The 57,162-nt window shown below is 65.0% G+C and carries 55 protein-coding genes and 1 tRNA gene (2 of these 56 running past the window's edge); 27 read left to right on the top strand and 29 right to left on the bottom strand.

The genetic code is table 11. The features are described 5' to 3' along the window. On the top strand, positions 1–1,667 hold the 3' portion of the coding sequence (locus M9921_02130; protein ID MCO5295635.1) for an SEC-C metal-binding domain-containing protein. It extends 1,390 nt beyond the left edge of the window; only the last 1,667 of its 3,057 coding nucleotides appear in the window; its start codon lies off the left edge, out of view; the stop codon is at positions 1,665–1,667. Here M9921_02130 and M9921_02125 read toward each other — a convergent pair. Genes M9921_02125 through ftsE form a run of 3 tightly spaced genes read right to left on the bottom strand, consistent with a single transcriptional unit; the run spans position 1,664 to position 4,456 of the window. After that, complete coding sequence (locus M9921_02125; protein ID MCO5295634.1) at positions 1,664–2,788, bottom strand: peptidoglycan DD-metalloendopeptidase family protein; 1,125 nt, start codon at positions 2,786–2,788, stop codon at positions 1,664–1,666. The two genes, M9921_02130 and M9921_02125, sit on opposite strands and share 4 nt — an antisense overlap. After that, positions 2,785–3,660, bottom strand: coding sequence for an ABC transporter permease (locus M9921_02120; protein MCO5295633.1), 876 nt, complete (start codon positions 3,658–3,660; stop codon positions 2,785–2,787). Before M9921_02120 ends, M9921_02125 begins: the two co-directional genes overlap by 4 nt. After that, positions 3,653–4,456 (bottom strand): cell division ATP-binding protein FtsE, encoded by an 804-nt coding sequence (gene ftsE, locus M9921_02115; GenBank protein MCO5295632.1) that lies wholly within the window; start codon positions 4,454–4,456, stop codon positions 3,653–3,655. Before ftsE ends, M9921_02120 begins: the two co-directional genes overlap by 8 nt. 61 nt (positions 4,457–4,517) lie before the next feature. Here ftsE and M9921_02110 point away from each other — a divergent pair, with 61 nt between their 5' ends. Further along, a complete protein-coding gene (locus M9921_02110; protein MCO5295631.1) occupies positions 4,518–5,237 on the top strand; it encodes a 1-acyl-sn-glycerol-3-phosphate acyltransferase in 720 nt (239 codons plus the stop codon). Here M9921_02110 and M9921_02105 read toward each other — a convergent pair. After that, positions 5,152–5,754, bottom strand: a complete 603-nt coding sequence (locus tag M9921_02105) for a hypothetical protein (GenBank protein MCO5295630.1) — start codon at positions 5,752–5,754, stop codon at positions 5,152–5,154. The two genes, M9921_02110 and M9921_02105, sit on opposite strands and share 86 nt — an antisense overlap. Positions 5,755–5,837: 83 nt before the next feature. Between M9921_02105 and phoU the strand changes: the two genes are divergently transcribed. Next, positions 5,838–6,554, top strand: a complete 717-nt coding sequence (gene phoU, locus M9921_02100; GenBank protein MCO5295629.1) for a phosphate signaling complex protein PhoU — start codon at positions 5,838–5,840, stop codon at positions 6,552–6,554. On the opposite strand, the gene M9921_02095 is transcribed toward phoU, so the two are convergent. Continuing rightward, positions 6,493–7,797, bottom strand: a complete 1,305-nt coding sequence (locus tag M9921_02095; GenBank protein MCO5295628.1) for a hemolysin family protein — start codon at positions 7,795–7,797, stop codon at positions 6,493–6,495. The two genes, phoU and M9921_02095, sit on opposite strands and share 62 nt — an antisense overlap. A gap of 50 nt (positions 7,798–7,847) precedes the next feature. On the opposite strand from M9921_02095, the gene M9921_02090 reads away from it, so the two are divergent. From M9921_02090 to M9921_02075, 4 genes are read left to right on the top strand one after another with little or no spacing between them, the layout of a single operon-like run. Beyond that, a complete protein-coding gene (locus M9921_02090; protein ID MCO5295627.1) occupies positions 7,848–8,735 on the top strand; it encodes a dihydrodipicolinate synthase family protein in 888 nt (295 codons plus the stop codon). A gap of 42 nt (positions 8,736–8,777) precedes the next feature. Further along, the gene (locus M9921_02085; protein MCO5295626.1) at positions 8,778–9,542 is read left to right on the top strand and encodes an enoyl-ACP reductase; all 765 of its coding nucleotides are present in this window, start codon (positions 8,778–8,780) and stop codon (positions 9,540–9,542) included. Continuing rightward, on the top strand, positions 9,542–10,681 hold the full coding sequence (locus M9921_02080) for an ATP-grasp domain-containing protein (protein ID MCO5295625.1): 1,140 nt from the start codon (positions 9,542–9,544) through the stop codon (positions 10,679–10,681). The genes M9921_02085 and M9921_02080 overlap by 1 nt, the downstream gene beginning before the upstream one ends. Further along, the gene (locus tag M9921_02075) at positions 10,678–11,811 is read left to right on the top strand and encodes a phosphopentomutase (GenBank protein MCO5295624.1); all 1,134 of its coding nucleotides are present in this window, start codon (positions 10,678–10,680) and stop codon (positions 11,809–11,811) included. The genes M9921_02080 and M9921_02075 overlap by 4 nt, the downstream gene beginning before the upstream one ends. On the opposite strand, the gene M9921_02070 is transcribed toward M9921_02075, so the two are convergent. Both M9921_02070 and M9921_02065 read right to left on the bottom strand, forming a co-directional pair. Beyond that, positions 11,808–13,229, bottom strand: a complete 1,422-nt coding sequence (locus M9921_02070) for a glycosyltransferase family 39 protein (GenBank protein MCO5295623.1) — start codon at positions 13,227–13,229, stop codon at positions 11,808–11,810. The genes M9921_02075 and M9921_02070 overlap by 4 nt on opposite strands. Beyond that, positions 13,226–13,804, bottom strand: coding sequence for an SIS domain-containing protein (locus tag M9921_02065; protein ID MCO5295622.1), 579 nt, complete (start codon positions 13,802–13,804; stop codon positions 13,226–13,228). The genes M9921_02070 and M9921_02065 overlap by 4 nt, the downstream gene beginning before the upstream one ends. Before the next feature lie 50 nt (positions 13,805–13,854). Here M9921_02065 and M9921_02060 point away from each other — a divergent pair, with 50 nt between their 5' ends. Continuing rightward, positions 13,855–14,523 carry a ThuA domain-containing protein gene (locus M9921_02060; protein ID MCO5295621.1) on the top strand — a complete coding sequence of 223 codons (669 nt, stop codon included), beginning with the start codon at positions 13,855–13,857 and terminating at the stop codon, positions 14,521–14,523. A gap of 1 nt (position 14,524) precedes the next feature. Here the strand turns inward: M9921_02060 and M9921_02055 are convergent, their stop codons facing one another. Then, complete coding sequence (locus M9921_02055) at positions 14,525–15,283, bottom strand: VOC family protein (GenBank protein ID MCO5295620.1); 759 nt, start codon at positions 15,281–15,283, stop codon at positions 14,525–14,527. 80 nt (positions 15,284–15,363) lie between these two features. On the opposite strand from M9921_02055, the gene M9921_02050 reads away from it, so the two are divergent. Further along, positions 15,364–16,422 (top strand): DUF2156 domain-containing protein, encoded by a 1,059-nt coding sequence (locus M9921_02050; protein ID MCO5295619.1) that lies wholly within the window; start codon positions 15,364–15,366, stop codon positions 16,420–16,422. 4 nt (positions 16,423–16,426) lie between these two features. On the opposite strand, the gene M9921_02045 is transcribed toward M9921_02050, so the two are convergent. Then, positions 16,427–17,257, bottom strand: coding sequence for a hypothetical protein (locus M9921_02045; protein MCO5295618.1), 831 nt, complete (start codon positions 17,255–17,257; stop codon positions 16,427–16,429). A 78-nt stretch (positions 17,258–17,335) separates the two neighbouring features. Between M9921_02045 and M9921_02040 the strand changes: the two genes are divergently transcribed. The 4 genes from M9921_02040 to M9921_02025 all read left to right on the top strand — a co-directional run bounded on the left by M9921_02040 (position 17,336) and on the right by M9921_02025 (position 21,658). Further along, positions 17,336–18,982 (top strand): ribonuclease J, encoded by a 1,647-nt coding sequence (locus M9921_02040; GenBank protein ID MCO5295617.1) that lies wholly within the window; start codon positions 17,336–17,338, stop codon positions 18,980–18,982. A 78-nt stretch (positions 18,983–19,060) separates the two neighbouring features. Further along, the gene (locus M9921_02035; protein MCO5295616.1) at positions 19,061–20,326 is read left to right on the top strand and encodes an MFS transporter; all 1,266 of its coding nucleotides are present in this window, start codon (positions 19,061–19,063) and stop codon (positions 20,324–20,326) included. A gap of 56 nt (positions 20,327–20,382) precedes the next feature. Continuing rightward, a complete protein-coding gene (locus M9921_02030; GenBank protein ID MCO5295615.1) occupies positions 20,383–20,712 on the top strand; it encodes a cyclic-di-AMP receptor in 330 nt (109 codons plus the stop codon). 4 nt (positions 20,713–20,716) lie between these two features. After that, positions 20,717–21,658 (top strand): ATP-binding protein, encoded by a 942-nt coding sequence (locus M9921_02025; protein MCO5295614.1) that lies wholly within the window; start codon positions 20,717–20,719, stop codon positions 21,656–21,658. Positions 21,659–21,719: 61 nt separating this feature from the next. On the opposite strand, the gene M9921_02020 is transcribed toward M9921_02025, so the two are convergent. Continuing rightward, on the bottom strand, positions 21,720–23,186 hold the full coding sequence (locus tag M9921_02020; GenBank protein ID MCO5295613.1) for a DUF1800 domain-containing protein: 1,467 nt from the start codon (positions 23,184–23,186) through the stop codon (positions 21,720–21,722). A gap of 77 nt (positions 23,187–23,263) precedes the next feature. Here M9921_02020 and M9921_02015 point away from each other — a divergent pair, with 77 nt between their 5' ends. After that, a complete protein-coding gene (locus tag M9921_02015; protein MCO5295612.1) occupies positions 23,264–24,358 on the top strand; it encodes a class I fructose-bisphosphate aldolase in 1,095 nt (364 codons plus the stop codon). Between the two features lie 124 nt (positions 24,359–24,482). Here M9921_02015 and M9921_02010 read toward each other — a convergent pair whose 3' ends face one another. Beyond that, on the bottom strand, positions 24,483–24,653 hold the full coding sequence (locus M9921_02010; protein ID MCO5295611.1) for a hypothetical protein: 171 nt from the start codon (positions 24,651–24,653) through the stop codon (positions 24,483–24,485). Next, complete coding sequence (locus M9921_02005) at positions 24,653–25,228, bottom strand: response regulator (protein ID MCO5295610.1); 576 nt, start codon at positions 25,226–25,228, stop codon at positions 24,653–24,655. Before M9921_02005 ends, M9921_02010 begins: the two co-directional genes overlap by 1 nt. A gap of 53 nt (positions 25,229–25,281) precedes the next feature. Here M9921_02005 and M9921_02000 point away from each other — a divergent pair, with 53 nt between their 5' ends. Genes M9921_02000 through M9921_01990 form a run of 3 tightly spaced genes read left to right on the top strand, consistent with a single transcriptional unit; the run spans position 25,282 to position 28,384 of the window. Continuing rightward, positions 25,282–26,193 (top strand): hypothetical protein, encoded by a 912-nt coding sequence (locus tag M9921_02000; GenBank protein ID MCO5295609.1) that lies wholly within the window; start codon positions 25,282–25,284, stop codon positions 26,191–26,193. Beyond that, positions 26,190–27,446 (top strand): fumarylacetoacetase, encoded by a 1,257-nt coding sequence (gene fahA, locus M9921_01995; GenBank protein ID MCO5295608.1) that lies wholly within the window; start codon positions 26,190–26,192, stop codon positions 27,444–27,446. The genes M9921_02000 and fahA overlap by 4 nt, the downstream gene beginning before the upstream one ends. Before the next feature lie 2 nt (positions 27,447–27,448). Next, on the top strand, positions 27,449–28,384 hold the full coding sequence (locus M9921_01990; protein MCO5295607.1) for a universal stress protein: 936 nt from the start codon (positions 27,449–27,451) through the stop codon (positions 28,382–28,384). On the opposite strand, the gene M9921_01985 is transcribed toward M9921_01990, so the two are convergent. Next, positions 28,378–29,553 carry a DUF1343 domain-containing protein gene (locus M9921_01985; GenBank protein MCO5295606.1) on the bottom strand — a complete coding sequence of 392 codons (1,176 nt, stop codon included), beginning with the start codon at positions 29,551–29,553 and terminating at the stop codon, positions 28,378–28,380. The genes M9921_01990 and M9921_01985 overlap by 7 nt on opposite strands. A 91-nt stretch (positions 29,554–29,644) precedes the next feature. Between M9921_01985 and M9921_01980 the strand changes: the two genes are divergently transcribed. Genes M9921_01980 through M9921_01965 form a run of 4 tightly spaced genes read left to right on the top strand, consistent with a single transcriptional unit; the run spans position 29,645 to position 32,892 of the window. Beyond that, on the top strand, positions 29,645–30,973 hold the full coding sequence (locus M9921_01980) for a cytochrome ubiquinol oxidase subunit I (GenBank protein MCO5295605.1): 1,329 nt from the start codon (positions 29,645–29,647) through the stop codon (positions 30,971–30,973). A gap of 2 nt (positions 30,974–30,975) precedes the next feature. Next, positions 30,976–32,022: a cytochrome d ubiquinol oxidase subunit II gene (cydB, locus tag M9921_01975; protein ID MCO5295604.1), complete on the top strand. Its 1,047-nt coding sequence runs from the start codon at positions 30,976–30,978 to the stop codon at positions 32,020–32,022. Between the two features lie 36 nt (positions 32,023–32,058). Then, entirely contained in the window at positions 32,059–32,391 is a 333-nt protein-coding gene (locus tag M9921_01970) for a hypothetical protein (protein ID MCO5295603.1), read from the top strand. 6 nt (positions 32,392–32,397) lie between these two features. After that, positions 32,398–32,892: a YajQ family cyclic di-GMP-binding protein gene (locus M9921_01965; protein MCO5295602.1), complete on the top strand. Its 495-nt coding sequence runs from the start codon at positions 32,398–32,400 to the stop codon at positions 32,890–32,892. Here the strand turns inward: M9921_01965 and M9921_01960 are convergent. From M9921_01960 to recN, 3 genes are all read right to left on the bottom strand, one after another. Beyond that, entirely contained in the window at positions 32,852–34,054 is a 1,203-nt protein-coding gene (locus tag M9921_01960) for a hypothetical protein (protein ID MCO5295601.1), read from the bottom strand. The genes M9921_01965 and M9921_01960 overlap by 41 nt on opposite strands. 32 nt (positions 34,055–34,086) lie before the next feature. After that, the gene (locus M9921_01955; protein MCO5295600.1) at positions 34,087–35,070 is read right to left on the bottom strand and encodes a hypothetical protein; all 984 of its coding nucleotides are present in this window, start codon (positions 35,068–35,070) and stop codon (positions 34,087–34,089) included. Positions 35,071–35,198: 128 nt separating this feature from the next. After that, positions 35,199–36,887, bottom strand: a complete 1,689-nt coding sequence (gene recN / locus M9921_01950) for a DNA repair protein RecN (protein ID MCO5295599.1) — start codon at positions 36,885–36,887, stop codon at positions 35,199–35,201. A gap of 81 nt (positions 36,888–36,968) precedes the next feature. Here recN and M9921_01945 point away from each other — a divergent pair, with 81 nt between their 5' ends. Continuing rightward, positions 36,969–37,562, top strand: a complete 594-nt coding sequence (locus M9921_01945) for a hypothetical protein (protein MCO5295598.1) — start codon at positions 36,969–36,971, stop codon at positions 37,560–37,562. Positions 37,563–37,625: 63 nt separating this feature from the next. Here M9921_01945 and rpmF read toward each other — a convergent pair whose 3' ends face one another. Next, positions 37,626–37,820, bottom strand: coding sequence for a 50S ribosomal protein L32 (rpmF, locus tag M9921_01940; protein MCO5295597.1), 195 nt, complete (start codon positions 37,818–37,820; stop codon positions 37,626–37,628). 10 nt (positions 37,821–37,830) lie between these two features. Further along, positions 37,831–37,998, bottom strand: coding sequence for a 50S ribosomal protein L33 (rpmG, locus tag M9921_01935; GenBank protein MCO5295596.1), 168 nt, complete (start codon positions 37,996–37,998; stop codon positions 37,831–37,833). A 148-nt stretch (positions 37,999–38,146) separates the two neighbouring features. On the opposite strand from rpmG, the gene M9921_01930 reads away from it, so the two are divergent. Next, positions 38,147–38,229 (top strand) — tRNA-Leu (locus M9921_01930). 107 nt (positions 38,230–38,336) lie between these two features. Here the strand turns inward: M9921_01930 and M9921_01925 are convergent. Then, entirely contained in the window at positions 38,337–38,930 is a 594-nt protein-coding gene (locus tag M9921_01925) for a hypothetical protein (protein ID MCO5295595.1), read from the bottom strand. Positions 38,931–39,490: 560 nt separating this feature from the next. On the opposite strand from M9921_01925, the gene M9921_01920 reads away from it, so the two are divergent. Both M9921_01920 and M9921_01915 read left to right on the top strand, forming a co-directional pair. Further along, entirely contained in the window at positions 39,491–40,102 is a 612-nt protein-coding gene (locus M9921_01920; GenBank protein MCO5295594.1) for a hypothetical protein, read from the top strand. Between the two features lie 189 nt (positions 40,103–40,291). Continuing rightward, positions 40,292–41,182 carry a hypothetical protein gene (locus M9921_01915; GenBank protein ID MCO5295593.1) on the top strand — a complete coding sequence of 297 codons (891 nt, stop codon included), beginning with the start codon at positions 40,292–40,294 and terminating at the stop codon, positions 41,180–41,182. On the opposite strand, the gene M9921_01910 is transcribed toward M9921_01915, so the two are convergent. Then, positions 41,179–43,284 (bottom strand): hypothetical protein, encoded by a 2,106-nt coding sequence (locus tag M9921_01910; protein ID MCO5295592.1) that lies wholly within the window; start codon positions 43,282–43,284, stop codon positions 41,179–41,181. The two genes, M9921_01915 and M9921_01910, sit on opposite strands and share 4 nt — an antisense overlap. A gap of 148 nt (positions 43,285–43,432) precedes the next feature. On the opposite strand from M9921_01910, the gene M9921_01905 reads away from it, so the two are divergent. Then, positions 43,433–46,201 carry a choice-of-anchor D domain-containing protein gene (locus tag M9921_01905; protein ID MCO5295591.1) on the top strand — a complete coding sequence of 923 codons (2,769 nt, stop codon included), beginning with the start codon at positions 43,433–43,435 and terminating at the stop codon, positions 46,199–46,201. Between the two features lie 4 nt (positions 46,202–46,205). Here the strand turns inward: M9921_01905 and M9921_01900 are convergent, their stop codons facing one another. Then, positions 46,206–48,272, bottom strand: coding sequence for a DUF2961 domain-containing protein (locus M9921_01900; GenBank protein MCO5295590.1), 2,067 nt, complete (start codon positions 48,270–48,272; stop codon positions 46,206–46,208). A gap of 64 nt (positions 48,273–48,336) precedes the next feature. On the opposite strand from M9921_01900, the gene M9921_01895 reads away from it, so the two are divergent. Then, complete coding sequence (locus tag M9921_01895) at positions 48,337–48,870, top strand: hypothetical protein (protein MCO5295589.1); 534 nt, start codon at positions 48,337–48,339, stop codon at positions 48,868–48,870. Here M9921_01895 and M9921_01890 read toward each other — a convergent pair. The 8 genes from M9921_01890 to M9921_01855 all read right to left on the bottom strand — a co-directional run. Next, positions 48,856–49,596, bottom strand: coding sequence for a hypothetical protein (locus M9921_01890; protein ID MCO5295588.1), 741 nt, complete (start codon positions 49,594–49,596; stop codon positions 48,856–48,858). The genes M9921_01895 and M9921_01890 overlap by 15 nt on opposite strands. Before the next feature lie 113 nt (positions 49,597–49,709). Continuing rightward, the gene (locus M9921_01885; protein ID MCO5295587.1) at positions 49,710–50,552 is read right to left on the bottom strand and encodes a sugar phosphate isomerase/epimerase; all 843 of its coding nucleotides are present in this window, start codon (positions 50,550–50,552) and stop codon (positions 49,710–49,712) included. Beyond that, positions 50,549–52,057, bottom strand: coding sequence for an NADH-quinone oxidoreductase subunit N (locus tag M9921_01880; GenBank protein ID MCO5295586.1), 1,509 nt, complete (start codon positions 52,055–52,057; stop codon positions 50,549–50,551). The genes M9921_01885 and M9921_01880 overlap by 4 nt, the downstream gene beginning before the upstream one ends. After that, complete coding sequence (locus M9921_01875) at positions 52,050–52,721, bottom strand: hypothetical protein (protein MCO5295585.1); 672 nt, start codon at positions 52,719–52,721, stop codon at positions 52,050–52,052. The genes M9921_01880 and M9921_01875 overlap by 8 nt, the downstream gene beginning before the upstream one ends. Further along, complete coding sequence (locus tag M9921_01870) at positions 52,718–54,469, bottom strand: NADH-quinone oxidoreductase subunit M (protein ID MCO5295584.1); 1,752 nt, start codon at positions 54,467–54,469, stop codon at positions 52,718–52,720. Before M9921_01870 ends, M9921_01875 begins: the two co-directional genes overlap by 4 nt. A 1-nt stretch (position 54,470) precedes the next feature. Next, positions 54,471–56,636 carry an NADH-quinone oxidoreductase subunit L gene (gene nuoL, locus M9921_01865; GenBank protein ID MCO5295583.1) on the bottom strand — a complete coding sequence of 722 codons (2,166 nt, stop codon included), beginning with the start codon at positions 56,634–56,636 and terminating at the stop codon, positions 54,471–54,473. 3 nt (positions 56,637–56,639) lie between these two features. Then, the gene (gene nuoK / locus M9921_01860; GenBank protein ID MCO5295582.1) at positions 56,640–56,975 is read right to left on the bottom strand and encodes an NADH-quinone oxidoreductase subunit NuoK; all 336 of its coding nucleotides are present in this window, start codon (positions 56,973–56,975) and stop codon (positions 56,640–56,642) included. Between the two features lies 1 nt (position 56,976). After that, positions 56,977–57,162: the end of an NADH-quinone oxidoreductase subunit J gene (locus tag M9921_01855; GenBank protein MCO5295581.1), read on the bottom strand. 324 nt of this gene lie beyond the right edge of the window; only the last 186 of its 510 coding nucleotides appear in the window; its start codon lies beyond the right edge, outside the window — the gene reads right to left on this strand; the stop codon is at positions 56,977–56,979.

Genomic DNA, 57,162 nt, shown 5'->3' with positions numbered 1-57,162 from the left:
TGACCGAGGTGACGTCGAAGCGCCTGGAAGCGGAGATGCTGCAGAAGCTCGTGCTCGTGCAGCGGCTGCGTCATGCGCTCGAGGTGGACAAAGACGTGCCGAAGGAGCACCGCTCCGACGCGACGGACGTGATGAACACCGACCTGCAGGAGCTCAAGCGGCCCCAACTCGCCGAGATGATGGCCAAGTGCGGGCTGCCCTCGGACGCGCACTCCGACGCGATCATGGAGTGGGTTCTCGCCCAGTTCTCGCTCGCGCAAGAAAACCGCGAGTACCTTGAGGAGGCGCTCAAGCACGGCGTGCCGCACAACGTGTTGAACGCGAAGTTCCACGAGAGGGAAGCCTTGATCATCGCAGAGGCCGGACGCAAAGGCGCCATGACCATCGCGACGAACATGGCGGGCCGCGGCGTGGACATCCTTTTGGGTGGACGCGTGTCCGACGAGCTGGTCGAGCGCTCGCGTTCGGCCGCGGGCGACCGCGAGTTCGAAGACGCGGAGACCGGCACGGCTTACCGGCGCGGCGGCCAGCAACGGGCCACGCCCCCGCTTCCCCTGGACGACCAGGAGCGCAGCCGGTTGGCCGAGGAGGTGCGCGCCTTGGGCGGCCTCTACATCCTGGGCACGGAACGCCACGAGAGCCGGCGCATCGACAACCAGTTGCGCGGCCGCGCGGGACGTCAGGGAGACCCGGGCGAGAGTCGGTTCTACGTGGCGCTCGAGGACCAGCTGTGGCGCATCTTCAACGCGAACATGCTCCAGAACCCGCTGCTCAAGGCGTGGCCCCCCATGGAAGAGGTGAACGCGAAGTTCCTCAGCGGCATGATCGCCAAGACGCAGGAGCGGATCGAGAACCACTTCTTCGAGGCCCGCAAACACGTGCTCGAGTACGACGACGTGCTCAACGCCCAGCGCGAACACATCTATGCGATGCGGCGCGAGATCCTGTTGGGCAAGGACGTGGGCGACGACCTGCGCCAGCAAATCGGGCTCACCATCGCGGAGATCGTGGACAAAGCCTGGGTGTACGACGAGGACATGCAGAGCCAGTTCGATTACGACAAGCTTTTCTCCGACCTCAACGAAGTGTTCCCCATGCTCGACTACGCCACTCCCGCGGAACTGCAGGAGAACGAGCCCGGCCCAGACCTGGTGCGGTTCTGCACGGAGAAGGCGCTCGAAGCGTTCGAGAAGAAGGTCGAGGAGTTCGGCGAGCTCAGCAAGGCGATCGAACAGAACGTGATGCTGCGCGCTGTGAACGACAACTGGATGGAGCACCTCCAGACCGTCGAGTACATCCGCGAGGGCATCGGCCTTCGGGGTTACGGCCAGATCGATCCCCTCATCGCGTACAAGCGGGAGACCTACGACCTCTTCCAGAGCACCCTGAAGTCGATTCGCGATCAGGCAGTGCGGATGATCTACCAGGCGACGATCCAACGCGAGCAGCGGCCGGAACCGCAGATGCGGCGCATCGAGGACGAGGCCGCGGCGAACACCGGCCCGGACAATTCAGCGGTCTCGCCCGTGGTCCAACCGAACGGATCGGGCTATCTGGGCGACGTGGATTGGCGGAAGATCGGCCGGAACGACCCGTGCCCGTGCGGGAGCGGCAAGAAGTTCAAGCAGTGCCACTACCCCTCGTTGCGCGCGGAAGGCGTGATCTAGAGGTACGAGAGCGGATTCACGGGCTTGCCGCCGACGCGCACCTCGAAGTGGAGGTGCGGCGCGGTGGAAAGGCCGGTGGATCCAACTGCCGCGATGACTTGGCCTTGCTGGACCTTCTGGCCCGCCAGCACCCCGATCGAGGAGCAGTGGCCGTAAAGGGTTGAGATCCCGCCTCCGTGGTCGATGACGACCATGTTGCCGTAACTCCGGTTGTACTGGGCGGCGATCACCACGCCCGGTGCCGCCGCCCGGATGGGGGTCCCGCTCTTGGTTCCAAAGTCGATGCCTGCGTGAAGGCGGTTCACCTTGAGGATCGGGTGGAAGCGCATCCCGAACTTCGAGGTGATGGGGGCGTTGACCGGCTTGATCATCCGCCCGGCGTACTTGGGCAGGTTCGCGGATCCCGAACTGGATTGGTACGCCGCGATTTGGGCGGCGATCGAGCGCTCCTCGGCGTCGAGCTGGGCGATGAGCTTCTCGAGATCCGATTGCTTGCCGCGCAGGTCGCGCAGATTGGCGTTTTTCTCGTCCCGGACCTGCTGGACGAACGCCTGTTGGGCTTGCTGTTCGCGAGCGAGCTTGTCGATGCGGACCACCAACTCGTCCGCGCGGGCTTTGCGCTTGGAGATCCCCTGGCGAAGTTCGACGATCCCGTTGAAGAGGGAGCGGTCCTTCGACGCGATCCGCTCGAGAAGGTATTTGCGCGAGGCAAGCTCCCCCACCGAATCGACCCCCGCGAGCGCGCTGATGAAGGACGCGTCGCCGCGCATGTAGATGGTGCGCAGTCGGTGGCGGAGCTGCTCGCGCTGGACTTCCAGTTGGGCGGACGCCTCTTCGAGTTCGCGTGCGAGGCGGGTCTGTTCGGAGCGGCTGTCGCTCAGACGCGCCGTGGTGTCGTTGAGCTTGTTTTCGAGAGTGCCAAGCTGCTGGTCGATCTCGCGAAGGTCCACGCGCACGGAGCGAACCTGCGCGCGCGTGGAGTCGAGTTGGCGTTTGATCGACTCGCGCTTCCCCCGCACCGATTTGAGATCGCTCTTCAGGTTGTTGACTTTGGCTTGCTGCCCGAATCCAGGTCCGAGGACCAAGACCAGGGCCGCCGCCACCACGACACGGATTCTCATGAGAACTTGATCGGCTCCCTCAAAGCCAGAGACGAGCAGAACAGCCCGTACGCGGCGCCGGCCGTGCCGAGCAGCACCAGGGCGAACGTCGTTGGGAAGGGGGGCAGCTTGCCCAGGGCGGACATCGTTTGCAGCGATCGGTTGAGCCCGGCATGGCACCCGAGCAGCATGAAGCTGGCGAGGCATCCTCCGAGCATGCCTTGGACGGCGCCTTCCAGGATCAGCGGAATCTGGATGGTCGAGTGCGTGGCTCCCACAAGACGCATGATACGGATTTCAAGCCGGCGTGACATGATCGTGAGCCGGATCGTGTTGTAGATCAGCACGCCCGCCGTGATGAACAGCAGCCCTCCGAGTCCGATTCCCGCCCATCGCACGAGCTGGAGGAACTGGCCCACCATGCGCTGCTCGTCGTCGAGGTAGACCACGCCGTCCTTCTCCGCCACGGTGTCCAGCGCGCGGATCGCGTCGGCGACCTCGGCGCCCCGGTTGAGGTCCTTGACGGTGACTTTGAACGCGTCCGGAAGGGGGTTGTCCAGACCCTCCGTGTACTCCGGCATCTTCTGCTTCATCAGCTCCCACGCCTTGTCGCGCGGGATCCAGTTCACTGATTTGACGTTGGGAATCGCGCGCATCGTCGCCGCGGTTTCGGTGATCTGTTTGAAGTCGGTGCCGTCCTTCAGGTAGACGCGCATCTCGAAACGGTTTCCCATGGCCTCGGCGAACTCGCTGACCTTGAGGTACGTGTACCCGAGCCCGCCGAGGAGGAAGAGCGCCACCGCGCACGTGCTGATCGCGGCGAAGGTCATCCGGCCGTTGCGTTTCAAGGCCACGAACGCCTCGCCGACCAGAAACTCGATGCGGTCAAGCAAGGTCGGACTCCTCGGGAGCGGGAATCGGGACTCGGGAATCGGGAGTCGGGTCCTCCGGAGCGGGAGACGGGAGTCGGGAATCGGGAGTCGGGTCCTCGGGAGCGGGTTCGAATGCGGTGTCGTGTTGGATGCGGCCCCCTTCCAGGGTCACGATCCGCTTGCCCATCCGCTCGACCACCATCATGTCGTGGCTGGCGACCAGCACCGTCGTTCCGCGGATGTTCAGCTGCTTGAGCAGCTCCATGATCTCCCAACTGTGCGCCGGATCCAGGTTGCCGGTGGGCTCGTCGGCGATCAGGAGCGAGGGGTTGTTGATCAGCGCGCGGCCGATGGCCACGCGTTGCTGTTCGCCGCCGCTCAGCTCGTTGGGGAACGCGTCGGCGCGGTGTCCGATGTTCACCCGTTCCAGAATCTCCGGGACGCGGCGCCGCACCTCGCGGCGCGTGGCGCCCACGGCGCGCATGGCGTAGGCCACGTTCTCCCACACGCGCTTTCGGGGCAGCAGCGCGAAATCCTGGGGGACGATGCCCATCTCGCGGCGGAGTTGCGGGACGTCCCGTTCGCGCAGGCGCGTGATGTCTCGCCCGTGGAACAGCACGCGGCCCCGAGAGGCCCGCACTTCGTGGGTCAGGAGCTTGAGCAACGTGCTCTTGCCGGCGCCCGTCGGTCCGACGAAGAAGACGAACTCCCCGCGCTCGACGTGAAGCGTCACACCGCGCAGGCCGTGCACAAACTCGCTGTACTCGACCTCCACCGCCTCGAAGGCAATATAAGGGCTTCGCAATCCGTCGCTCACCTGAAGGGCCAAGGTTACCTGCCGCCCCGCGCCGGGTTCCGGGCGGAGTATCCTCCGTTCGATGGCGAGTCCCGACCCGTGGTACTGGTTTGTGCGCAACTTCGTCCGCGTGTTCGGGTTCCAATGGACGGGGGGCTTGCGGGTCGAGGGCCTGGAGCACATTCCCCGAACCGGCCCCGTCATCGTCGCGCCCAACCACCTCAGCCACCTCGATCCGCCGATCGTCGCCTGCTCGGTTCCGAGGAAGGTGGCGTTCATGGCCAAGGAGGAGCTGTTCCGGAACCCGCTGTTCGGGCGGCTCATCAGCAGCCTGAACGCGTTTCCGGTGCGGCGCGGCGAAGGCGACACCGAGGCGATCCGCAAGACGCTGGAGCGGCTCGAGGCAGGCGAACTCGTGCTCGTGTTCCCAGAAGGCACCCGGGGCGACGGCCGCACGCTGGGGCCGTTCAACCGCGGAGTGGGCATGCTCGCCAAGCGAAGCGGAGCGGTCGTCGTTCCCGCGGGCATTGCGGGCACCGAGAGGAAACTTCCACGGGGTGGAGGGCGTCCCCGCTTCGCCCGAACCACGATCGTGTTCGGTCCCCCGCTGGAGTACCGCACGTTCGAGGAGGCGGATCGCAAGCGCGCGCGCGACCTGTTCGCGGATGCGCTCCGCGCGTCGGTCGAGGCGGCTGCGAGGCGAGCGGGGCTCGCGCTTACATCCGACCCGACAGGGACACACCCAGCGACATCGAGTGGGGCGACGTCACCCAACGAACCGCCAGACTCGGCGCCGGCTTGAATTCGAGCCCAGCGGCGGGCCTCTCCGAATCGTGCTCGATCAGAAGCCGCAGCGACCGGGAGAAGGGGAGCGAGGCGCCCACGAAGAAGGCGTTGCGCGATCCAAAAAAGGCCCCCAGGGTCGTTTCGGCAGGCGTGCTCGAGTTGAACGCCCCGTCCAATCCCGAACGGTAGGTGATCGCGACAAACAGCCGGCGCCCCTCCTCGGAACGGTCGAGGGCATCGACCATGCCCAGGGTGAGGCCCGGGGCGTAGTTCACCACCGGGTCGAGGTAGGAGAACGAGAAGTCGAAGGTCGCTTCATGGCCCTCGTCGCCCGTGACGACGGCGGCGTCGAAGGACTTGCCGATGCCAAGTCCGTAGTACTGGCCCTGCGAGGTTCGCATCTCGGTGTCGAACAGGTGCTCGGTCCGAAACGTCCGGAAGGGGAGCTTGCTCCCCGTGGGGATCAGGATCAGACGATCCGCCGTACCGGTTGCAGCCCACGCGACTGCGAGGACTGCCAAAGTCGCGCGCATATCGCGCACCATACCTCCGCGGCCCGCTCGAAGGCGTCCGATTTGGAGAGCGACGTCCAAACCGCCATACTGTCACTGAACCGATGAGCTACCGCCAGCAGTACGACGACCAACTCCAACTCATCCGATCGAACGTCGTTCGGATGGGCAACCTCGCCACGGAGATGGTGCGCCTCGCCGTGGACTCGGCCCTCGCGGGAGACCTCGAGCTGGCGTCCAAGGTCATCGCGATGGACGACGAGGTGGACCGACTGGAGTCGGAGTCCTTGCACCGTTGCGTGCTTACCGTGGTTCGGGAGGCCCCGGTCGCGAGCGACCTGCGCCTGCTGGTCTCGACGATCGGGGTCCTTGGCGAAATCGAGAAGGTCGCAGACGACGCGGTCAAGCTCGCCCGGCGGGCGACCAAGCTCACGGGGCAGTTCCCAGGGGAGCTGAAGTCGGCGCTCGCCGAGTTGGGAACTCACGCGAACCAGTCGTTCGCCTCGTCTTTGAGGCTTTACGCCGAGTACGATGCCGGGTTGGCGCGCGAGGTGATCGACGCGGACAAGGCCATCGACTCCGAGTACAAGGGCGCCCGCAACCGGGTCTTCGAGATGATCAAGGCCAATCCCAACGCGACCGAGTCGCTCGTCCGGACGATCGAAGTGTTCCACGCGCTCGAACACGTCGCGGACCACGCGGTCGAGATCGCGTCAAGGCTGCAGATGCACCACAACATGTCGGCGATTAACGAGGTGGCTAACGAGTCTCCGGCGCGGCCTCCTGGAACTGCCGCAGAAGGTGAATCGACACCCGAGTGATGCGCCTGCGGGCCATGTTCTCCACGCGCAACGTGCCGAGCGGGGTCTCGATCGAATCGCCGAGTTTGGGCATGTGGCCGAGAGAGTCCACCATCAAGGTCGCCAACGTGTCGGTCGTGGGCTCTTCGTCGAACGAGAGCCCGAGGTAATCCACCAGTTCGTCGAATCGGACGCCGGCCCGCGCGGAGATGCGTCCTCCCGGGTGGCGTTCGATCGGGGGCCGCTCGCTCTCCAAGCGGTCCTCGAGTTCGCCGAACACCTCCTCGACGAGATCCTCCAACGTGACGAGGCCACTCGTCCCGCCGTACTCGTCGACTACGAGCAGCATCTGGATCTTCGCTTCCCGCATGGTCTGGATCATGCGGTCCATCGGGAGGTTTTCGGGAATGACGACGGCCTCTCGGACGAGGTCCTGAAGCGTCACATCCTCCCGAAAGGCGGCTCGAACCACGTCGTGAAGGTAGAGAATTCCAACCACCTCGTCGATATCGCCACGGCACACGGGAACGCGCGTGTGGCGAATGTGGCTCATGGCCTCCAGCAGTTCACTCGGGGGCGTCGCGACGTCGATCCACTCGATGTCGAGCCGGTGGATCATCAGATCGCCCGCGCACAGGGTATCGAGTTTCAGCGCGCGCGAAATGAGATCCGCGTGCACCTTCTCGAGAACGCCTTGGGCGCCTCCCGCCCGGATGAGCAGGAGCAGCTCGTCCTTGGGCAGGGCGTCGCTCCCCTCCTCCTTCGGATCGATGCGCATCAGTTTGAGAACCCCGGAGCCGGAGCTTTGGACAAGCCAGACCAGGGGCATCGCCAGCTTGGTGAACAGGTGCAGCGGACGGATCACGAACAGCGCGAGCCGCTCGGGAACGCGCAGCGCGAGGTACTTGGGAACGAGTTCGCCCAGGACCACGAGCACGTAGGTGACGGCGATGAACGAGAGCGTGAAACTGATCCGCCGATCCACAGCTCCGAGCCAGTTGGTCAACAGGTCGGTCACGAACGGCTCGGTCATCGACCCCACGGCGATTCCGAGCATCGTGATCGCGATCTGGATCGAGGCAATGTACGGAGCGAGGTCCGTCAGGGCGTCTGAGAGGACCTTGGCGGATCCGCTGCCCTTTCGGGCCAGCGAATCGACGCGGCTCTTGCGCGCGCCGAGGAGCGAGTATTCGGCCGCCACAAAGAAGGCCGCCCCGAGGACAAGCAGGCAACTGCCGAGCGCTTTGAGGCCCCATCCCTCCACGGGGGCATTGTGGCACAGGGCCCGTGCGATCGCCGAAGTAGACTCCGCCCATGTTGGCATCGGGCGTCTATCCCGCATCGGTCACTCCGTTCGACGTCCGCGGACGGGTGGATCTCGCCGCGTTGGCGCGCGTGCTCGCGTGGTTCGAAGCCTCCGGTTGCCGGGGCGCGGTGCTGGCGGGGACCAACGGCGAAGGCCCCTCGCTGAGCGCGGTCGAAAAGCGCGATCTGCTTATCGCCGCGATGGGGGTCCGGGGGAGCCTCGACTTGATCCTCGGCGTCGCGACCCCCTCGCTCGACGAGGCGATCTGGTCGTGCAAGCAGGCGCACCGAGTCGGTGCGGCCGCGGTGCTGCTGATGGCCCCGTTCTACTTTCGCGACGCGACCGAGGCGGGAATCGAGCGCTGGTTCACCGAAGTGCTCGACGCGTCCCCGCTTCCCATCCTCCTCTACAACTTCCCCCAAAAGACGGGGATCGTCCTGAGCCCCGACCTTCTGGCGAGGCTTGCCGGGCACGACCGGTTCTCGGGGGCCAAGGACAGCAGCGGGGATCCGGCCAACCTCTCCGCGTATCGCCAGGCGGTGCAGCCCCACCACGCGCTCTTCGTCGGCAACGAGACCCTGTTGCTCGACGCCCTCGGACTCGGATGGACGGGAACGATCAGCGGGGCCGCGAACGTGATTCCCCAGTGGCTGGCCGCCGTTTGCGAGGAGTGGTCCTCGCAGCGCGAATCCGCAGAAACGAAGTTTGCGCTCGCCCTCGCCGCGATCGAAGCGCTCCGAGCGGGACCGCAGCCCGCGCTGAACAAGGCCGTGCTGCGCGCCCTTGGGGTGTTGCCGGACGCGCGTGTGCGCGCCCCTATGATGGAGTGCCCGGAGGTCCGGCTCGACGAGACGCTGCGGGTCTTGCGAACGACCCTCGGCATTGGCCCGGCGTGACGCTTCGGGCCAATTCGGTCGGCGCCCCGCCATAATCGGTGCATGTTGCTCGAAGGCAAGAAGGGGTTGGTCCTGAACATCACCAACAAGAACAGCATCGGATGGGCGGTGGCGCAGTTGGCGGCGGACCACGGGGCCCGCGTCGGGGTCGGCGCCCAAAACGAGAGGATGATGGAGAGCGTCCTCCAGTTGGTGGACGGGGACGAGCGTTTCGTGCCCGTCATGGTGGATTTTGGCGACGAGGATCAACTCGATGCGCTGGCGGAAACGTCGGCCTCGACCTTCGGCACGTTGGACTTTGTCGTGCACTCCGCCGCGTTCGCACCGCGGGAGGAGTTGGCGGGGCGGTTCATCGACACGTCGCGCGAGGGCTTCGGCATCGCGCTCGACGTGTCCGCGTACTCCCTGGTGCGGCTTTGCAACAAGCTGGAGAAGGTGCTCGCAGACGACGCCAGCATCGTGACGATGAGCTATCTGGGTTCCACTCGGGCGGTGGGAAACTACAACGTGATGGGAATCGCGAAGGCCGCGCTCGAAGCCAGCGTCCGGTACCTCGCCGTCGATCTGGGTGGCCGCGGCATCCGCGTCAACACCGTTTCTCCCGGCCCGATCAACACGGTGGCGGCACGGGGGGTGAAGGGGCTGACGGAGATGATCGAGTACGTCCGGGGTCGGGCGCCGCTCAAGCGCGACGCGGCCCAGTCGGAGGTGGCAGGCACCACGATCGCCCTCCTCAGCGATCTCACGAGGGGTGTGACCGGGCAGATCGTGTTCGTGGACGCCGGCTACAACATCGTCGGTCTGTGATGCGCCCCGTGGCCCTCAACAAGACGGACTTGAAGGCGGATCTCGGTCTGCTGGGCGGCGGCCAGCTCGCCCGTATGTCGATCCAAGCGGCGCAGCGGATGGGATTGAAGTGCCTCTCCCTCGACCCCGCGGCGAACTCCCCGGCATCGCAGATCGCCCCCAACCGGGTGGGGGCCTTGGACGACCCCGATGCCATCGCGGAGATCTTCCGTGGCGCGGAGCGGGTCTCTTTGGAGAACGAGTTCATCCCGGCGGAGGCCGTTCGGGAGGGGTGCGCCCGCGCGGGGGTGGCCCTCGACCGCCTCGTCCCCCCTCTCGAAGCGCTGGCGACGATTCAGGACAAGCTGCGCCAGCGGCAGGCGCTGGCGCGGGCGGGCGTCCCCTGTCCCCACGCCGTCGCCCTCGACGACGGCGGCGCCCGGGCGATCGAGGAGATCGGATTCCCCATGGTGCTCAAGGCGCGGTTCGGCGGCTACGACGGCAAGGGCACGCGGTATGCGCGCTCGGAGTCGGAGTTCGACGCCCATCGGCCGCTTTGGGAGGCCGGCGGGTGGCTGGCCGAGGGTTTCGTCGACTTTCGACGCGAGCTGGCGGCGATGGTGTTCCTGGGTCCGCATGGGAAGGGGTGCTATCCCACGATGGAAACGGTCCAGACGAACCACGTGTGCGACCTGGTCTTTCCCAGCGGCACCGACGCCTCGACCATCGCGATGCGGGCGGTCGAGGCCGTCGCCGAACAAGGGCTGTTCGGCGTGGAGTTGTTCGAGGTGGGGGAAGGGGAGTTCCTGGTGAACGAACTCGCCCCGCGACCCCACAACACCGGGCATTACACGTTGGATTGGGGCGCGACGAGCCAGTTCGAACAGCATGTGCGCCTCGCCATGGGTTGGGCGCCGGGAACCGTCGACGGGGAGCCTGTCTGCATGGCCAATCTGCTCGGGCAGGAGCACGCCGCGGACTTGCACGGGGCCCTTTCAGCCGTCGCAAGTCTCCCAGGGGTCCACGTGCACTGGTACGGCAAGGCGGAGGCGCGGGTGGGCCGGAAGATGGGCCATCTCAACGTCCGAGGCGGGGACGACCTGGTAGGGCGCGCCCGCGAAGCGAGGGCGAGGTTCTACGAGGCATGGGAAGGGAAATGAGACGGGCGATCGTGATCGTGTTGGATGGATGCGGAGCCGGCGCCGCACCGGACGCCGAGGCGTTCGGCGATCTCGACGGGCCCTCGACCCTGAAGCACGTGTGGGAGGCGGCCGGCGGCATCGACGCCCCCAACCTGGCCGCCGCTGGGCTCTTCGACGCGGGAGGCGTCTCGACCGGTGTGAGGTGGACCGGCCGCTGGGGCCGGCTGCGGGAGCTTTCGCAAGGTGGAAAGGACTCGGTGACCGGGCACTGGGAGATGATGGGAATCGTCACCGAACACCCGTTCCCCACGTACCCGCAGGGCTTTCCCATCCCCCTGATCAAGGCCTTCGAACAGGCGATCGGGACGCAGACCCTCGGCAACTGCCCCGCGAGCGGCACCGAGATCATCCAGCGTCTGGGCGAACTGCATATGGATACGGGGTTCCCCATCGTGTACACCAGTGCGGACAGCGTGTTTCAGATCGCGTGCCACGAAGAGGTCGTTCCGGTCGAGACCCTGTACGAGATGTGTCGGCAGGCGCGGGAGCTTTGCACCGAGCCGGACAACGTCCAACGCGTCATCGCCCGCCCCTTTGTGGGCTCCAAAACCGAGGGCTTCCGCCGCACGGAGAGGCGCAAGGACTTCCCGCTCACGGCGCCTCCCAACCTGGTGGACGCGGTCGGGAACGTCCTCGGCATCGGCGTGGTGCCGGAGCTGTTCGCGGGCCGCGGGTTCCGCACGACCGAACGCACGCAATCGAACGCCGAGCACGAGAAGGCCCTTTGGAACGCCCTGGAGAGCGACGCGCGCCTGATCTTCGCCAACTTCGAGGATTTCGACATGCTGTACGGCCACCGCAACGATCCCGCGGGCTTCGCCAAGTGTCTCGAACGGTTCGACGCGACGTTGGCGGAACTGGAGGGGAAGCTCCGTCCCGACGATCTGCTGCTGCTGACCGCCGACCACGGCAACGACCCGACGACCGCCTCCACCGACCACTCCCGAGAGTACGTGCCGTGTTGCCTCGTCGGAGCAGGTGTCGCACCGGGCCCGTACGGGGACGTGGACGGAATGACGGCCGTGGGCGCGACCGTCGCCGCCCACCTGGGGGTGGATTGGGCCGTGGGCACCTCCCTCCTGGGTTAGGGCATGCGGGAGAGCTGGAACATCCGGTAGTTCTTGGGCGGTGCTTTCTCGAGCGGGGTGAGGGTCCACCCTTGCTCCCGCAGCGTCTCGAAGTCCCGATCACGCAGGCGTCCGACCCTCGTGATCACGATGCCGGGACCCTTCGCCTCCAGTTCGTCGAGCGTTTCGGCCTCCAGCACCACCCGGTTCACGTAGTACTCGAGGGAAGGCAGGGACGTCTCCTGAATCTTGGCCTGTCCGGTGCCCAGGCCCTTTTCGCGCCGACCCATCTGGTAGGAGATGACGGGGCGGCCCAGGGCGCGAGCCTCCACGGCGAGGCGATGGACCTCGGCCTGGCCCGACGCATAGTACAGCACGAATCCCACGTTGAGCAGCGCCGCGACGACCAGCGACGTCGCGACGGCGCCCCACGGGGTGCGCGCTGGCTCGCCTCGGCCCAATCGCCTCGCGATCAGCATGCCGAACGGGATCGCCGCGGGGAAGATGTAGTGGGGAAGCTTGCTCCCCCCGATCGTGAAGAAGAGGAGCACGACGCCAAACCAGGTCGCGAGGTACGCCTCGTAGGGGTGTTCCTTGGCCGGGCTTGGGAAGGCGCGGAAGGCGTAGAGCGACCACGGCAGCATCCCCACCAGGAGGACCGCGGGATAGAGGGGCAGCCCCACCCAGAGCGGCACGGCGTGGGCGGCGTCGCCTCCGGCAAAGCGCTGGATGTTCTGCTCGATCAGGAACTTCTGCACAAACGAGTCGGGGTTGGCGAGATACGCGGGGGCATACCAGGTGGCGACGACGGCCGCAAACACGACACCGCCGAGGACCCACCCCCGCCCAAAACCCGCACGCAGATCGGGTTCGCGCCAACACGCCAGCACGGCGACCGGGGCGAACAGAAGCAGCGCGACGGGTCCCTTGGCCAGCACCGCAAATCCAAGCGAGGCCGCGGCGGCCAGACGCCACCGCAACGACCCATCCCGCGACTCCCAGTGCGCGAGGAACGCGCCGGTCAAGAAGAACACCAGCAGCGCGTCGGTCATCATCATGCGTCCGAGGGCGGCGACCAGCAGCGACGTCCCAAGGACCATCCACGTCCAGGGCGCCGCGCTCTCACCGACGTTGCGGCGCATCGAAGCCGCGCAGATCGCGTAGGTTCCGATGTTGGCGAGCACGCTTGGGACGCGCAACGCCCAGGCGGCTCCGAAAACCTTCGCGAAGGGCGCGGCGGCCCAATAGAGGAGGATCGGTTTCTCAAACCAGGGATGCCCTCGGTAGTGGGGGGTGATCCAGTCGCCGGTGCGGAGCATCGCCGACACCACGGCCGCATAGAAACCCTCGTCGAGGTCGAAGAGGCCGTAGAGCCAGAACCCGAGCAGCGGCAGCACCGCCAGGGCGATCGGGAGCGCGCGACCGCGGGGGCCGTTCACGCCCCGTGCCCCAGGGCCTCTTCCACCACTTCGATCAGCACGTGCAGCGCCAACATGTGCAGCTCCTGGATCCGGTCCGACGTCTCCCCCGGAGCGACGATGCACCAGTCGCACAACCCGCGCACGCGGCCGCCACCCTTGCCGAGGAAGCCCACCACGCGCATGCCCCTCCTTCGCCCTGCCTCCGCTGCCTCGACGATGTTTGCCGAATGGCCCGAGGTGGAGAGGACGATGAGCAGGTCGCCCTCGTGGCCGAACGCCTCGACCTGACGGGAGAAGACGTGCTCGAAGCCGAAGTCGTTGGCCACGCACGTGAGGTGCGTGGGATCGGAGAGCGCGAGGACGGGGTAGGCGGGGCGGTCGCCTCGGAAGCGGCCGCTCCACTCTTCGGCAAAGTGCATCGCATCCGCAAGGCTCCCTCCGTTGCCGCACACGAGGACGCGCCCCCTTTTTCGGAGGACCTCCGTCAGCGCCTCGGCGATTTCGAGAAGGCTCGACTGAATCTCCGGATCCGCGCGAAACGACGCAAGGGCCTGGGCGGCATCGGAGAACGCACGGTCGAAAATGCGGTGCATCGAGCCCGATTATGGCGCAGTCCACAAAGCTCCAAAGGTACGATGGGCCGATGCACACACCCTCTGCACTCATCGTTTGGGGAGGCTGGGACGGCCACGAGCCCGATCTGGTCGCCGATCTCTTTCGCGACATGTTGAGCGAGGAGGGTTTTCGCGTCGAAGTCTCCAGCTCCCTCGACGCGTTCTGCGATGCGGAGAAGCTTGCCGCGTTGGACCTGATCGTGCCGGTCGTCACGATGGGCACGATCCGCCCCGACCAGCGCGATCCGGTGCTGAAGGCCGTCTCCGAACACGGCGTGGGTTTGGCCGGGTGCCACGGGGGCATGTGCGACGCCTTTCGAGAGGACTCCGAGTGGCAGTTCATGACCGGCGGCCAGTGGGTCGCGCATCCGGGAAACGACGGCGTGCGCTACACCGTGCGCATCAACCGCGCGAATCCGCACCCCATCACGCAGGACCTCGACGATTTTGAGGTGGTGAGCGAGCAGTACTACCTGCACACCGACCCAGGCAACTCGGTGCTCGCCACGACCGAATTCCCCAACCCGAGCGCACCGGGGCCGCACAGCGGGAACCCGTGCCAAATGCCCCAGGTGTGGACAAAGACGTACGGCGCAGGCCGCGTCTTCTACTGCGCGCTAGGCCACAACCGCCACGTCCTCGAGTCCGGCACGCCGCGCGAACTCATGCGGCGCGGTTTCCTCTGGGCCGCGAAATAGATCAGCTCATCTCTTGACCGAAGGCCACGATGTGTCCGTTGGGGTCGCGGAGGCTGAAATCGCGCATCTTGTAAGGGCGCAGCCCCAGGTCCTCGACGATGGGTACTGAGTGGGCCGTGCACCGCGCGTAGATCGCATCCACGTTCTCGACGGTCACGTAGATCGCGAACCCTGCGGCCGGCGTCACGGACTCGGCGCGGCTGAAGTGCACCTGGTGCTTGCCGGCCTTGACCCCGCCGTAGACGACGGGCTCCCCATATTTCCAGGGCTCGCCGAAGCCGAGCTTCTCGGTGTAGAAGGCAAGCGCGTCCTCGACGTCTCGCACCGCCAGGACGGGGCAGATGTCGTCGACTCCCGTGATGGGGGCGGCGGATGGGCCTTCGGCCGCGCCGGCATCGGGGACGGCGACGTGACCCGCCTCGCCGATGAGCGCGGAGAGGTCCTCGATGGTGACCGTCGACCTCGAGTCGGTCCACTTTTCGGGATCGACGTAGTGGATGTTGATCATCTCGTGGGCATCGTCGGTGCCCGAGGTGAACTCGATGGATGCGCCCGCTTCTCCCTGGGCGATCACCCGGTCCGCCTTGCCGTCGCAGATGGCGCGGAGTTCCTGGGGCGAAACCTGGAGATGGTGGAGGTGCCCCATCGGTTGGTCGAAAGGCGTCAGCACCGTCAAGACCATGTGGCCGTCCGGGTTGACGCCCATCTGCAGGCGAAGCTGCGATGGCGCGCCGAAAGGAATGGTGCCGTGATATACCATAACCCAGATTAGCACCCGGCGAGATCGCTTGCAATGACCGCTTCGAAGGAAGCGACTTCAGACTCAGCACTTCTCCCCCCATGGACGAAACGGCACGAAGGTTGGTGATGCGCTACGGCTGGAACGCCACGGCGTACCAAGTGCTGAACAAGGGGATCGAACACTGGTTTTCCGAAGCGGGCGACGGCCTTGTGGGATTTGTTCGCCACAAGCACGTGAGGGTCGTCGCCGGCGCCCCGATCGGGCCTCGGGAGCGGCTCCCCGGGATCGTCGCCGAGTGGGAGGAAGCGTCGAGCGAGGCTGGCGAACGGGTGTGCTACTTCGGGGCCGCCGATCGCCTCCGGGAGGCTGTGGGACTCCATCCGGGTTCGAGCATCGTGCTGCTTGGCGCCCAACCTTCTTGGGATCCGGCACGGTGGCACGAGACGGTTCACGCGTACCCCTCGCTTCGCGCTCAGTTCAAACGGGCTTCGAACAAGAACGTCGTGGTCCGCGAGTGGAGCTCCGAGAAGGCCACGGACCACCCCGAGCTGTTGCGATGCCTTGCCGAGTGGCTGGAAACGCGGGGGCTCCCTCCGCTCCACTTCCTCGTCGAGCCGGAGACCCTCCACGAGGTCGGCGACCGGCGCATCTTCGTCGCTGAGAAGGATGGAGAAGCCGTCGGCTTCGTGTCGATGGCGCCGGTTCCCGCACGCAACGGGTGGTTGACCGAGCAGTTCGTGCGAGGTTTCGACGCGCCGAACGGGACGATCGAACTGATGCTGGACACGGCGATCGAAGCGGTGGCGTTCTCCGGTGCCGACTATGTGACCATGGGGCTGGTGCCGCTTGCCGACCACGGGCTCCAAGCGCGTGTCACGCACCCTTGGTGGTTGCGGATCCTACTGCCGTGGGTTCGCGCGCATGGGCGCAGGTTCTACAACTTCGACGGTCTCGACGCTTTCAAGTCGAAGTTCCGGCCCCACGCGTGGGAACCGCTCTACGCGATCGCGAACGAGCCCGTGTTCAGCCCGCGCACGCTGTACGCGATCACCGAGGCGTTCACCGCTCGCCCGCCGTTGGTCGCCGTGGGCCTGGGGCTGCTTCGCGCAGCCCGGCAGGAGATCCGTTGGGCGTTCCACCCGCGGCGACCCCGGTGAAACCCTACCACTGGGTTCGAGGCGGTTCGGCGCCGATGCGGTGACCCTCGGCGGCCATCTGCTCGGGGAAGAACGCCCGGTAGTGGAGGGCGAGGGTCATCGTATAGACCGGGATGGCGAAGAGCACGCCCACGAGGCACGCGATCACGCCGAGCACGACAAGAAGACCGAGCACGATCAGGAGCCCGACCATGGGGAACGCGAAGGGGCGGAGCACCTCCCAACTCGCGTTGATCGCCTCGACGCCTCCCAACCGCTGCCGCACGATGAGGATCGGCACGAACGCCAGCGCACCCGCGACGTACAACCCGGGAACGATGCAGAAGACGGCTCCGATCATGATCAGGATCGACATCAGGCTGTTGCCGATCAGCATCGGTAGGAACTGCCCGAACCCGCTGAACAGGTCGCCGATCTCGACCGGACCGCCGTCGATCTTGCGCAGGGCCATCTGGATCATTCCCGCGGACAAGACCGCGCTCACCGCGCCGGATACGAGACTGAACGGGAAGCTGATCACGAGGGCAAACAGTCCGCGCTCCATCTGCTGAGCCGGCGTGGGGAACAGGGCACCGTACGCGACCACATTGGCGATGAAGCTCATGGGAATCGAGATCGCATAGCTGACGGCGAGAAGCAGAAGCGCCGCGACGACCCAGGTGCCGACGTCCTGCTTGACGATCTGGATGGCGTCCCCGATGGCGTCGAAGTAGACGCCGGGCGGACGGAGGGGGGAACCGGAACCTCCGGTCGTCCCCGACCGGGGGTAAGGGGAGAACTCCTCCGGGTTTGGGCCAGTCGGTTCTTGCGGCGAATCGGGCGGTACTTCGGACAAGGGCACACCTCCTCCCTGATACAGACGTGGCGGGGCGCAAAAGGGCGCGCCTCCTCCCGGCTGGTACGCTGTCCCGACGTGAGCGAACTTCAAGTCATCCCTTTGGGCGGCGTCGGCGAAATCGGCAAGAACTGCATGGCGATCCGTCAGGACGACGATATCGTCGTCATCGACTGCGGCCTCACCTTTCCGAACGAGGAGATGCTGGGCATCGACATCGTCGTCCCCGATTTCGAGTACCTGATCGAGCACAAGGACAAACTGCGCGGCGTCTTCTTGACCCACGCCCATGAGGACCATGTCGGCGGTTTGCCCTACCTGCTCGCCGATGTGAACTGTCCGATCTACGCCACCGAGTTCACCCATGCGCTGATTCGGCAAAAACTCGAAGAGAAGTGCGACTTCAAGTCGCTCGACCTTCGGACGTACAAGCCCGGCGATATCCTGCAGGCCGGCTCGCTCTCCGTCGAGCCTGTCCGGATCACCCACTCGATTCCCGACACGTGCGCGATGGCGATTCGCACGCGGCACGGCATCGTGCTGATGACCTCCGATTTCAAGTTCGATTTCACCCCGGTGGACGGCAAGCTCACCAACATCGCGCGCTTGGGCGAGTTGGGGCACGAGGGCGTGGTCCTCCTCCTCAGCGACTCCACCAACGTCGACCGGCCGGGTTGGGGGCCGAGCGAGAGCTCGGTGAAGGAGGGTCTGACCCAGGTGTTCCAGGAAGCACCAGGGCGCGTGATGCTGACGACGTTCGCGTCGAACATCCACCGGATGCAGCAGGTGTTCGACGTGGCCGCCGAGGTCGGACGGAAGGTCGTCGTCGTGGGCCGCCGCATGGAACAGAACGTGGACGTTTGCGCGCGGCTCGGGTACATGACCGTTCCGAGCGGGGTCCGCATCCGGCTCGAGGACGCGAAGAACTACGCCGACCACGAGCTGGCGATCCTCACGACGGGCAGCCAGGGCGAACCCATGTCGGCCCTCGTGCGCATGTCCAAGGAGGAGTACTCGCGCCTGCGCATCCGCGCGGGCGATACGCTCCTCTACTCGGCACGGCCGATCCCTGGCAACGAGGCCGCCATTTGGAGAACGATCAACCGGCTCTTCCGGCAGGGCGCGACGGTCATCTACGACAACCCGACTCCCATCCACGTCAGCGGGCACGCCTACCGGGAAGAGCTGAAGATGATGATCAACCTGACCCGGCCCTACTACGTGGCGCCGGTCCACGGCGAACCGCGCCACCAGTTCCTCTACCTCGACCTGGCCCGGCAGATGGGGATCCCGGATCATCGCCTGTTCACCCTTCGCGATGGATTGCCCCTGTGTTTGAACGACACGGAAGCCCACTTTGGGGATCCGGTGCCGTGCGGCCGCGTCCTGATAGACGGCAGCGGTACCCCCGGCGTCACCGACGAAGTGCTGCGCGATCGGCACAACGTGGCGAGCGAGGGCTTGGTCGTCATCACGCTGGCGATCGATCCGGAGGCGGGCGAGATCATCGGCGATCCGATCATCCAGGCCAAGGGTTTCCACGGTCCCGAGGGCACCTTGGACCATGCGAACGACGCGCTGATCGACGTGTTGCGGCAGTACAGCGCCGCAGACCTGCGCGATGCGAACAAGCTCCGGCACGAAATCCACGACGTCGTACGGCGCCACATCCAGAAGCGCTGCAACCTGCGGCCGCTCGTGATTCCCACGATCGTGGAGGTGTAGGGACGGGAATCGGGAATCGGGAGTCGGGAATCGGGAAACGGGAAACGGGAATCGGGAATCGGGGGAGGACTTGCATGCGTGCCTGACGTTCCTTGGTGGAAGTCCCTGACCCGATACCAGTGGCTGGTGCTCACGGTGGCGTGGCTCGGTTGGGTGTTCGACATCATGGACACCGCGCTGTTCAACTTCGCCAAGGTGCCGATGCTGGTGGAGATGCTCGGGGGAGAGGCGGCCTACAAGCTCCAAGGACCGCTGATCGAAGGGCGAATCCAGATGGGATTCCTGATCGGATGGTCGATCGGAGGGCTCGTCTTCGGCGTCCTCGCGGACCGGTGGGGCCGCACGCGAACGATGGTGCTCACCATCCTCCTCTACTGCGCCTTCACGGGTCTGACGGCGCTGTGCCACACGCCCGAGCAGGTGACGGTCGTGCGCTTCCTGACCGCACTGGGTATCGGCGGCGAGTGGGCGGCGGGCGCCGCGTTGGTGGCCGAGGTGCTTCCCGACCGGGCACGGGCGCCAGCCTCCTCCCTCATCCAGTCCGCCGCGGCGTTCGGGCCGATTTTCGCCGCGACGCTCAACCTCGGGTTGGCGGCATCGAACTGGCGATGGTTGTTCGTGGTGGGGATCGTGCCTGCGTTCATCACTGTTTTGATTCGCAGAAAGGTGCGTGAGCCGGAACGGTGGGTCGAGGCGGCACCTGCTCTTCGCGTGAATCCGCTCAAAGGCGTGTTCGGCCATGCGACTTGGAGGCGCCACGCGATCGTGGCGGCCGTCATCGGGGTCGTCGGGATCGCCGGGGCGGGCAACGTGAGCTTCTGGCTGCCCAACCTCGTCAAGGCCGTGAGCGAGGGGGTGAGCCCCGAGACGCTCCAGCAGCGGATCAGCTACGCGACCTACAGCCTTCACGTGGGGACGCTGGCGGGAGTGTTCTTCGTGCCTTGGTTGTGCGACCGGTGGGGAAGGCGTCCCACGTTGGCCCTCTGCTTCGTCGGCGCCCCTCTCTCCGTGGGGTTCGCCACGCTCGGCTCGAACACGTTCCAAGCCCTGCTTCTGCTTGCGCCGTTGATGTCGTTCTTTGCCATCGGATTGAGCGCGGCGTTCGTGCTCTACTTCCCCGAACTGTTCCCGACGAGCCTTCGCGCGACCGGCGCGGGGTTCGCCTACAACACGGGCCGCATCGCTTCGGCGCCGGTTCCATGGCTGACGGGCTTGTTGATTGGCGGCGCGAAGGGGTCGGTCGGGGAGGGCGTCGCGCGGGCGGCGTTGGTCTATGTGTTCGGCCTGTTGGCCCTGCCCTTCGCGCCCGAGACCAAGGGCAAGCCCTTGCCCGAGCATCGCTAGCGTCAAGGGTGGCGAGCACCGCCCCCTCGGTCTGCCCTTCCGCTATAATCCAACCGGTGAAGCTCGTCGTCTGCATCGTGCACAACCGGGACAAAGGCAAGATCACGGAGGAGTTGATTCGCGCCGGGTTCAAGTTCACGGTGATTGGGTCGACCGGCGGCTTCTTGCGCGAAGGGAACACGACCTTTCTCATTGGCGTGGAGCCGGACGAGAAGGAGGCGGTGCTCAAGCTGATCGCGCAGAACTGCAAGGCGAGGGAGCAGCTCGTGAACGTCATGCCCTTCGAAGCCGCGCCTCCCGGAGCCTTCATCCCCAGTCCCGTGAAAGTCCCCGTCGGGGGCGCCGTCGTGTTTGTGCTCGATGTCGAGCAGTTCGAGCGGTTCTAGCCCCATGTCCCTCTCCCACCTCGCGGGCCTCCATTCGGTGAAGCGCCTTCTGCCGGCCCTCTCCCGGGCCGAAGCGGGCGTCCACGCCGTGCTGCTCTACGGCGTCGCCGGGTCGGGCAAGTCGGCCGTGGCGGACGCCCTTGCCCAGGTGTGGCTGTGCACGGCGCCGACCTCGGAGGGTGCGTGCGGCGAGTGCCGGTCGTGCCAGGCGTTCGGGCGCGGGGCGAGTGCCGACTTCGAGCGGATCGAGCCGCAGCCGCCCAGCCGAATCATTCGCCTCGGGGCCATTGTCGAGCGAAAGGAGAGCTCCGAACTCCCGGGATTGCCCATCCAGACCTTCTTTCGCACGCCGCCTTTGATGGCGCGACACCGCGTCGTGGTGATCGAGGATTGCGATCGGCTGAACGTCGATGCGGCCAACGCCCTTCTGAAGACGCTCGAGGAGCCTCATCCCCACGCCAAGCTCGTGCTGACCACGTCTGCGGTGGGCGCCGTCCTCGCGACCATCCGCTCGAGGTGTCTGGCGGTCGCGTGCGAACTGCCTGCCGGCGAGGAGCTCCTCTCGGCGTTCGGGGAGTTGGCCGAGGAGGAGGCGCTGATCGCCCAGGGCGCGCCGGGCGCGTTGGCGCAAATCCGCGCCCACCCCGATGCCGCGCGCGAGATGGTCTCGCTGGTACGAGACCTCGACGCGGCGACGCCCGGCGCCGCGCTGGCGATGGCCGAGCGGTTTCGGGCCGTGGCCGATGCGCTCGCGGACAGACTGAAGCTGCCGGCACGCTTGGCCAACGCGCTGGCGCTGGAGCAGCTCGGAACGTGCGCGCACGGCCTGTATCCGCAACGGACCGACTGGGCAAATGCGATCGCGGAGGCCCATCGCCGCATCTTGGGAAATGGAAACCCAGGGCTCGTGTTCGACGCCTTGTTCGCCGAACTCGGGGCTTCGTAGTCGCGGGGGTGGCTTCTCATCTGCACCCGTCCAGCGGTGGCACCGAGCCGGGGCCCGTCTTTTAACAGAACTGGAATTCGGGTGCTGCGAACATTAGCCTGAGCACCGCGCCTAGCAGCGCGGAGGCTTGCTTGGGGTCGGCCAAAGACCCCGGCCCGCCGTGGTCTTGGCACGCCTTGACCAACGTGGCGCGCGTTGAGGCGGGGAGCGGGGCGTCGAACATCTCGATCAGTCCATCCACCATCGTTTCCGCCGACGCGGCCTTCCCGCGCTGCAGGAGGCGTTGGGCGACGAGGGACGAGGTGGGTTTGGGTTCTTCAGCGCTGCCGAAAAGCAACTCTGCAAGCTTGATCCGCTCAAGCATCGATTGGGAGGAGATCCAGCGCGTGCCCCAATCCCACCCCGCCACGTCCGGAGGGTAGAGCAGCAGCATGCCCTGCTGGAACATCGCCCCCGCCGCTCCGCCGCCGACCCCGCGGAGCTCCTCGCGGATGGGCTTGGTCGGCTCTTCAGGCGCGTTCATGAGCGTGAGCAAGATCGGCTGGACGTCGATCTGGCGGAAGACGGGAATCGTGAAGTCGACGGGACTCTTCACCTCGTGCCGGATACACGCCTCGCTCCAGAACTCGGGTGCTGCCGCGACGGCGCGAAGCACCGCTCGGATGTCTCCCCCGGTGTCCATGAAGGCGCGCGCAAGAGAGTCGCGCAGCGACGGGGAGGCGGGGATGCCCGCGAAGAACTCCCAGAGCTTTCCGGTCACGTGACGGGCCGTTTCGGGGCGGCCGGCGAGCATCGTCAACAGCTCGTCGCCGTCGAAGGCCCCGGTCTTGCCGAGCACGGTCTTGGTTCCTCGATCCTGCAGGTCGGGGACGACGGCGAACGAGACCAGGGGCTGGCCCTTCTCCACGAGAGCGCGCACCTGAGGCTCGAGAGGCTTGTCGAACTGGATCCGGGGCAGCCACGCCCACCCTGTGAACGCCCGCGCCGCCTCCTGCACGTCCTTCTCCGTGTAGGTCCCGATGCCGAGGGTGAACAGTTCGAGCAGTTCGCGTGCGAAGTTCTCGTTCGGCGCCCCCTTGACGTTGGTGTCGCCGTCGAGCCATCGGAGCATCGCAGGCTCCTTGCTTACGGCCTGGAGCAGTTCGACGAACGACCCCGAAGCGTGGTTCCGCAGCGTGTCGAGATAGCGCAGCATCATGGGTCCGAACTCGACCTTGGCCGCACTGATCGCGAAATGGTCGTGCCAGAACAGGGTGAGCTTCTCCTGGAGCGGTCGGCGCGTCATGACCATGCGCAGGCACCACCAACCCAGGAAACGGGGCGCCTCGAGGTAGACCTGTCCGGGGTTCTTCTCCTCGAAGCAGAACGCCCATGGGCTCGGGGAGAAGCCCTCGTTCACAGTCTCGTAGTCGAGAAGGTGGTCCAAGGCGCCCCGCACCCCCTTGGGTTCCAAGGCATCCAGCTCGGACACCGAGGCGCCAAGACCAAACCGGCGCAGCAGGTGGGCGATCTTCTCGCGTTCCGTCATCTCCTCCATTGTAGGGGAAGCCCGGTCACGGCTCCTCGGGCCGTAGGCCGAATCGGCCACAATAGAAGCGAGGGTGAATGAAGATGGCGACTGTTGCGGGTAAGGGAATCGACCAGATTGCGGGATTGTTGGGCGACGATGCGTCGTCGCTGTTGGAGCACCGGTGCCAGACCGTGGACCGCTCGCTGCTTCACCTTCCCGGCCCCGATTTCGTCGATCGAGTCTGGGCCCCCTCGGATCGAAACATTCCGACGATGCGCAGCCTCCAGACGCTGTTCGGGACGGGGCGGCTCGCCGGCACGGGGTACCTCAGCATCCTCCCGGTCGACCAGGGCATCGAGCACAGCGCCGGGGCCTCGTTCGCCAAGAACCCGATCTACTTCGACTCCGAGAACATCGTGAAACTCGCGATCGAGGGAGGCTGCAACGCGGTCGCTTCGACGCTTGGCGTGTTGGGTTCGGTGGGGCGCAAATACGCGCACAAGATCCCGTTCATCGTGAAGCTCAACCACAACGAGCTGCTCACGATGCCCAACAAGTTCGACCAGATCATGTTTGCCAACGTCGAGCAGGCGTGGAACATGGGAGCAGTGGCCGTCGGTGCCACCATCTACTTCGGCAGCGAGGAGAGCGGCAGGCAGATCGTCGAGGTGAGCCAGGCGTTCGCGCACGCCCACGAGCTGGGCCTGGCGACCATTCTCTGGTGCTACCTCCGCAGCCCCGAGTTCAAGAAGGACAAGGATTACCACGTCTCCGCCGACCTCACCGGACAGGCCAACCACCTCGGCGTCACGATCCAGGCGGACATCATCAAGCAGAAGTTGCCCGAGAACAACGGCGGCTACAACGCGCTGAACATGGAAGGCAGCTCGTACGGCAAGACCGACCAGCGCATCTACTCGGAGCTGACGACCGACCATCCGATCGATCTCTGCCGCTACCAGGTGGCCAACTGCTACATGGGGCGTTCGGGCCTGATCAACAGCGGGGGCGCCTCCAGCGGAGCGGGCGATTTGGCGGAGGCGGTGCGGACCGCGGTGATCAACAAGCGCGCGGGCGGTACGGGGCTCATCAGCGGCCGGAAAGCGTTCCAGCGGCCCATGGGCGAGGGAGCAGGGTTGCTCCAGGCGATCCAAGACGTGTATCTGTGCGACGACGTGACGGTGGCCTAACCGCCTACTACCGTTGGTTGCTGACCAGGTAGATCATCACGAACACCGCCACGAAGAACAGCACGAAAAACGTGGCGGCCACCGCAATCTTGGACCTTTCGTCAAGCGGTTTCATCGTGCGAGTTTACCGAGCCGGAGGGGCGGGTTCGATGGCGTCGGGATGTTCTTGCCGGAAGCGCTCCTCCGCGGCAACGGCGGCCTGCCTGGCCGCGAAGATGCAAAGCGCCGAGAACACGACGATGAAGAGGCTGAGCCACACCACGATTTTGCGGCCGTCGAGCGAGTGTTTGACCATCACGTCCCCTGCGCGAGAATGATCGCCTCCGCGATCTCGCGCATCGACTTGCGCGCGTTCATCGACTGTTGCTGAATCCTCCGATACGCCTCGGCCTCGGAGACGTCGTCGCGTTCCATCAGGATGCCCTTTGCTCGGTCGACGAGTTTGCGCGCTTCCAGGCGTTCCGCCAGCGTGCCGACCTCCCGGGTCAGCGCAAGGTTCTGTTCGTAGCGGCTGCGGGCGACTTCGATCGCGGGCGGAAGGTCGCTCGGTTTGAACGGCTTCACGAGATAGGCGAAGACCCCCGCGGCCTTGGCACGGTCCACCAGCTCGCGGTCGCTGTAGGCGGTGAGCAGGATCGCCGGGGCGAGGTTCTCTTCCGAAAGCACGTTCACGGCCTCGATCCCGTCCATCACCGGCATCTTCACGTCGAGGATGCAGATGTCCGGCCGCACTTCGCGCGCCGCTTCGACCGCCCGCTTTCCGTCGCCTTCCTCCGCGACCACTTCGTAGTCGAGGTTTTCGAGCATCTGTTTGAGGTCGAGCCGGATGATGGGGTCGTCGTCGGCGATCAGCACGCGAAGCTTGGACATAGGTTGGATGGAAGGATACCGCCGACGGGGACGCGCCCCTGCTAAACTTGGGCATGCGCGCTTCGATCGAACGGATGTTGGAAGGGTCGATCGACTACGCGGGGCTCTTTCCACCCGCAAAGCTTCCGATGGACGCCTCGGTCCGCAACTACCTGCGGTTCGTGCATGGGGCCGAATCCTGGATCGTCGGACGCTTCGTGTGTCCCGCTTCGCGGCTGATGGAGTTCGAGCAGGTCGTGTCGCGCGAGCAGCCGCCCCCATCGATTCCTCTCGCCGTCATCGGAACGGGGGGGAAGGACCTCGACGCGTTCGAGGACGGCCTCGCGCTCGACGCCGAGGCGATGACCCGGTTCGAAGAGAGCCTGGGAGACCGGTGCCCGATCGAGGCGTTCGAGGTGCGCACGCCCTCGTTCGACGACCTGGAGACCGTGATCGAAGACCTCCAGGGCTTCGATGAGATCGACGTCTTCGTGGAGGTGCCGCTCGGCGATGGGTTGGCGGACGGGCTCGCAGCGATTGCGGAGTCCGATTGGTTGGGAGCGAAGGCGCGCACCGGTGGGCTCGAAGCCGCCGCGTTCCCCAGCGCCGATCTGCTCGCGGATTTCCTTCAGTCGTGCCGCCAGCTCGATGTGCCGATGAAGCTCACGGCCGGGTTGCACGAGCCCCTGCGACACCGGGACAAGGCGACCGGCGGCGACGCCCACGGCTTCCTCAACGTCTTCGCAGCCCTGGCGCTTGCCGAGGCCAACGAGCTATCCCGCCAGGACGTCGCCGCCATTCTCGTCGAGTCGTCGCCAAACGCCTTCACCTTCGATGCAGCCGGGCTGGGTTGGGGCGAGTTTCATGCCGACCTCGAGGCCATCACCGAAATGCGCTCGTTGTTGACGGGCTTCGGTTCCTGTTCCATCGACGAGCCGTTGCAGGGCCTGGAGCGGCTGGGGCTGCTGAAGGGGGTGGCGCGTTGAGCTTCACCGTCCCGCCTGCCGCCCGCAGTTGGATCGCCGTCGATGCGGATTCCCACTTTCCCATCCAGAACCTGCCCTTCGGGATGAAGGGAGACGGCACGTTGGTGACCCGCGTGGGGGATACCTTGGTCTCGCTTCCCGCGTTGGCGGCCGAGGGGTTGCTGCCGGGCCAGCCGGGCCGCTACGCGAGCCTCGAATCGCTCGCGCGCTCCGGTGGGAGCGCCGCCCTGTCCGAGGTGCGTCGCGCGCTGTACGAACTGATCGAGGCCTCCAGCCCACGACTCCGCGACGACGCAGCCCTCCGCGAGGCCGCATGCTCGCCCGCGGACGATTTGCACATGGCCCTGCCGATGCGACCGGGGGCGTTCCTCGACTTCTACTCAGGTATCCACCACGCGAGCAACGTGGGTCGGATGTTCCGCCCAGAGCAGCCGCCCCTGCTTCCGAACTACCGCCACCTACCCGTGGGTTACAACGGTCGCGCCTCGAGCGTGGTGCCCTCGGGCGTGCCGGTGCGGCGGCCGAAAGGGCAGACCAAAGCGCCCGACGCAGACGGCCCCGCGTTCGGTCCCTCGCGCGAGCTGGACTTCGAGCTGGAGATGGGCTTCTACCTCGCCGAAGGTTGCGAGCTGGGCGAATCGATCGCCGTCGCGGACGCCGAGCGGCACATGGCGGGGATGGTGATCGTCAACGACTGGTCGGCGCGCGACGTGCAGCGGTGGGAGTACCAGCCCCTGGGCCCCTTCCTTTCCAAGAGCTTCCTGACGAGCGTCAGCCCTTGGCTGGTCACCCTCGACGCACTCGAGCCGTTCCGAGTCGCGGGGATGGCCCAGGAGCCCGAGCCGCTGCCCCACCTACGGCGCGGCGGGGATCAGATCTTCGACATCCGGCTCGAAGTGCGGCTGCAATCGGCCCGGATGACGGCACCGGTGACGATCTGCACCAGCAACACGAAGCACCTTTACTGGTCGATGGCCCAGCAGCTCGCCCATCAGACGAGCAACGGCACGAACGTGCAGGTCGGCGATCTTTACGCAAGCGGAACGATCAGCGGAGAGGACGAGGGAACTTTCGGGTCTCTGCTCGAGCTCACGTGGCGGGGCCAGAGCCCGATTCGACTTGAGGAGACGTTCGAGGAGCGTGAGTTCCTCGAAGATGGAGATGTGGTGACGATGACCGCCTATGCCCTTGGCGACGGCTTTCGGGTTGGGTTCGGCGAAGTCACCGCGCTGGTGCTCCCAGCGAAGGAGTGACGATGAACATCTTGTTGGCGACTGACGGATCGGCGTGTTCGCAACTGTCAGAAACGCTTCTCGCCAAGCTCCCACGAGCCGCAGGCGCGACGGTGCATGTCGCCACGGCGGTGCCGGCTCCCGCCGTGATGATGGCCTCGTTGCAGCCGATCGGCGCCTACTCGATGATCGAGCAGGCGGATCTCCTGTGGAAGGCGCACCACGACCGAGGGACCACCGTGGTGCGTGAAGCGGGCGAACGCATGCGTGCGGCCGGTTTCGAAACGAAGGAAGTGGTGTTGGACGGCGACATCGGCTCGGTGCTTCTCGACTATGCGCACGAGCACGCGATCGACCTGATCGCCGTGGGAAGTCGTGGCGAAGGTGCGTTCAAGGCGTTCTTCCTCGGAAGCGTGGCGCGCCGATTGGTGGCCTACTCCGAGTGCTCGGTGCTCGTCGCTCGTGGGGAGGAGAAGACCACGCCCGAAGAGCACATCGCCCGCCTTGCGGCAAAGGAGCGGCTGACGATCGTCGTCGCCGTGGACGGCTCGAACGGCGCCGCCGCTTCGCTCCAAAGCGTGATGGACGCCGGCCCCGACCGGTTTGCCAAGGGGATCGCGGTCTGCGCTGCTCCCCTGAGCCTCGTGCCTGCGGGGTTGGACCCGATTCTCTTTGGCGAGACGTACGGCTACGATGTCGAATCGGGCAACACGATCGCCGCCGAGGCCGCCGAGAAGCTACGAGCCAGTTGTAGCGAGACGTCCGCGGTGATGGAGCTGGATCGGCCGTCGAACCTGCTCTTCGAGGTCGCACGCAAGGAGGACGCGGATCTCATCGTGATCGGGGCCACGCGCCACGGCGCGGTGGAGCGATTCCTCTTGGGAAGCGTGTCGTTCGATGTCGCCTCGGGGGCGCCGTGCTCGGTGCTCGTGGTGCGCCCGCCGAAGACGCCTCAGTAGAGTCGCGGGTCCGGATACCTGCGGTCGAACGCGGCCAGCTCGTCGGCCATGCGTTCGCGGACGGCCGGGAGCGGCGTGTTGCCTTCGATGGCTTCGCGCACCCACGAGTTGCCCGCGAGGATGTCGATGGGGCGTTTCTCGAACTCGTACTCGTAGGGCGCGGGGCGCCACTCGAACGCGTCCCCCCACCGCTGGACGATGACCTGCAGCGCGGCGATGGCCGTGAGCACGGGTTCGAACGTCGTGCGGTCGGTCACGTGGAGGAACGCTCCGCCGCACGTCTGTCCCGCGAACTTGTGGAACGTCGGTTCGAACACGTAGGGCCGGAACCAACACCCTGGCAGGCCGAGGGCGTTCGCCGCGTCGCAGAACGCCCACGCGTCGATGAACGGCGCACCGAAGATCTCGAACGGCCGAGTCGTGCCGCGTCCCTCGCTGAGCTGCGTGCCCTCGAGGAGACACATCCCGGGGTAGACCATCGCGGTCTCGAGCGTGGGCATGTTCGGGGAAGGGACCACCCAGGGGAGAGGGGTCTCGTCCAGGTGATCGGCGCGGTTCCACCCTTCGCAACGGACGACGTGCAGTTCACAAGCGGGGAAGTGGGCGCGTTGGAAGTGGGTCGCCAACTCGCCCAGCGTCCACCCGTGCCGGGTGGGGAGTGGGAGAAGGCCGACGAAGCTGTCAAAGGCCGGGTCCAGAACGGGGCCCTCGCGGCGCCCGCCCAAGGGATTGGGGCGATCGAGCACGGTGACCGGGATGCCGAGCGGGGCGCAAGCCTTCATGCACAGGGCCAGGGTCCACATGAACGTGTAGTAGCGGCTGCCGATGTCGGGGAGATCCACCACCAGGCGTTCGATTCCCTCGAGCATCGCCGGCGTCGGCTCGCGGTGCTCGCCGTACAGCGAGTGCACGACGAGTCCGGTACGAGGGTCGACTCCGCCCTCCCACTCGATCATGTTGTCCTGCTGGAACCCCCACAGCCCGTGCTGGGGGCCGAAGACGACTTGGACGTGCAGGTGTCCCTCGCGGTGCGGAACGAGGATCGCATCGAGGATGTGCTGAAAGCGCGTATCCACGGTCGCCTGGTTGCAGACAAGGCCGATGCGTTGTCCTTCGAGCGCAGCAAAGCCTTCGTCGATCCATCGGTCCAACACCGGCGTCCAAGCCATGCGCCGAGGCTACCCTTCCTTCGAGAATGGGGTGAAAAACGACCACTTGCATACGAGGTGAATCGAGGTAGCCTCGGCTTGGAAGACCGTCATGGATGCTCAGTCTTGGAGTCGTTTCCAGTTCGGATTTACAGCGACCTACCACTATCTGTTTCCGCAGCTCACGATGGGGCTCGCCCTCATCCTGGTCGTGTTCAAAGTGCTCGCGATCCGAAGAGGGGACGAGTGCTACAACGTGGCGGCCCGTTTCTGGGCGAAGATCTTCGGCTTGAACTTCGTGGTCGGGGTGGTGACCGGCATCCCGCTGGAGTTTCAGTTCGGCACGAACTGGGCGCGCTTTTCGGACTATTCGGGGGGCGTGATCGGGCTCACTCTCGCGCTCGAGGGGTTGTTCGCGTTCTTTGCCGAATCCGCGTTCCTCGGCATGTTCCTTTTTGGGGAGAAGCGGCTAGGCCCCAAGTGGCACCTGGTTTCCGCGATCATGGTGTTCCTCGGCTCGTGGCTCTCGGGCTACTTCATCATCGCGACGAACGCGTTCATGCAGCACCCCGTGGGCTACGAGATCGGTCCGCGCGGCACGCTGCAGCTCGCCGATATGTGGGCGTACCTCTTGAACCCGTGGGCGTTTTGGCAGTACCTGCACAACATGTCGGCGTCCGTGGTGACGAGCGGATTTGTGGTTTGCGCCGTGGGGGCGTACTATCTGCTTTCGCGCCGCTCGGTCGAGCAGGCCAAGGTCTTTCTCCAGGTTGGCGTGGTGACCGCTCTGGTGGGCTCGATCATCGTGCTCTTTCCGACCGGGGACCAGCACGGCAAGATGCTCGCCCGACACCAGCCCGCGGCGCTCGCGGCCATGGAGGGCAAATTCGAGACGAGCGACCGCGCGGAGCTGGCGATCATCGGCCAGCCCGATGTGGAGAACCGGAGGCTCGACAACCCAATCGTCGTGCCTTCCGTGCTGAGCTACCTCGCGTACGGTTCCTTCGGGGCTGAAGTGAAGGGGTTGAACGACATCCCCCAGGACCAGCATCCGGACAACATCGAGCTCCTCTACTTCGCGTACCACATCATGGCGGGGCTGGGGACGTTGTTCATCGCCCTCGCGCTCGTCTCGGCTTGGATGTTGTGGCGCGGCAAGCTCTTCGAGTCGCGCCCGTTGCTTTGGATCCTCATGCTCGCGTTCCCGTTTCCCTACATCGCGACGTCGATGGGCTGGTTGACCGCGGAACTGGGAAGGCAGCCTTGGCTGATCTATGGCCTGTTCCGCACGGGCGCCGGGAGTTCGCCCCAGGTTGCCGGCGGAAGCGTCGTGTTCAGCGCGCTCGGCTTCATGGGCCTGTATTTGGTGATGGGGGTGCTGTTCTTGTACTTGGTGGTCCGGCAGATCGCCGCTGGTCCGGATGGGGAGGCGAAAGCTTAGCCATGGAAACCGTTTGGTTCGCCATCATCGCCGTGATGCTCGCCGTGTACGTCGTGCTCGACGGGTTCGACTTGGGGGTGGGTGTGCTTCACCTCTTTGTGGCCAAGAACGATGCGGAGCGCCGCACGGTGCTTGCCTCGATCGGACCGATTTGGGACGGCAACGAGGTGTGGCTGCTGGCAAGCGGCGGAGTGTTGTTCTTCGCGTTTCCCAGGGTCTACGCGGCGGGGTTCAGCGGTTTCTATCTGCCCCTGATGATGTCGTTGTGGCTGCTGGTTCTCCGGGGAATCGCGATCGAGTTCCGCTCGATGGTCGTGGCGGACCTGTGGCGATCGTTTTGGGACGGCGTGTTCTTCCTCTCCTCGTTGCTCATGGCCGTGGTGCTGGGCGCGGCGCTGGGCAATGTCATCCGCGGGGTGCCGTTGGGGCCCGATGGCTACTTCAGCGGCCCGCTCTTCACCAACTTTATGCCTTGGCCGGACCAGGGCGTGCTGGATTGGTACACCGTGCTGGTGGGCGTCTTCGCGCTGGCCGCTTTGACGCTGCACGGGGCGCTGTTCCTCGTGTACAAGACGGAGGGCGAGCTGAACGCTCGGGCGAGAGGTGCGGCACGGGTGCTCTGGTGGGTTGTGGTGCTGGTGGGCGTGTTGGCGACGATCGCCACCCATTCGATTCGGCCCGAGCTTTACGAGCAGTTGATCGGCCGCCCGTGGACGTGGATTCTCGCGCTGGGCGTCGTGGCCGGCGCGGTGCTGATGCGCGTTTTCCTGACGAAGGGGCTCGAACTCAAGGCGTTTCTCGGCTCGGTCCTGTTCCTGGCGTCGATGCTGGCGGCGACGGCAGCGGGCGTGTTCCCCATTCTGTTGCGCTCGACGGTGGATGCGGCGAACAACCTGACCACGGAGAACGCCGCGGCTGGTGCCCTGAGCCTGCGCGTGGGGCTGATCTGGTGGCTTCTTGCGATCGTGCTCGCGATCGGCTACTTCAGCTACCTGTTCCACTCGTTCCGCGGGAAGGTCCAGAGCGGCGCCGAGGGGTACGGACACTAGGGCTCCCGGGGTCGTGCCCACAGGTACAATTCTCCCATGCCCAACTGGAAAGAAGGCGATCGTGTACGCGTGGTGGCACGCCCGGTGACGGACGACGATCGCGCGTCAAGCTGCTACTACGAGCATATGGCCGGCCTCGTCGGGGTCGTTCAAAACACTTACGCGAAGGATGAGATCGCGGTCAAGATCGATCCGGACTCCCTCACGAAGGTCACGGCGAGCGTGCACAAGGAGTCCACGAAGCGCATGCGCGAGAAGTTCGTGAACTCGGTGAGCGAGGAGCAGAAGAAGCAGCTCACGCCCGAGGAGCTGGCGTTCGACGCGCACTACGTGGTGCTGTGCCGCAGCGACGATTTGGAGAAGGCGTAACCTCCGATGGCGGCCAAAGAATCCTCTTTCGACATCGTGTCCAAGGTGGACAAGCAAGAGGTCCGCAACGCCGTGGACCAGGCACAGCGCGAGCTTGCCAACCGGTACGACTTCAAGGGCACGAAGGCCGAGATCCGGTTTGAGAACGACGAGCTGACGCTGGTGGCTGACGACGAGTTCCGGATGGAGCAGCTCAAGGACATCGTCGTGTCGAAGCTCCTCAAGCGCGGGATCGACATCCGACAGATCGACTACGGCAAGCAGGAGGCGGGCACCGGGCTGACCATCCGCATGCCCGTGAAGTTCAAGGCGGGCATCTCGCAGGACCAGGCCAAGCCGCTGATCAAGCAGATTCGAGACAAGGGTCTGAAGGTCCAGGCGCAGATCCAGGGCGACGCGATCCGCGTGAGCGGCAAGGACAAGGACGAGCTGCAGAAGACCATCGCCTTCGTGAAGGGCATCAAGCTCGAGTTTCCCGTTTCATTCGAGAATTATCGGTAGCCGGGAATCGGGAATCGGGAATCGGGAATCGGGAGTCTCCGACGGCGGAGCGAAGGATTCCAAGGAGATGCTTGTTGGGCATGCCGTAAACAGGGCGCACCCCGGCGTTTGTGCGCACTTTGCCCGAGACCGGGTCGAACTCCGCGCGCACAAGCAGGCGCGCCCGGCGCAGGATCACGGGCGTCCAGCTCGCCGATTGCGCCTTCGGCGGCCCCTCGACGTTCTCGATGTCGCCCGAAGGAGTGCTCCACGCCGAGGCGTGCGCCAGGACCTCGATCGGTCCAACCCCCCAGTCCCAGCGGACGGGAGCGGTTGCCTTTGCGTCATGGCCCGAGCCGAAGCTCCCTCCTTCCTTTTCGATGAAGAGGAGTTGGCCCGAGTGGGCGTGCACCACGACGCGGATCCACTTTTCATTCTGCTGCCCGTCGGTGAGGTGGGCCATGCAGTCCCAAGCAAGCAAGACTTTGCCCTGCCTGAGAGCCTGCACGGCGATGGGGGAGCTGAAGTCGCTTTCGTCGCGGGAAGTTGCTGCCGGATCGAACGCGCACAGGTACATCGGCGTCGACTCTTCCAAGGTGCTCGCATGGAAGCGCCGGAACACCTCCGCGACCATCGTTTGGCGTGCCACCTCGATGCCGGTGGTGGGCGTCCTTGGCTCGCTGAGGACGGATCCCCGATCGTCCACGACGAGGGATGCAAGTTGGCCGGTGGTCGGTTCGAGTTCCAACATGACCGGGTGCCTCCAATCGACGGTGATGCCGTTGTGGACGCGCTGCGCGTATATGCTCCAAACGGCTTCTTGGGACTTGTTGTTAAACTCCTCGGCGGCGGGGACGATCTCCCGGAACAGGAGGTCGTCGTCTTCGAAGCCCGCCGCGTGGAAGTACTTGAGCGACAACTCCCTGCAGCGTTCCGCGGTGATAGCGATACCCGGTTGCCAGCGGATGTCCCAGTCTCCCGCAGCGCGGAAGGAACTGACCCGGCCTGTCGCCCGGTCTATTCGTCCGGACCAGTTGGAAGCATAGAACAAGTACACGGCCGGCCGGGTCTCGCGCAGGTCCAAGTCCATGTCCAGGGGCGTAACGATCCCGTTTCCCAGTGCTTGGGACATGATGCTGTCCCGGAACCCCATCAGGCGGTGCCGGGCCTGCTCGATCGACACCCCCCCTTGACCCACCAACGCGCAGACCAATGCTAGAGAACCAAGTACCATGCGCTGACCGCTCCTTTTGAATCTGAAGTTTCGTAGTAACCGGACAGCTTCGTCAGTGTGTCGCCCACAACCACAGGATTGACCGCCGAAGCTCCCCTTGCCGGTGGATAGATCAAGATGTTGTCGTTTCTGACCTCGTCTATGGCTTCCTTCGCCGTATACCCCTGCCCCAAATAGTCCAAGAACTTCGCCGTCCAAAGGGCTAATGTTTCTTTGTTGCGTTCAGTGCCGACCTCCGTGGTGAACGCGACGACGCACCGGTCCGGGGTCATGGGCCCGGGATTCACACTGCGGATGCCGAAGGGCTTGGACACGCGGTCAAAGGAGCCGTTGTAGGCGGTCTGACACGCGAGGAGAAGCACAAGGTTGTAAAGCGGGACGCTCCCACGCCCGTCATGCACCATCGCCGTGATCGACTGCGGATTGGAGGCGGGATCCCAAGGCATCTCGTCCGTATGCGAGGCCCGGATGCCGTCGGGAGACCCGTGCGTGATGGCGACGAACACGGTGTTCCGCTTGAATTTCGGGTCGAGGTCCGTTTGGCGCTGGTTCTGGGCTTCGGAGGAGGTGGCCGGCTCGACGACGTGCTCCATGCCCTGAACCCGGGGTCGCGCCACGTCGACGCAGTCTCTGGCCAGACCGGCGGCGATCCCACCCGGATCGATGACGTAGACTCCGTTGTACGTTTCTTGCGTCGCGAGGAACAGACCGCGGTTGTAAGCCCTTTGGTTGCCCTCAACATCGACGACGAGGTCTGCCGTGACTCCAGCCGCGTCGCGCAGAGCGGCTTCCGCATGAACTTTGAAGTTGACGACCGAGTCGTGCGGGAAGTGGGTGCTCGCAAAACGGATGGCAAAAGCCTTGTCCAGAGTCCCAAGGCGTTCGAGAGTTCCGAGTTCCACCAGTTCTCCCTCGTTGGTCCACTCCTTGATCACTTCGCCCTCGCCGAGACCTACGCGGATCACGGTCTTCTTGACGCGGCCGTGGGTCCACCCATGGTACGGGGTCTGCCCGATATAGGTGCCAAGCGATGCCCCAACGGTGAAGTTGACGTTCGTCCCGCTGATGAGGTTTCCATCCGAGAGGCGCCCCTCTACCTCTTGAGTCCCGAATCCCGATTCCCGTCCCCGATCATCTCCTTGGCGTGGGCACGCGCGGAGTCGCCGACCTCTTCCCCGGCGATCATCCGGGCGATCTCCTCGACGCGCTCCTGCGGATTCAGTGCGTGGACGCGGGTGACCACGCGTCCTCCCACCTCCTCCTTGTCGATCCTGAAGTGCGTGGTGGCGGCGCTCGCGATTTGAGGCAGGTGGGTGATCGCGACCACCTGGTAGTGAGCGCTCAGCTCTCCGAGCTTCTGGGCCACGACGGCCGCTGCGCGTCCCCCAAGTCCCGAATCCACTTCGTCGAAAATGAGCGTGGGAACTCCCGCGCGTCCGGCCATGGCCGTTTTGATTGCCAGCATGACGCGGGAGATCTCGCCGCCGCTGGCGATCTTGTCGAGGGGTTTCGGGGGTTCGCCGGTATTGGCGGAGAAGAAGAAGCCCACCTGGTCGGCGCCGTTCGCCTCGGGCTCCTTGGGTGCGAAGCGGGCCTCGAATCGGGCTCCGGGCATCGCAAGGTCGTCGAGCTGGGCGGCGACCTCCTTTTCGAACTCCGCCGCGCGCTCCTGGCGTAGGGCGGTTAGTTTGGCGCAGGTGGATTTGAGCGAGGCCGCGGCCTCGTTGTAGGCGGCGAGCAGGGTTGCCTCGTCCTGGTCGAGTCCTTCGAGGCTTTGAAGTTCCAGGTGGGCCTCGTGGAGGTAGGCGAGGAGGGCGGCCTCGTCGTCTCCGTACTTGCGGCGCAGGCGGCGGAGCGCGTCCAGCCGGTCCGCGGTCTCCTGGAGCAGTTCCGGATTGGCTTCGACGTTCTCCACGTAGCGTCGCAGGTCGCGGAGTCCGTCTTCCAGCGAGATTTCGGCTGCACGGACCGTTTCGAGAATGGGGCCGAGGGAGGCGTCGAGGCGCTCCGCGTCCTGGAGGGATTTGACCTGGGCTCGGAGGCGTTCGAGGGCGCTGAACTCGTCGTCGGCGAGGGCGTGCAGCGCCTCGCTGCCGACCTGGGTGAGCCGCTCGGCGTGCTGGAGGCGGGAGAGTTGGGCCTCCAACTCGTCGCCCTCGCCAACGCGCGGCCCGAACGCTTCGATTTCGCCGATCTGGTAGCGCAGCAGGTCGAGGCGCTGCTCGCGTTCGCGCTGACCGGTGCGGACGGCCTGCAGCCGCTTTCGGGCGGCCTCCGCGGCTTCGTACGCAGCGGCCGTCTCGGCGAGGAGGTCGGAGCACGGATCGCCGATCCAGGCGTCGAGGAGGCCGAGGTGGGTGTCCACGTCGAGCAGGGCCTGGTGGTCGTGTTGCCCGTGCAGATCCACGATGGCCAGACCGAGCTGGCGAAGGGTGCCGACCGGCGCAAGTTTGCCGGCGATGCGGCACTGCGACCTTCCTTCGGCGAACACCTCGCGGTGAAGGTAGAGCATCGAATCGTCGATCGCGGCGCCCATGGCGTCGCAAAGGGCGCGCAGCTCGGGGCTGTGGGAGACGTCGACCGCGACGGAGACCGATGCGCGCGGGGTGCCCGTTCGAACGAGTTCGGAGTCGGCGCGCGCTCCGAAAGCGAGTTCGATGGCATCGACGAGGAGCGATTTGCCCGCGCCCGTTTCCCCGGTCAGCACCGTGAGGCCGGGACCGAGTGCGATTTGGGCGCGCTCGATGATCGCGATGTTCTCGACGGTCAGCTCGACGACCACAGCGAGAGTTTAGCGGATGGGTGGTGGGGAAAGGGAGCCTCGCGCCAAAAATCCTCGGGAGTACGTTATCATAGAGTGTCGATGGACCATCGGTTCGAGCGAGAGGCCCTGCTGCAGGAGCACCTGGAGGAGGGAGAGGTCGGCGCTTTGTTGGAGCGCCTGGGGGAACGCGAGTTTGGCGGAGACCCGCGTCCGACCGTGGCGGCGGTGATCGAAGCCACGGGGGCCGATCCCATCGAGGTGGGCCGGCTCTTGGCGGAGATCCGCGGCGAGGCCTTCGAGCGGCGGTTCGAAAGGGCGTTCGCCCAGCACACGCAAGAGTTGGGAGACCACGAGGAGCGCATCGACAAGCTGGAGTCTCGAGCCGCTCGGCTGGAGACCTTCGCGCTCCGCCCGCCCGTGTCGGACTCGCCGTCCTCCCACGCGCGGGAGGAGGTGAAACCGTCCCCGGTGGTGGCACCCTGGAACGATCTGAACGAGGTGAGCCTCGCCACCTACTGGATTCTCGCGATCGGGGCGTTGGTGATGCTGTACATCCTCGTGGGTCCGCACGAAGAGGCGAAGCCTCCGGAGCCTCCCCTGATGGGCCGGCCGTTTCCGGGATGGGAGCCGCGCGACGTGGTAGAGGCGAGGGAGCTCAGCCCGTTCGGCACCCGCGTCAAGTCCTCGCGTTAGGGTTCCCAAAAGCAAAGGACCCCGGCGGGTAGTCCAGCCGAGGTCCTGTGGGCGGGTCTGGGATCAGCCCTGTTCTTTGTCTTTGAATCCGGGGAGGCGCCGGCCTTTGTAGTAGCCGTCTGGCGTGGCGTTGTGGCGCAGGAAGTACGGCTCGCCGCCGACCTGCTTGTTCACCTGGATCTCGGGCATCTCCGCGGTGTAGTGCGTGCGGCGGAGGGCCGTGCGCTGGTGCGAGTGTCGTCTCTTGGGCAGTGGCATGGTTTCGTCCTTACTTCTTTTCGCGGTGCAGCGTGTGCTTGCGCAGCCGCGGGTTGTACTTCATGAGTTCCAGGCGCTCGGTCGTGTTGCGCTTGTTCTTGGTCGTCGTGTAGTAGTTCTTGCCGTCTTCGGTGCACACGATCCGGATGATTTCCCGTGCTTCGCTCTTCTTCGCCATGATGGGTCTCCGCCCGCTGAACGCCAGCAAGCCTACGCTCGGTCCAAAAGCGCTCTGAGATTATGCGCGACCCGGGGGCCGGAATGCAATGGACCCGAGTCCCGAATCCCGAATCCCGAGTCCCATTCTGACAGGTAACCTCGCGCTGGCCCGGGTGGCGGAATGGTAGACGCAGCGGACTTAAAATCCGTTGGCCGCAAGGCCGTGTGGGTTCAAGTCCCACCCTGGGCACTTGGTCTGGTCCTTGGTTGTTGGTCCTTGGTCCTTGGTTGGCGAATTGTCCTTCAGATGGTGTCGTAAGACAACAGCCCGATGGCGTTCCGCACTCCACGCCATCCTCAATACTCGGTCTGTCCGCGAAGGAACCAGGCTGAGGCCTTCCAGCGCTGTCCGTACTTCGGATCCCACCGATCGGACTTCAGCAGTGCTTCAAGGGCCTTCATGGCTTGCGCAGTGGATGGAACCATAAGAGGCTGCGACCTAAAGACGCCGTGGGCCTCGCAGTACCGGACGTAGTCTCCCACTGGCTCCTCAGTTCCCGTCGTTCCCGCGGGGGATCTGGAACCTACCCAGAACCACACTCCGTCCTGCTCGGCAAACGGAAACTCAGGCCAGCGATCAAGGGCAGTGGAGCCGTCAGGAAGCCACGAATCGTAGACCCTGGGGCCGCGGAGTTCGTTGCCGGGGTGAGGCATATACAACAGCCTGCACAGTCGAGCTGCATGAGCGTTGGAGATCGCGAACCGGGAGGGTTTGTCGGAGGTGCGATCAAGCAGTTCTTCGACGGCCTTTCGTTCCCCGATCGCGATGTAGTGGTTGGCAACGTTCGCCCAGTCGGCGCACGTGAGGTTGGCTTCTTTGCGCAGAAGCGGCGGATCGTCCGGCACCTGTTGACCGAGGAACGCCGCTCCAAAGATCAAGGCGATCATCACGATCTCATTGTACGACTGACTCTCGGACACCGAAGATTCCGACGACCAGTTCGAACGGCGCAACGTTGCCAGAGCTCCGCCAGGGCCAGTCGTCGTACTATGAAACCATGGCTTTCTGGGACGAGCCGATCGAGGTCGGGAGGCTTTGGCGCGGCCCGCGGCATTGCTCGCCGGTGCCTTCGTTCCTATGCACGTGGATGGGTCGGTTCGCAGTCGTTCTCGGAGTTTGTGTCTTCGTCCTCTTTGTGGCGGGGATGCTGTCCTTTGAGATCGCTATTGTCGTGCACGATCCCGCAATCGGGATAGGATGTTGGGCGATTGTGGGTGCAATTGCCGGCCTCAACGCCCTGTGGCGTCGGAGGTGTCGACGCCTGCCCGGCGATCCCGACGGGACAACCGAAGGCACGGGCATCCCAATTCCGCGGGTGTCTCCGCCGTTGCTCAGAGTCGGCACGGCTGCGCGGGACATCCCTTTCGAGCGGGAGCGTTACGGTTGATTAGGTGCGTGGTCATACTGGCTCACGCAACCGGGGATCTTGCGCTCTTGATACAATGCTCTCATGGAGCATCGGTTCGTGGAATCCGTACAGGATTCGTTCGCGGTCCTTCCGAATGTGATTGCCCTGCTTCTCGTTGTTACCGTGTTTGCCGTTCGAACGGGGCGCAACATGGTGTGCCGGACGCTCGTGCTCCTGTGCGCGCTCATCCTGTCTTGGTTTGTTCAAGAGACTTGGGTGATCGCCTTGCTTCCAATCTTCATGTTCGCAGGCATGGCAATTGATCGACGCAGGGAGCCGAAGATCGTGCATGCCCCAAGGGCGCTTTCGGCGATTCTAGCGGTCCTATCGGCGGTGGTATTAGTGGTGCAAGCGTACTACCTCTTGAGCACCCGAAGCGGCCCAACGGTCCTCCGAGTGACGAAAGAGGAGCTCATTGAGAACCGAGGTCCCCGATACCAAGCTGTCTTGCCACGATCCAGTCTTCGCATCGTCGAGTTCAAGAAGGTCCCGCACCGAACTTGGCATCTGAAGGACGGGACCCACGTGGTCGCGCTCTTCGAGGGGGATGAGTTCGTCGATGCAAACGGCGAACGGTGGCTGGCCCGAGGCATTGTCAGCGATCCGGAGCGGTGGGCGGGTATCCAACGAGAACAGGTGAATCGCGATCCCTAGCCCAGATCCGTCCAACGGATGCTGGACTCAGACTGGGTGCGGCGAACGGACGCCCACCATGCGACCCCGCTTTGAGCCACAGCCTAGGGGAGCGACTCCCACCAAGAGCAGGCAGCTACTGCCCTGAGACACTCGTGCTCCTCCTTCGAATTGGCCCGACGCGCCGTATACTAGACTCAAGTAAGTACCATGAGGACCCTTCGTTTCTTGCATCATGGCCTCGCCGCGATCTTGATCGTGGGCATGGTGGCGGGCTGCGGACGCCGGGTTGCCGTCCATCATGCGGCCCCAGCCGGCCCCATGGACACGATTGCCCACGTAGACGGCATCAAGCTGCAGCTTGCCGCTGTGAGCGACGACGCTGCTGAGAAGAGTTGGAGTCCCAACGGGGTTCCGCTGAAGGAGTGGGTCTTCCCCGACTCCCTCGAGGGACTGGTCCACAGTCTGGAAAAGCCGGCAGCCAACGTCGGCCGCATGCGGTCCTTTGTGGTCCGTTTCGATGGTGTTTCGGCGGGAAAGGTGCCTTCGGTGGCATTCAGAATCGGCAGCGGCGAAATCAAGCTCCCCAGTTACACGATTCTGGAGAATAGCCAGCCCTACCCGGCAGACAAGGACAAAGAGTACTGGTTGGCTGCAGTTGGCCAAGAAATGGGCACCCTTGAATCGGTGAACGTAGCGATTGGTCTCTCTGCCAAGCCGTGGACTACGGTCAGTGCCTACAAGAACGACGGAGGCAAATTCGTCCTTAGCCAAGGATCGGAATTCTCCTTGTTCGTCCAGCCGGAGAGTCCACCAGCCCCCGTGGAGGGCGAAGATCGCAATTTCGTCGCGGGCCAATTCGAGGCGTTCAGTGTCACGGTGGATCTTCCCAAAGCGATCCAAAGACGAGCATTTCGCCTCATCGCACTTAATAAGTCAGGGAAGGAGATGCGTCCATCGGGAGCCATGACCGAATCGGGCAAATCTCTCCCGTCCGAATTCTTCTTCCAGGGACGCATTCAAGACGTGGATCTCATCGAACTCCAAACTCGCGACTACTCGTGGACCGAATTCAAGAATGTCAGGCTAGACCCAGACTAGGGGCTCCGTTGGGAAACGCCGGTCCTTGGCCGGGAGCAAAGCAAGCTCTCGATCCGTCCGTCTAAGCCGAGTGTGTTTGCGGCCCGTCGGCCATGTCCAGATCGCTTGAGGGCTCGATTGACAGCCTCCCGAAAGCTCGCAGGAAGTTGGGAATAGGGGACTGGGCTTGATCGAGTAACCGGGGGTTCCAGGTAGGTCTCCTCGTAGACGACACCGCGGATGGGCTCGCACCAAAATCGCGTCGCAGTCGATCGGCCGTAGTCGTAGGGTTGATCGGCTAGCTCAGGTTGGGAAGCGATGGTCTCCTCGAGCGTCGCCGCGTGCGACGCGGCAAAGGCCTCCGCGAACCCGTGCGCGAAGGTTTCTGGCGAGAGGATGATGGTCGACCATGGCTTGGCATCGGGCACCCTGGGACTGACAACAAGCTCGGATACGGACGCGGCTCGTAGATAGCAATTCTGAGGGATGCGGTCAGGCATGGACTCCGATCCATTCTCAAGGATTTCGGGAATGGACCTTGAGTTGAACGCGACATCGAGGCGATAGAGCCCGAGTACCCGATTCGTCCACCCGCGGAACAACTCGAGCTGTTCGCTGCCGAGTTGGGCCACCTCGATTGGACGCCCATCGATGAGGTCTCTCCACTTGGAGTCCGACAGGGAGCCAAGCAGCCCGAGGAGAGAGGTGCTCAGAGGAAACTGATTGGGACCGGGGGTTTCAGCGCCCATCAAAGGAAGGAGCCCCAGGGTTCGCCTGCCGAGATCGAATCTCGCCGTTCCCAAAGCGTATCGGTAGGTTGCGAAGTTGCGCAAACTGACGCGACCTTCCGCCCGGGCGGTGCGAATCATGGTCGCAAGGGCTGCCCTCGAACTGCGAAAGGCGTCCGCGCGCAGTGCCAGGCGCGGTTTGATCAACAACCAATCGCCATCGACGCTGATCTCGTACCCAGCCTGAGCGAGCTTCACCGCCAAAAGCCGCAGATCGGTCGTCTGGGCAGCACCTGGTGGATCGGCCGCATCGAGCACATCGTCGCTGACGCTCGCGAGGAGGTTCCGGTTTTCGTGTTCCGCGATCGAGATGAGACTCGGGCCAAGAACGAAGGAAATCGGGTCGAATTTGACAGGGTCTGCGAGCGCGTTCAATAGAGCCTGGGAGGCAGCCGTGGTGCTCGGCGCTCCCGCGTTGGCAGCTTGAAGGTGCGGCACAAGCTCTCGCCCCAGAGGTGGAAGTTCGGCATTCTTTGGGAGGTCCCAATCGCTGACCTCCTTGGGCAGGGGGCACCCATCCGGTCGCGCGGCGAACGTGCGGAAGTCGGCCCCTCGCCAACGTCCATCTGGAGCGTAGACGCGAAGTTGCAGGTTGAAGACGTCGTTGGTTTGCGTCACCAACAGGTCGAACTTCCTGATTCCGTCTGGACGCCCGATCCGCTTGCCGAGTTCGTCAACTGGCGCCGAAGAGTCGAGGTTCGATACGAGATTGCGGAGATCTTCCTCGGTTTGCAGATAGGCCTTCAAGAGGTCGGTCGTGTCCCGCGGGAACGCCCGCTGAGCCGCGGTTGGTGCATTGCTGTAGACCCTGGGCACGCCTGGTTCGAGCGAAACAAACTCCGAGGGGCCTAGCCCTTCAACGAGACTCGACATCAGCCAGAAAGCGGGGGATGAAGGCACCGCTTGACCCGGGGCTGACTCCGATCCCATCGTCTGGACAATTCGCTCCGCCCGCTCGTAGGACGTACCGTAGGAATTGCCCTGCCTGATGAGTTCCTTGAGCGCACCTTCGACCGCGGCCGAGCGAACGGTGTTCTCCTCTTTCGCCTCACCGCGCAGGGTCTCGGGTGAGCGCACGAGCGTTCGACGGTTCCCGTCTTCCTTCCACTGCGCATCCACAACGATGGCAAGGTGTCGCACGAACTCGTCTGTGGAGACGTGCTTCACCTTCGCGACAACGATCATGTTTGCAAGGGAGGGATCCACTCGGAGATCGCGCTTGGTTTGGTCGGCGACGGCCGCGACGATCCGCGAGAGTGGAGCGCCAACGAACTCCAATGAGAGCGTTTGGGTGCTCCCCAGTTGCAGAATCCCGTACACCAGCAGCGTCAACACGGCCGTGGCCCCATGGCGTTATCATAGTTCATGTTTCCTTCTCGAGGATTGGTGCCCGCCTTGAAGACTAGTAGAGTGCTTGGACTCGCTACGTCGCACCTCTTGACATCCGCGCTCATTCTCTGTGGAATGAAGACGGAGATAAGACATGGCAAAGGACAAAAAGCTGCCGCAGGAGAAGGGGACGAAACAACGGAGCACGGGGAAGACGAAGAAGAAGAGTCTCATCCCCCGCCTCTCCGAGAGCTCCTCCGAACGGGTGCACAGCCACGTTCGGGAGAAGCTGCTCCATACGCTCGAAAAGGGCCGGGAAGCATTCCCTTCGCTGCACCCGCCTGGATTTGGATCGTCGTGGCGTGGTCTGGGGGATTCTTGCCACTATCTCTCCGAGAACAGGCTCGAGTGGTGGGCCAACTACCACGAGGCGCGCACGGACGATGCCGACCAACCGCTGAAGACGGATGCGATTCGTGAGGACGACGAGTTCGTCTGCGAGTTCATGCCAGGCCTTGCCAGTTTCGCCACCTTCGAGGGCGTTTCCAACGGGGACCGGCCCGAGCTGGCCGGCAACGCATTCACGATGCGGTCCTCCGATCCGGGTTACTCCCCACGTGTTCGAAGGACTCAGCTCCAGGTCGACGATGAGATGGGCCAGATGCAACCGACCGAGTTCCACGCGGCCGCAGTATTGGAGAGGCAAATCGGCGGCGAGCCGGACCCAGGTGAACGGCGCCCGACGCTGATCATCGAATTCCACGAACTGCAACGAGCGGTCGGCCTGAGTTTCGGTTTTCTCGACGAACCAGGCGGGCCAGACGCTATTCCCGCGTCCGACTGCCGGTTGATCGCCTACGATGTGGATGGGCGCATCGTCACCGAGGCGTCGGGCGGGATTCTGGCGAGCGGACGTTCTCAGCGCGGTCGGATCACGAAGGGGACAGCATTCAACCACCTCGGGGTCACGGATCGGGACGCAGGGATCGCCTACGTGGAGCTTGAGTTCTACGCCGATGACGACGATCCGGAGACGGGCGAGCAGCGTTTCATTCAGGCGCCCCAGCTCATCTTCCGCGTGTGGCACGAGCCGTTTCCGGCCGCGGCAGTGAACCAGGGCTTCCTTGTGTTGGCGAACCCTTCGGGATCGGGGCTCAGTTCGCAGACAATCGATCTCGACTTGCCCTTCCGATGCAGCGCGGCCGCGGCCGTGTTGCGCGGGTTCGCGGTCGAATTCACCGACGGGCCGGTGGACGCGCGAGGCTTCTCTGTACGGGTAGAGGCGTTCCACGCTCCGGACGGATGGAAACTCGTTGCGCACGGGGACGCCAAGGCTGAAGAGAATGCTCCGTGGCGGATCCGGGTGGACTATGCGGTGCTGGCCTGGGACAAGGCAGTCATGGAGGTGGAGCACGGCTACGCGCGGTTCGCCGTAGGGGGTGGTCCCGATCGGCTGGTCACCGCTCTGGCACCCGACCCGTGCGGGCGAACCTCGTGCGATCACTACGCCGCCTGCCTCTCAGGTTTCGGATTCTTCAATGCCGAAGCCGACGATCTTGAGAGGATACGATTTCGTACGCTGCAACCCCGTCGTGGCCCTCGGGACTCACATGGCTACCCCCGGGTCGCGTGGCCGATGGAGATAGAGATCGAGGCGGATGCGGACGTCACCCGCCGCCTGGGCAATGCCGTGCTCTTCGGAGGTTCTCCAGTGCTGGGGAGCGGGGGCGCGGAAGTGACGCATGGCAACGATGGTTCCGAAGCGATCCCAACCACCGAGGGCGTGATTCTCGTCGAAGAGGGAGCGGTTGAATTCACGCACGATCAGCCGTATCGGCCGTGGCGGGAGCCGCCCGAGTTCTACTTCCAGGTCGCCAATTCGCAGGGCGAACTGGCGAAGCTCGCCTTTGCGATCCAGGCGGAGATGGCGCTCGCGAGCATCGGCACCGTGGAGATGGAGATCGGTGGATCGGTCCGAAGCTTGGACGTCGAGGTACGGGGCACCCACTTCGATGGCGAGAAACTGTTGTTCGATCGAGCCGGTGGCGTCTCGAAAGAGGATGTCGAATTCGACGACGTTGGAAACGAGACCGATAATGGCGAGCGGCATTCCATCGTTGTCTGGCCGCAAGTATCGGGTCTTGTTCGGACAGGATTCTCGATGCCCCGCCGCATCGAGACCCAAGGAGCGCGGTACGAGGGGGCCGTTGAGAACGTTCTGTCTCTCTCGCCGACGACCTTCGGGGCGCTACGCAATGCGGGCTCGGCAGCGATGCATATTCTGGGGGCGCGGGTCGAAGGCGATGAGGCCGCGGAGTTCTCGCCGATGCTCGGACTGCTGCCGAGGGGAGCGGGCCGCCAAGGGCCGGAGTACGACCGCCTGCGCCGTGCCGGAAACCTCATCCCCGCCCGAAATCTCGCCGATTTCGCACCGGTGACCCTGGGAGCTGGGCAGATCTTGGTCGTTGGGGGCGCATGTTTGCCCGGCGGACCTGGGGTCCGGCGCGCCTCGTTGATCCTGACTACGGACGATCGCCTTCGGCCAACGGTGTCGATCGATCTGGAGACACGCGTCGTCGAGTCGCAGGCCGACGGCCTGGTGGTTCCCAACCCCGTGGACTTCGGCAACGTCCCAGTAGGCCAGCAAAGGACGCGCAATCTCATAGTGCTCTCGATCGGACGCACGGCATTGTTGGTGACCGATATCGGGTTCCAGGGGACGCACACCGACTTCGACCATGTCCTGACTGGCGAGTTCTTTGAGTCCGGGACCCCGGACCAAGTCGATCCCGGCGACATGTGGCCCTGGGGAACGCTCACGGTTCGTTTCACCCCGTCGTCCACTGGGACAAAGCAAGCGTCCTTCCGCGTTCAGACGAACGCGGGCGCCCTCACGGTGGCAGTAAGCGGGAAGGGGGTGTGAGGTCTTAGCCGGCGCTTTGCACCCAGAAGAAGTCGAGCGTGATTTCCGGGTGGGACACCTTCGGATTCGCACCCCGATACTCGAGGACCACGGTGTGCTCGCCTGCCGTCAGGTCGGCGGGATCGAGCGAGAACGTCCTCGACAATGTTCGGTACGGATCGAACAGGTCGAGCAAGACCGGTTTGGGCGGCCCGGCCGGGTGGCCGTCCAGCCACATCGATACCAGCCCGGAACTCGGGTCTAAGCCCGCGGTGACGTGGACCCGATACTTCCCGGTCATGGCGACCGGCAACTTCACCATCTTGCGTTCGCCGATGGCCTGGGGCTTCCAGACAAGCGCCTGGCCATCGGACCAGATCGCGCCCGAGCGGATGGACGTGTTCGCACCCCCGACGACGCGGTCCGCTTCGTAGAACTGGGAGTTTCGGGCCGCTCCTCTGGCTGCCGGTTGCCACACGGGCGGGTGCAGCTCCCGGACATCGTCGGGTTGGATGTCCGGCACATCGTCGAGCGTGCCCGGGCGGGCATAGAAGTAGCCGGTCCTGGCGTAGGACATGCCCGGCGTCCGCTCGTGGCTCTTCAGCTCCATCCTGAAATCGATCGATCGGGCGAACGGGATGCCGTCCAAGATGTGCCAGCGGTAGTCCGCGACGAACCCACGGTTGCCCGGGCCGTCGTTGCGCGGTTGCCCGCAGTACGGGAAGGTGAAGATGTCCGGCGAGGACCACGAGTAGTTGTAGTAATCCTCGGAGCCCGTCCCGAAGGTCGACGGGCGTACGTCGTCGTCCACGAACACCTTTTCGTCCCCCTCGCCCCACCAGTCGCCGGCCGGGGTGGGGATCGGGGAGGGGTTGAGGAGGATCGAGGTCGATCCGACGTAGATCCCCTTTCCACGCGCGATCAGGAAGGGAAGGTCCTGCACGTCTACGTTCGACGCGACGAGGTCGTTCCCGACGCGCCAGCCCGCGCGGAAGTGCATGGAGGACTCATCCCAAACATAGGGTGTCGGGTGAGCTTCGCCGGCCACATGCACCGTCTGCGTTCCGAGGTTCGTGACGGTCATCCGCAGGGTCTTCGCGAACGGCATCACGAATCGGCAACTCATGCGGCCGTCGGGGTCGACGGAGAAGGGCAGCGAACGGTACGGGTTGATGCCGGGCGCCGCCCCGAAGAAGTCGCCCACAGGGCACTGAACCTGTCCCCGGGGAAAGCCGTCGCACGAGATCTTCAGCACCGTTTGGCGCAAAGCCGCATCCAGATGGTCGGCCCCCAGGCGGAGCCAGAAGTCTCGAATCGCCCCGGGACCCTCAAGGCTCAGCAACTCCTTGGTTTCCCCGGGAGCGAGGTCAGCCTGCATGGGTTTGGTCGAGTCGCCCACCTGCCCCCCTTCGGGTTCTGCCAGCGTCTGCGTCACGCGATCGATGGTCTCGTGGTAGCGCTCGATGTCTTCGGGCGCGAAGGAGGCCACTCGGGCCGCCCCCTCGTACTCCCTCACGTTGATGTGATAGAAGTGGATCTCCTTGAGATTCCCAACCCAGACGATGCGGAGTCGTCTCCCAAAGGGGATCGGCGCGTACGAGGCGTCCCGTTGGTAGACCGTGCGGCCAAAGCGCCCCTCGTCGATCGCCTTGACCTGCGGAAAGGCGTGGTAGGGCCGCCGGAAGAAGGGATCGGCCTCGCCCTCGTAGAGGGGCTTCGTCATGTCGTCGATGTACACGCGGAGGCGCCCAGCGATGGCGGCGGTCCAGAGGCGGACGATCGCGCCGGACCCCTCGACGTCGGCCATCAGGTACTCGCCGACCCCGTTGGCGTCGGGCTCCTTGAGCACCTTCTCGAAGTTCGGAATCGGCTCCCCGCCGAAGCCGTCGGAGTTGGCAAACCAGTCGGGCCCGCCCGGAGTCTTGCTGCGCCGGTCGTACGAGGAGAACTGCACGGTTCGATACGACGGGTTCGGAAACCGAGTGAGGGCTTCGAGGTCGACCATCTCTTCGAACAGCGACCCCGTGGTCACGACCGAGGCTTGGAGGGGGTGGGCCAGGCCCATCAGGCAACACAAGGTAGCGACGATCATTCTCTCTCCAACCTAGCACAATTGAACCCAGCACACCGCCCCTAGAGTTGGTAGGATCTTGGGCGTGAGGGTTCTGGTCACGGGGTTCGGGGCGTTTGGCGAGTTCGAGGAGAACCCGTCGGCCCTGCTCGCCGCCGGGTGCGGCCGGGAGCACCGGGTGTTGGAAGTCGCGTTCGACGCGGTGGATCAAGCGCTCCAGGAGTGGGACCCGGGCGCCTTCGACGCGCTGTTGATGCTCGGAGTGGCGGGCAAGGCGTCCGCGTTTCGAGTGGAGACCGTCGCGCGCAACCACATCGGTCCGGCACCCGACGTGCGGGGCGAGGTCCACGGCCCTGGCCCGATCGACCCTTCGGCACCCCCGCTTCTGGCCGCGACGCTCTGGCCTTCGTGGCTCCTCGACGACACGGCGGAGAGGGCGCCCAGCGTCGATGCTGGAAGCTACCTGTGCAACTACGCGTTTTTCCGCGCCCTGCAGCGGTTTCCCGAGAAGCGGGTGGGGTTCCTGCATGTGCCGCCGGCGTCGGCGATGGCGCTTGAAGTGCAACGGGACGTGGTTCGCGAGGTTCTGGCTTTGTTGGAGGAGCTACCGAACCCGTAGCGGGAGGAAAAGCCACCCCGCGCCGCACGCCGCGAGGAGGCTCGCGCCGACCCATCCCATCCACTTCCACGTCGGTGGTCCGGGTTTCAGGACTTCGAACTCCTCGACCCAGATCGTCTCGCAAGCTCCGTCGCCCTGGTCGGTCCGAACGGTGCTTGTCCCCCGCTTGAACTCCATGCCCGAGTGGTGCGCATACTCGACGAGGAAGCCCCGGATGCGGACCTGGTCGCCGAGTTGGACCCGGCGTAGGGACTTGGCGAGTCGGGGCTGGTCGGTGAGCAGGTGGTTGTTCGACAGATCGGTGGGCCAGAAGGCTTCCCACTTCTCCTGCGTCGGGGCATCGACGCAGCACGTGTACTCGCCGCTCGAATAGTTCAAACCCTGGTAGGCACCGGTGCGTACGTTGTCGCCGAATACGAGGCAGACGTCGGCGACGTTGAGGTGGTCCTTCCACTGCTTGTGCGCGAACTCGTACCACACCCCCGCGTCGTGTTTGCTGACGACCATGCCCCAGATCTCATAGGTGAACAGGGGCTTCACCGTGTACTCGACGCCCTTGACGGTTGTCGTGAAGGGAGCGCGGTCGGTGGCATGCTGCTCAGGTTCAAGCTGCAACTCCGGAGGGAGCGCGTGCGCGCCAGGGAGCCCGCCTCGGGGCCAGTTACCTGCGGCGATCAAGGCGAGGCCCGCCAGGGCCGCCCATCGAAGCGAGGGTTGTAAGTCCACTCCAGGCTAATGGTCGGGATCTTGAAGGGAGCCCCTCACCCCCGGCCCCTCTCCCCCAGAGGGGCGAGGGGTGCCTTGAACGACCAACGACAAACGATAAACGACAAACGACCCTAGAGGTAACGCCGGGCGTTCGCGACGCAACGGGGCACGGCGGCGAGCGGGTCCTCCTCGCCTTCGAACTCGATGCTGAGCCAGCCGTCGAAGCCCGCACTGCGCAGGGCATCGACGCACGCCTCGAGGTCCACCACGCCCTCGCCGACCGCCGCGCCCGCGTAGCGCGCGCCGCCGAGTGATTCGAACACGTGGCCGGTGTAGTCGCTTGTCACGTGCGTGAAGTCTTTGAAGTGCACCATGTTCGCGAGACGAGCGACCTCGGCGATGGCGTCGTGGCTGGCTTGGTCCACCAGCAGGAAGTTGCCCGTGTCCGGATTCGCGCCCAGCGCGTCGTTGCCGCATGCCGCGCGCACGTCCTCGATGAGCCCGCGCACCTGCTCGCCACGGCCCGCGAGTTTGCCGTGATTCTCCAGTGCGAGTTTCACTCCCGCGTCGGCTGCAAACTTCGACGCCTCCGAAAGCCCCTCCACGATCCACGCCCGGGCCTCGTCGAAGGTCACGCCGGGGCTCACGTCGCCGGCGAACACGCGCACGACGCCCGCGCCGAAATGGCCGGCCTCCTCGATGCCGAACCGGATCTTCTCCAGCTCGTGGGCGCGTTCCGAAGCCAGAGGCTTGGCGAAGTTCTGGGCCACCGAAAAGATGGGGCAGGGAAGCCCGGTCTCCGTAAGCGCGTCCAGCGCCGCTCGGCGGTCCGACTCGACGTCCTTGTAGAAGAAGTCGAGCAGCTCCACGCCGTCGGCCCCGATCTTCTTGGCCTCACGAATGAAGCCGGGAAGATCCATGCCGCCGTCCCGCACCGTGCGGTAGTAGCTGTACATGCTGACGGCGAGCTTCACTTCCGGGCGAACTCCTGGACCGAAGCGGTGATGGGCGGGTTGCTGGTCGTCCCCGAACCCATGAGCCAGTCCATGAGCGGCGTCAGGAAGATCACCGCGGCGAACAGACCCGCCGCGCACACGGTGCCCGCCGTCGCGAGTCCGGCACCCAGCGGCCGCGAAGGAGCTTCACCTTCGGTCTCCGCGACCAGGGCTGCCTTCGCGATGCCCGCGTAGTACCAGATGCTGATGATCGAGTTCACCGCAAGCACGATGGCCAGCGGGGTGAGCCCGGCGCGCAGCGCGTCGTTGAAGATGTACAGCTTTCCGAAGAAGCCCGCGGTCGGCGGGATCCCGATCAGCGAGATCATGAAGATCACGAGCAGCCCCGCCGCGTAGGGAGAGCGCTGCCACAGGCCGTTCAGATCCTGCAGCCCGGTGGCCTCCCGGCCGTCCTTCGTTCCCAGCGTCACGATGGCGAAGGCGCCGACGGTCATCAGCGTGTAGGAGACGAGGTAGTACGAGATGGCCCCAAACCCGATCTCCGCCGGGTTGCTCAGGTGCGAAAGGACCGCGACCAGCAGGTATCCCGCGTGGGCGATGCTCGAGTATCCGAGGATGCGCTTGACGTCCTTCTGCACGCACGCCGCGAGGTTGCCCACGGACATCGTGAGGATCGCAACCCAGAACAGCGCGGGCATCCAGTAGTCCGAGAGCGCGAGCATCCCGTCCAGCACGCGCACCAGCGCGGCGATCGCCGCGATCTTCGACCCGGCGGCCATGAACGCCGTGACGTTGGTGGGCGCGCCCTGGTACACGTCCGGCGTCCACTGGTGGAACGGCACGAACGCGGCCTTGAATCCCAGGCCGACCAGCATCAGCCCAAGCCCGAACAGCAACAGCGTGTGCTGGTAGCCGATGCCGTTGGTCCATGCGTCGGAGATCGCGCTCACATGCAGGCTGCCGGTGGCGCCGTAGACCATCGCGATGCCGTAGAGCAGGAACCCGCTGGCGAAGGCCCCGAGCAGGAAGTATTTCAGCGCCGACTCCTCGGACTTGTTCTCCGTGCGGCTCATGCCCGCCAGCACGTAGAGCGAAATCGAAAGCACCTCGAGCCCCACAAAGAGCATCAGGAGGTTCTTGGTCGTCGCCATCATCATCGCGCCGGCCGTGGACCAGATGAGCAGCGGATAGAACTCGCCGAACGCGATGCGTTTGGCGCGCAGGTACCCGTCGCTGAACAGCACGGCCAGCGAGGCGGCCAGCACGAGAATGAGCTGCATGACCAGGCCGAACCGGTCGCGCACGAACATCCCCGCGAGCGTCTCCGAATCCGGCTGCCCGAACTGCTGGGCGGTGAAGTACCCCGCGGTGAACAAACCGATCAGGCATGCGATGCCCATCGCGCTGTTGGCGTGGCGCGGACGGATCATCTCGATGATCAGCGCGACCATGCCGGTCACCACCACGATCAGGATCGGGGCGATGGACGCGAAGTCGATGGTGGGGACGGGGAAATCAAACATGGGTGGTTTCCAGATCGGATCCGTTCTCGGCCCACGCCTGGATGCGAACCCAGTCGTCGGCGAACAGCACCTCGGCCGCGGGATCGGAGGCTGCGAGCGCCCCCTTGCGCATGGGGCGCACGGCGTCGGCGGCGATGCCCGACGTCTCGACGTCCCAAGCGAACAGATGCGCGGGCAGGTCGGCGACGAAATCGAGATACGGCTCGGGGCCGCCCGCGACGTACATCACATTGAGGCGAGCCTCTCCCACCTCGCCGAGAAGGGCGCGGTCGAGCTCGAGGTAGAAGCCGCCGTACTGCATCGGCGTCGCCGCCGCCGGGTGCGCCCCCTCCAGCTGGTAGAAGACGCCGTCGGCCCCGAACTCCATCGCGGTGTGGAGATCTTGCCGCGTTTCGCCGAGGTAGCCCTCCAACTTGCGCTGGCCCGCAACGGGGTCGGCGGTCAGCAACTCGTTGAGCGGGAAACCGTCCGCCAAAGCCCTGCCAAACGGGCTCAGCACGTGGGCGAGCACCATGCGGTCCGGGTCTTCCGAAAGCGCGGCGCCCACCTCGTCCACCGGCACGATCTCGGCATCCGAACGCGAACCGGATGGCCACAGCAGCACAGCGCGCCGATCCGTGGGGCCGCCCCGCGAGGCCGCGGTCAGTCGCTCGCGCGCGGTCACGGGGTGGGCGCTCCCGTCGTCGCGGCGACGACCTCTTCCGTGGGCGACTTCAGCGGGAAGTGGAACGAACCCGGAACCAGCACTTCCACGCCGTCCTTCCCCGCGACCAGCGGCGTCGCCAAATCGTCTTGCGAGCGGTCCTGTCCCTGCACGAGGTTCCCCTGTGCGTCCATATCCTGGCGGAGGTTGTTCCACGCCGGGCGCATCGACTCGGGGTTGAGCGCCATCATGCGCGCGGCGCCAAGGCTGGCCTCCATCGGCTTGAGGAACGTGTTGGGGAACAACCCGCCCCAGAACACGAACACCACGAGGCAACCCACCATGGCGATCTCCCAAGGCTTGAGGTCCTTGAGGCGCTGGTTGATCGGGTTGGAGTTCGGCCCGTAGAACACCTTCTGGAACATCCAGAGCAGGTACACGGCGGCGAGAATCACGCCGCCCGCCGCGATCACGGCGAACGGAAGGCTCAGCCCAAACTGCCCCGCAAAGGCCGCCTCAAATCCGCCCATGAGCGCCAAGAACTCGCCGACGAAGCCGTTGGTGCCCGGCAACCCCACGCTCGAAAGCATGATGATCATGAACAGCGCGGCGTAGATGGGCATCTGCGCCTTCAGTCCGCCGAATTCGGTGAAAAGGCGCGTATGGCGCCGCTCGTAGATCAACCCGACCAGAAGGAACAAGGCGCCTGTGCTGATGCCGTGGTTGAGCTGCTGCACCGCTCCGCCCATCAGGCCCGTGTGCGTCAGGGAGAAGATGCCCACCAGGATGAAGCCCATGTGCGCGACCGACGAGTACGCGATCAGCTTCTTCACATCGGGCTGGATCGCGGCGACGATCGCGCCGTAGACGATGCCGATGATCGCCAGGCCCATGATGTAGGGCACCTGGTCGCGGATCACGTCGGGGAACAGGGGCAGGCAGAAGCGCAGGAACCCGTACGTGCCCATCTTCAGGAGCACGCCCGCAAGGATGATCGACCCTGCCGTGGGCGCCTCGACATGGGCGTCGGGAAGCCACGTGTGGAACGGGAACACGGGACACTTCACGAGGAACGCGATGGCGAACGACCAGAAGACGATCGCCTGCAATCCCACGGCGTTGCTCCACAACGTGCCGTTGGCCACCGCCCCTTGAATGTCGATCAGGCTGAACGAACCGGGGCCGTCGACGGCTTGGCCGTACAGTCGATAAAGGGTGATCATGCCGATGAGCATGAAGATCGAGCCCGCGAACGTGTAGATGAAGAACTTGATCGACGCGTACGACCGCCGCACGCCGCCCCAGATCGCGATGAGGAAGTACATCGGGATCAGCGACGCCTCGAAGAACGTGTAGAACACGATCATGTCGAGCGACACGAACACCCCGAGCATCGCGGTCTCGAGGATCAGCAGGAAGATCATGTACGCCTTCACGCGATCGTTCACGTAGAAGCTGAACCACACGGAGATCACGCTCAGGAAGGTCGTGAGCAGCAGAAGCCAGATGCTGATGCCGTCCACGCCGACCAGGTAGCTGATCCCGAGGCTCGGAATCCACGGCACGTACTCGAGCAGTTGGAAGTGGTAGCTCCCGCCGTGGAACTGTGAAAACGCGTAGAGCGAGGCGCCGAAGGTCGCGACCGTGGCGAGCAGCGCGCCGTAACGGTGGATCGTGACGCTCTCCTTCGGGACGAGCATCAGCACCAGCGCGGACAGCAGGGGCAGGAACGTGACGAGGGTCAGGATGCCAAAACCGGTGGGAGTCATGCTACTGCGCACCTCCCAACTTGCGAAGCTCCATCAGGAGGAACAGGAGCAACCCCACCCCCCCGAGCAGCATCATCAGCGCGTAGGAGCGCACGAAGCCCGTCTGGACCCGGCGCACGAGGTCGCCGATGCGTCCGACCGTCCACGCCAGCCCGTTCACCGCGCCGTCGATGACGGCGACGTCGACGCCCTTCCACATCGCCAGCCCGATGTCGCGGCCGCCGTTCACGCCCGCGTCCATCAAGGCGCCGTCGTAGCCGAACTGGTCGCGCGCGGCTTTGCGGAACGGGCTCCACTTCGACTCGTCGTAGGTCTCCTTCGCGGGGAGCCCCTTCCAGTAGAAGAATAGGCCGGCTGCCAGGCCGAGGCCTGCGGCGAAGATCGAGAGAGCCATCAGCGGCAGGGCGTGGGGATGGCCGGGAACGAGCGCGGGGTCGAGGACCGCCAGGCCGCTCGGGTAGAGCCACTTCTGCAGCAGTTCGTGTTGGTGCAGCACGTAGCCGCCGCCGATCGAGAGCACCGCGAGCACCACGAGCGGAATCCACATCGACGGCGGGACCTCTTTCGGCTGGTGGTCGCCGGTCAGCGCGTGGTGGTGCTCGTGCTCCTCGTGGCGCGCCGCCATCTCCTCGTCGGTGAAGAAGAAACCGTGGGGATCCTCGTGCGCGTGCTCCTCGTGGGCCTCATGGGCGTCGTGCGCGTGCGCCTCTTCGTGGTGCTCCTCGGCGGGAAGTTCGCGCCACCGCTCCTGCTTGCCGAAGAACGTGAGCATCGTGAGCCGGGTCATGTACCACGCCGTGAGCATCGCCGCGAAGAGCCCGACCCACCCGGCGACCGCGCCGAGGTTCACGCCGCCGGCAATCGCGTGCTCGTTCCCGAGCGCCCCCCCGAGGATCGCTTCCTTCGAGTAGAACCCGGCGAGGCCGGGCACGCCGGCGATGGCGAGGTACCCCGCGATCATCGTTCCCGCGGTGATGGGGAGGTACTTGATCAGATTCCCGTAGCGCCGCATGTCCTGCTCGTGCGCCATCGCGTAGATCACCGCGCCGGAGCCGAGGAAGAGCAGCGCCTTGAAGAACGCGTGCGTGGTGACGTGGAACATGCCCGCCCAGTACGCGCCGGAGCCGCACGCGATGAACATGAATCCGAGCTGAGAGACCGTCGAGTAGGCGAGCACCTTCTTGATGTCCGTCTGCCCGAACGCAATCAGTGCAGCGAACACGGCGGTGAAGGCTCCGACCATCGCGACGACCGCGCTGGCGACCGGCGACAGTTCGAACAGCACGTGCATGCGGTTCAGCAGGTAGACGCCGGCGGTGACCATCGTGGCGGCGTGGATGAGAGCGGAGACGGGCGTCGGGCCCGCCATCGCGTCCGGGAGCCAGAAGTAGAGCGGGAACTGCGCGGACTTGCCGCACGCGCCCACGAACAGCAGCAACGCGATCGCCGTGGCGAGTTCGGGGTGCGCGCGCAGGGCGTTCACCGCGTTTGCGAAGATCACCTCGTAGCTGAGGTAGTGGTTGCTCTGCAGCGAGACCTTGCTGCCCGCCAGCACCACCATCAGCAGGAACATGCCCAGCATGAGCCCCCAGTCGCCGATGCGGTTGACGATAAACGCCTTGTTGGCGGCCCGCGCGTTGTTGAGGTCCTTGTACCAAAACCCGATCAGCAGGTAGCTGCAGAGACCGACCCCTTCCCACCCGATGAACAGCAGCGGCAGGTTGTTGCCCAGCACGAGGATGAGCATGAAAGCGATAAACAGGTTCAGGTAGGTGAAGAAGCGGGTGTAGTCGCGATCGTCGCCCATGTAGCCCGTCGCATAGAGGTGGATCAGGGCGCCGACGCCCGTGATGATCAACACCATCGTCATCGAGAGGGGATCGACCAGGGCCTCGAACGGAATCGAGATGCTCTGCAGTTGGATCCAGTCGAACAGTGTCACGACCTCGTGGCGCGTCTGAACGGGCATCGTGGTGAGCTGCTGGACCAGCACCACGCCGATCAGGAACGATGCGGCGACGGGGAGCACGGCGATCGTGCCCATGAGCCGCTTGCCCTGCGCGGGGCCGAGGCGCCGCACCACCGCGCCGCCGAACAACGCTTGGATCAGCGAGCCCGCCAGCGGGAGGAACAGCACGTACCAGATCAGCGAGAAGGGATTGTCCATGCGCTATCCGCGAAGCAAATTCATTTCGTCGATGTCGATGTCGTGGCGCAGCCGGAAGATCGCCATGATGATGCCGAGGCCGACCGCGACCTCCGCCGCCGCGACGGCCATCACGAAGATCACCATCATCTGGCCCGCCATCGCGCTCCCGACGGGGTCGGACCCGGCGGAAGGCTGGTAGCGGGCGAAAGCCAAGAGCGTCAGGTTCACCGCATTGAGCATCAGCTCGATGCACATGAAGATCACGATTGGGTTGCGTCGGATGATCACGCCCACGACGCCCGTGGTGAACATGAACAGGCCGAGCGCGAGGTAGGCCATCAAAGGAACGCCGCTCAACTCAGATCCTCCTCTTGGCAAGCAGGATCGATCCCACGATGCCGATGACGAGCAGGACGCTCACCATTTCGAGCGGCCAGACGTAGCCGGTGAAGAGGGCGCGGCCGACGGCCTGCGGCGAGCCGTAGGCGTCGGGCGAACCCGGTTGGTTCAAGTCCTTGAGGGGAAGGATCACTTGCGTGAACAG

The organism is Fimbriimonadaceae bacterium (assembly GCA_023957775.1).
In the GTDB taxonomy this organism is placed as follows: domain Bacteria; phylum Armatimonadota; class Fimbriimonadia; order Fimbriimonadales; family Fimbriimonadaceae; genus JAMLGR01.
The sequence above is the reverse complement of the archived record's forward strand: the minus strand, read 5'-3'. Positions and strand labels throughout refer to the sequence as shown.

Coding starts and splice junctions, on each gene's coding strand:
- M9921_02055 (MCO5295620.1), bottom strand. CDS start 15,283: ATGGTATATCACGGCACCATTCCTTTCGGCGCGCCATCGCAGCTTCGC.
- M9921_02015 (MCO5295612.1), top strand. CDS start 23,264: ATGAAGATGGCGACTGTTGCGGGTAAGGGAATCGACCAGATTGCGGGA.
- M9921_02125 (MCO5295634.1), bottom strand. CDS start 2,788: ATGAGAATCCGTGTCGTGGTGGCGGCGGCCCTGGTCTTGGTCCTCGGA.
- M9921_01990 (MCO5295607.1), top strand. CDS start 27,449: ATGAACATCTTGTTGGCGACTGACGGATCGGCGTGTTCGCAACTGTCA.
- M9921_02065 (MCO5295622.1), bottom strand. CDS start 13,804: ATGCACCGCATTTTCGACCGTGCGTTCTCCGATGCCGCCCAGGCCCTT.
- M9921_01880 (MCO5295586.1), bottom strand. CDS start 52,057: ATGTTTGATTTCCCCGTCCCCACCATCGACTTCGCGTCCATCGCCCCG.
- M9921_02050 (MCO5295619.1), top strand. CDS start 15,364: ATGGACGAAACGGCACGAAGGTTGGTGATGCGCTACGGCTGGAACGCC.
- phoU (MCO5295629.1), top strand. CDS start 5,838: ATGAGCTACCGCCAGCAGTACGACGACCAACTCCAACTCATCCGATCG.
- M9921_02110 (MCO5295631.1), top strand. CDS start 4,518: ATGGCGAGTCCCGACCCGTGGTACTGGTTTGTGCGCAACTTCGTCCGC.
- rpmF (MCO5295597.1), bottom strand. CDS start 37,820: ATGCCACTGCCCAAGAGACGACACTCGCACCAGCGCACGGCCCTCCGC.
- M9921_02010 (MCO5295611.1), bottom strand. CDS start 24,653: ATGGTCAAACACTCGCTCGACGGCCGCAAAATCGTGGTGTGGCTCAGC.
- M9921_01980 (MCO5295605.1), top strand. CDS start 29,645: ATGGATGCTCAGTCTTGGAGTCGTTTCCAGTTCGGATTTACAGCGACC.
- M9921_01945 (MCO5295598.1), top strand. CDS start 36,969: ATGGACCATCGGTTCGAGCGAGAGGCCCTGCTGCAGGAGCACCTGGAG.
- M9921_02080 (MCO5295625.1), top strand. CDS start 9,542: ATGCGCCCCGTGGCCCTCAACAAGACGGACTTGAAGGCGGATCTCGGT.
- M9921_01970 (MCO5295603.1), top strand. CDS start 32,059: ATGCCCAACTGGAAAGAAGGCGATCGTGTACGCGTGGTGGCACGCCCG.
- M9921_02105 (MCO5295630.1), bottom strand. CDS start 5,754: ATGCGCGCGACTTTGGCAGTCCTCGCAGTCGCGTGGGCTGCAACCGGT.
- M9921_01905 (MCO5295591.1), top strand. CDS start 43,433: ATGGCAAAGGACAAAAAGCTGCCGCAGGAGAAGGGGACGAAACAACGG.
- M9921_02005 (MCO5295610.1), bottom strand. CDS start 25,228: ATGTCCAAGCTTCGCGTGCTGATCGCCGACGACGACCCCATCATCCGG.
- nuoL (MCO5295583.1), bottom strand. CDS start 56,636: ATGGACAATCCCTTCTCGCTGATCTGGTACGTGCTGTTCCTCCCGCTG.
- M9921_01900 (MCO5295590.1), bottom strand. CDS start 48,272: ATGATCGTCGCTACCTTGTGTTGCCTGATGGGCCTGGCCCACCCCCTC.
- M9921_01920 (MCO5295594.1), top strand. CDS start 39,491: ATGGAGCATCGGTTCGTGGAATCCGTACAGGATTCGTTCGCGGTCCTT.
- rpmG (MCO5295596.1), bottom strand. CDS start 37,998: ATGGCGAAGAAGAGCGAAGCACGGGAAATCATCCGGATCGTGTGCACC.
- M9921_01870 (MCO5295584.1), bottom strand. CDS start 54,469: ATGACTCCCACCGGTTTTGGCATCCTGACCCTCGTCACGTTCCTGCCC.
- M9921_01915 (MCO5295593.1), top strand. CDS start 40,292: ATGAGGACCCTTCGTTTCTTGCATCATGGCCTCGCCGCGATCTTGATC.
- M9921_01985 (MCO5295606.1), bottom strand. CDS start 29,553: ATGGCTTGGACGCCGGTGTTGGACCGATGGATCGACGAAGGCTTTGCT.
- cydB (MCO5295604.1), top strand. CDS start 30,976: ATGGAAACCGTTTGGTTCGCCATCATCGCCGTGATGCTCGCCGTGTAC.
- M9921_02090 (MCO5295627.1), top strand. CDS start 7,848: ATGTTGGCATCGGGCGTCTATCCCGCATCGGTCACTCCGTTCGACGTC.
- M9921_02025 (MCO5295614.1), top strand. CDS start 20,717: ATGTCCCTCTCCCACCTCGCGGGCCTCCATTCGGTGAAGCGCCTTCTG.
- M9921_02060 (MCO5295621.1), top strand. CDS start 13,855: ATGCACACACCCTCTGCACTCATCGTTTGGGGAGGCTGGGACGGCCAC.
- M9921_02000 (MCO5295609.1), top strand. CDS start 25,282: ATGCGCGCTTCGATCGAACGGATGTTGGAAGGGTCGATCGACTACGCG.
- M9921_01965 (MCO5295602.1), top strand. CDS start 32,398: ATGGCGGCCAAAGAATCCTCTTTCGACATCGTGTCCAAGGTGGACAAG.
- M9921_02075 (MCO5295624.1), top strand. CDS start 10,678: ATGAGACGGGCGATCGTGATCGTGTTGGATGGATGCGGAGCCGGCGCC.
- M9921_02020 (MCO5295613.1), bottom strand. CDS start 23,186: ATGACGGAACGCGAGAAGATCGCCCACCTGCTGCGCCGGTTTGGTCTT.
- M9921_02085 (MCO5295626.1), top strand. CDS start 8,778: ATGTTGCTCGAAGGCAAGAAGGGGTTGGTCCTGAACATCACCAACAAG.